This window comes from uncultured Thiohalocapsa sp. (genome assembly GCF_913063425.1).
Taxonomy (GTDB): Bacteria; Pseudomonadota; Gammaproteobacteria; order Chromatiales; family Chromatiaceae; genus Thiohalocapsa.
Genome location: NZ_CAJXYK010000022.1, coordinates 1 through 56,203, shown reverse-complemented (window position 1 = coordinate 56,203; position 56,203 = coordinate 1). Strand labels below are relative to the sequence as shown.

Below are 56,203 nucleotides of genomic sequence, written 5' to 3'. Positions count from 1 at the left end.
CGCGAGCCCTTCATGCTGCACTACAACTTCCCGCCGTTCTGTGTCGGCGAGCTGGGCCGGGTCGGCAGCCCCAAGCGCCGCGAGATCGGCCACGGCCGGCTCGCCAAGCGCGGCATCCTCGCCGCCATGCCGGCACCGGACGAGTTCCCGTACTCGGTGCGCGTGGTGTCCGAGATCACCGAGTCCAACGGCTCCAGCTCCATGGCATCCGTCTGCGGCACCAGCCTGTCGCTGATGGACGCCGGCGTGCCCGTCAAGGCGCCGGTGGCCGGCGTCGCCATGGGCCTCATCAAGGAGGGCGACGAGTTCGCCGTGCTGACGGACATCATGGGCGACGAGGACCACCTGGGCGACATGGACTTCAAGGTCGCCGGCCCCGCCGACGGCATCAATGCGCTGCAGATGGACATCAAGATCGAGGGCATCACCAAGGAGATCATGGAGACTGCGCTGGAGCAGGCGAAGGCCGGCCGGCTGCACATCCTCGGCGAGATGAACAAGGTCATCGCCGAGCACCGCGCCGAGATGTCCGACTACGCCCCGCGCATCATCGAGTTCAAGATCCACCCGGAGAAGATCCGCGACGTCATCGGCAAGGGCGGCGCCACCATCCGCGGCATCACCGAAGAGACGGGCGCCACCGTGGACATCAACGACGACGGCGTGGTCAAGATCTTCTCCGTGCAGCGCAGCGCCGGCGAAGAGGCCAAGAAGCGCATTCGGCTCATCACCGCGGACGTGGAGGTCGGCAAGATCTACGAGGGCAAGGTCGTGCGCCTGATGGACTTCGGCGCCTTCGTCACCATCCTGCCGGGCCGCGACGGCCTGGTGCACATCAGCCAGATCAGCGAGGAGCGGGTGCAGAAGGTCTCCGACAAGCTGAAGGAAGGCGACGTGGTCCGCGTCAAGGTGCTGGAGGTCGACAAGCAGGGCCGGATTCGCCTCAGCATGAAGGCCGTGGCCGAGGACGACGCGAAGGCGGCGGAGTAGGGCGCAAGGCCCGCCCGTGCAGCAAAGGCGCGCTGTCCGGGCGGGATGTCAGCCGGCGCCCCGCGGCGACCCTGCGATGGGGTGGGCCAGACGCCGCAGGGCCTGAGCCTGGGGCTGAAGCACGCCCGACACCTTGCCGCCCACGCGCACGCTGTGCCCCGGTGCGGCAAGCACCTCGGAACGTCCAGCACCGCTGGACGCTACGCCACCCGCACCCAATCCGCCTGCACCAGGTTGCGCGCCTGCCGGTCTAACACCAGCCCCAGCTCGATGAGCGCCTTGCTCGGCAGGGCGCGGTACTTGGCGCTGTAGCCGCGCGTGCGGATCTGCGCCAGGGCCGGGTTGTCGGTGTCGCCGGCGTCCGGTTCGCCGGCGCTCGCCGGCGCGGTGCTGCCGGCGCCGCGCGCGAGCTTGATCTCGATGACGTAGATGTAGCCCGCCAGCTTCACGGTGAGGTCCACCTGGCCGTGGTTGCCCGTGTCCTCGGGGATGACCTCGGCATTGAGGCTGGCAAAGAAGGCATAGAGCACGCTGGCGTAATAGCCTTCCGTCTCGGGCAGGTCGGCGTGGATGAAGTTGCGCCACGCGACACCGGCGAACAGGCGCTGGATGGCCGCCGCCAGGCCGGCCACGTCGCCCTCGCTCAGGCAGTCGTAGAGGCTGTCCTGGAGTGCATCGCGCCCGCCGGGCAGGGTGCCGAGGTAGCCGTCGATGAGCCGGTCCGCCAGCGCCATCCGCACCTCCTGGTTCGGCAGCCGGAGCCGATACAGGAGCCGCGAGCGCCGCCAGCGGGTGCTGTCGATGGTCAGATAGCCGGTCTGGAACAAGAGCGTGATCGGGTCGATGCGCTCGATATCGAAGGAATCCAGGATCTCCTCGCTGGCCTCGATCCCCTCCAGGTCCGGCAGGAAGGTCGCCCGGCGCGGCAGCAGCTCGATGAGAAAGCTCGGGTTGCCGGTCTCGAACCAGAAGTTGCGGTACTCCCGGCCCTTGTCGATGAACAACAGGATGTCGAAGGGGTTGTACACCGGCTCGCCGAGGAAGCCGTAGCCGTTGTACCACTGCTTGAGCCGCGCCCAGTCCACGCCCGCGAGATGCTCGGCGAAGGCGGTCTCCAGATCCTGCTGCGTGTAGCCGCACACCGTGGCAAAGCGCGCGTCCAGGGTCAGATCGTTGAGCTGGTTGAGCCCAGAGAACAGGCTGACCTTACTGAACTTGGTCACCCCGGTCATGAACACGAGCCGGATGTGGGCGTCCTGCCCCTTCATGGCCGAGTAGAGATTCTTCAGCCCCTCGCGCATCTGCGCGGCCCGTTGCAGGTCCCCGATGTTGTCGAGGATGGGCTTGTCGTACTCGTCCACCAGGATCACGACACGCTCGCCGGTCTCGGCCTTGGCGGCACGGATCAGGTCGCCGAAGCAGCCCGGGATGTCGTTTCGGCTCCAGTCGCAGGTCAGCCCGAGCCGCTCGGCGTTCTCGTCGAGCAGGCGGCTGATCCGCAGGTCGAGCGCCTCATGGCTGGTGAGCACGCCGCCGGAGAAGTCCAGCCGGATGACCGGATGCCGCCGCGACCAGTCCCAGTGCGGGTGCACGTGCAGCCCGCGAAACAGCGCCTCGCTGCCCTCGAACAGCTCCTTCAGCGTGTCCAGGAACAGGCTCTTGCCGAAGCGACGCGGGCGCGACAGGAAGTAGTACTTGCCGCTCTGCGCCAGCGCCCGCGCATGCCCGGTCTTGTCGATGTAGACGTAGCCCTCCTCGATGATCTCGCGGAAGGTCTGGATGCCGATGGGGAGCTTCTTCAGCATGGCGCGCGGGTCGCTGATGGACAGGCGATTGCCGGTCGAGCACAGCGGCGGATGTGATCCGTCGGCCGGCCGGCACGCCGGGTTCGATGTCGAGCGGGAGCGGCGAGCCCCATGCCTTTAGGGTAGCGCGTCGATCAGGCCCGCGCGCCGGAAAACGCCGGCGCACCTCCGCAGCCCAGCCCCGCAGTCTCGCGAGCCGCTGTAAAGGGGCGCTGATGCGCAGCTCAGCGGTTTCGATCACAAGCGATGGCGCGCAGCCGGGACGGCGTGCTCACGGACGCCTGCCCGACGGGCTCGACAACCTGGCCGGGCATAACCTGCTGACCTATAAGTCCCTGCGCGAGCCGCTCGACGACTGGGCGTTGCAGGAACTGACGGGGCACTATGTCAACTACCGCAAGCAGGCCTCGCCGCGGACCGGCCTGCACGAGGTCGCCGGTAACGCCTGGGAGTGGGTCGCCGACTGCTGGCACGACAGCTGTGACGGAGCGCCCATCGACGGCAGCGCCTGGCTCGGCGAAGACGGCGGCGACTGTGCGCGGCGCGTGGTTCGCGGCGGCGGCTGGGGCGACTTCCCGAGGGGCCTGCGCTCGGCCTTCCGCTACTGGTGCTACCCTTTTGTTGCGACCTTCGACGTCGGTTTTCGCCTCGCCAGGACCCTTTGACCCTGTGCGCTTTGCCCTTTGTCCCTTTGCTTGTGTGCCGGGCCGCCGGGCATCGCGTCGGCGCCGGAGGCGGTCATCGTCGTAGGCACTGCGAGCGGGCGTGCATGGACAGGTCTCCACCATGCGCTCGGGGGCGCAAGGACCGCACTCCCAGCGCGGCTCGCGGCTCAAGCAACACAAGACAGGGGCAACTGTGAGTACAGTCTTCGTGGTCATGGCGGCGCTCTGCTGGGGGCTGTCCGGGGGCATCGGCGGCCTGCTCATGGCCGACGGTTGGGACCCCTTCGTGGTGTCCTTCTACCGGGGCGCCATTGGGCTGCTGTTCGTGCTCGTGTGGCTCGTCGTCAGACCCCGCGGCAGCGGGCTGTCGGATCGGCGCCTGTGGTTCTGGTCGGCCATCGCCGGCCTCGGGGTCGCCGGCAATTTCGCGTTCTATTTCGTGAGCATCGCGGAGGCCAGTGTCGCGGTTGCGGCGACGCTGATGTACTGCGCACCGGTGTTCGTGTACCTGGTGTCTTTCGCGCTCAGGCTCGAGCGTCCCACCCTCGGCAAATGGGCGGCCATCGCCATGGTCATGGTGGGTGTGGTGCTGCTCACACGGGTGTATGAGACGGGCGCAGGCAGCGTAACCCTGATCGGTGCCGGTGCCGGCCTGCTCTCGGGCCTGTCCTATGCCGTATTCATCTTCGGCTTCAAGTATGCCGCGCCGCATGGCACGCCCCAGGCGATTCTCGTCGTCGCCTTCGCGGCACTCGTCAGCATTCTCATCTGGCCGGGCGATGCCGGCCAGGTGATTGGGGTGCTGAGCACGCCGAGCTGGCCGTTGTTCGCCGTGCTGGGGGTGCTCGGCGCAGGCCTCTCGTTCATCTTCTACATCGTCGGCCTGAACCATACGGCGCCGGCGGTGGCGTCGATTGTGGCCATGGTGGAGCCGGTCACCGCGTCGCTGTTCGGCGTCGTGGTGCTGCATGAGAGCCTGGTGGCGATGCAGCTCCTCGGCATGGGGCTGATCCTGGTGACGGTCACCGCGCTCAGCGTGGTCTCGAGGCCGCGCTTGGCCTGACGCGCGGCTGGGGTGAGGTCCGGCGCCGGCGGCAGCCCCAGATCAGGCGCGAGCCGTCGCCGACGGCGCTTCGCCGAAGAGTGACCGGTATTCGGTGGCGAATCGCCCCGCGTGGTGCATGCCGCAGCGTGCGGCGATGGTCGCGATGTCGCTGTCGGCGCCGCGGAGCAGCGCGTCGCGGGCGACATGCAGGCGCAGGATGGTGAGATAACGCCGGGGCGAGATGCCGAGCTGGTCGCGGAAGGTCTGCTCCAGCGTGCGCTGTGCGACGCCGATGTCAGCACAGAGCGCCGGAATGCGCAGCTCCTCGCCGATGCGCTCACGCGCCTGCTGCTCGAACGCGCGCAGCAGACCCATGCGGTGGGCATAGCTCGGGCGCGCGCCCAGCGCGGTGCCGTGCTGCGCCATCAGCATCAGCTCGGCGGCCAGCGCGGCGAGGTCCGCGTGCCAGGCCGAGATGAGCGTGCCCTGTTCTGCCCCAGCCAGCCGGGCAATGCGACGCACGATGCGGGCACAGCCCGGCATCGAGGCGCTGAACACCCTGGGCTTGTCGAACAGGCTCGCCGACAGCCCCAGCTCGCCCAGCATGGCGCGGGGCAGCTGCAGCGCTGCCCAGCGCGTCTGCGCCGGGAGGAGATAATCCAGCTCGGCGCCCGCCGGGTAGCAGATCAGGTCCCGGGCGCCGAAGCGATAGCCGTTGATGCAGCCGTCGCGCCCGGCCCCGAGGATGGCGCCCACCACCACCGCATGCTCCGGCAGGCAGCCGCAGGCGCGCAGCGAGCGGCTGTAGCAGCCGCTGTTCAGGACGACGGAGCCCGCGAGCAGTCCGGAGAGCTCGCCGCGAAAGTCACCCCCTTCCAACTGGTGGTGCTCGATGGAGGCCTCCCGGATGGCCGTCGCCAACTGCTCGGCGTCGAAGAAGGTGAGCGCCGTCCGTTCGATCAGGGGCACTCCTGCGCCCCGTGCTTGCGAGCTTGTCATCCTGTTGTCCTTATGTGCGAAAAGCGGACAAGAAGGTTATCAGGAAGCTTGGCAGCGGCAATACTGCGCCTCGCTGCGAGTCTGCGGCACTCGTCCCGGATTAAGGCGCCTTCATCGGCCATCTGTGCTGCCGCCTCCATGGCTGTTCCAGGCTTCGTGTCAGGGGATGTTGCGCATGGAGCGCCGAATGCGGACAGGTGGAGCCGGCACGCCTGAAGGCTTTATCGAGCGCCCCTGAGCGGACGGGCGCCTGGCCGGGCGGGGCGCCGCTGCCACTGCAACGCAGCGTCTGTCGACCATCACCACTGTGTTCTCGGAGGACCCGCTTTGAATCCCACAATCACCCTGCCAGGAGTTGCGGCCGCATTGGCGCTGCTGGCCCTGCCCGTGCAAGCGCAGCTGCCCAATCCCTTCGCGTCCAATCCCGCGGCCGCACCCCCCGACAATGGGCGGCCCGCCGCCGTGTCCGAAGCGGCCACCGAGGCGGTCGCCCAGAGTGCGCAGCCGGCGGGCGCAGGCGGCGAGACGCAGGCCGCAAGCGAGCGCCCGAACATCCTCGTCGTCTGGGGCGACGACATCGGCCGGTCCAACATCAGCACCTACACCCACGGGCTGGTGGGCTACGAGACGCCGAACATCGACCGCATCGCGAACGAGGGCATGACCTTCACCGATTACTACGGTGAGCAGTCCTGCACTGCCGGTCGCAGCTCCTTCATCACCGGCCAGAGCGTGTTCCGCACGGGCCTGTCCAAGGTGGGCCTGCCCGGTGCCGAGCTCGGCATGCGCGAAGAGGACCCGAGCATCGCCGTGATGCTGAAGGCGCTCGGCTATGCCACCGGCCAGTTCGGCAAGAACCATTTGGGCGACCGTGACGAGCACCTGCCCACCAACCACGGTTTCGACGAGTTCTTCGGCAACCTGTACCACCTGAACGCCGAGGAGGAGCCGGAGAACGAGGACTATCCGGGTGACATGGTGCTCCCGGACGGGCAGACCTTCCGCGAGAAGTTCGGCCCCCGCGGCGTCATTCACTCCTGGGCCATGCCGGACGGCACCCAGAAGATCGAGGACACGGGCCCGCTCACCAAAGAGCGCATGGAGACCGTGGACGACGAGTCCTCCGACGCCGCCATCCGCTTCATCGAGGAGCAGACCAAGGCCGGCAAGCCCTGGTTCGTCTGGTGGAACGGCACCCGCATGCACTTCCGCACCCATGTGAAGCCTGGGCTGCGCGGCATTTCCGGGCAGGACGAGTACGCCGACGGCATGGTCGAGCACGACATGCACATCGGCAAGTTCCTGGACAAGCTGGACGCGCTCGGCATCGCCGACAACACCATCGTCTTCTACTCCACCGACAACGGCCCGCACTACAACACCTGGCCGGATGCGGCGGCGACGCCCTTCCGTGGCGAGAAGAACACCAACTGGGAGGGCGGCTGGCGCGTGCCGGCCATGGTGCGCTGGCCGGGCAGGATCCCGGCGGGCGAGTGGACCAACGAGATCGTCCACCACATGGACTGGTTCCCCACCTTCCTCGCCGCCGCCGGGGACCCACAGGTCAAGGCGCGCCTGAAACAGGGCGTCAGCGTGCCCGCCGTGGGCCGCAACTACAAGGTGCACCTGGACGGCTACAACATCCTGCCGCTGCTGACGGGCGAGGCCGAAGAGAGCGCGCGTAAGGAGATCTTCTACTTCTCCGACGACGGTGACCTGACGGCGCTGCGCTACGGGGACTGGAAGCTCATCTTCATGGAGCAGAAGGCCGAGGGCACCTTCCGCGTCTGGATGGAGCCCTTCATCCCGCTGCGCGTGCCGCTGATCGAGAACCTGCGCCGCGACCCCTACGAGCGCGCGGAGATCACGTCCAACACCTACTTCGACTGGGTCCTGGACCGTGCCTACCTGCTGGTGCCGGCGCAGGCCTATGTGGCCAAGTTCCTCGCAACCTTCCAGGAGTTCCCGCCGCGCCAGAAGGCGGCGAGCTTCAGCCTGGACCAGGTGATGGAGAAGCTCGCGCCGCCCGGCGGCTGACGCGGAGCGCGCCGCTGGGCGCGCTCAGGTTCCAGCCGGCGCGCCGTCGGCGCGGCGCACTGCCGCGCCGACGGCGTTTGAGCGGTTGCAGCGAAGCGATCCGGCCGCCGCGAGCGCTGCGGCCAATACCGTGGCGCTGCGCGAGAACAGTTTCCGAGTGCCCCTGGGCAGAGGAGCGAACATGCGTTTTCTGGCATTACTGATACTGATCATCCCCCTGGCGGCCGCCGCGGACCCGCTGCCGTCCTGGAACGAGGGCGCCACGAAGCGGGCCATCACCGCGTTCGTCGCCGCCGTCACCGAAGCGGACTCGCCGGACTTCGTCCCTGAGCCCGAGCGGATTGCCGTTTTCGACAACGACGGCGCTCTGTGGGTGGAGCAGCCGCTCTACACCCAGCTCGCCTTCGTACTGGAACGGCTTCGCGAGCTCGCCGGCGACCATCCGGAATGGCGTGAGGAGCAGCCGTTTAAGGCCGCCCTCGAAGGCGACAAGGCGGCCCTGGGCGAGGCCGGCATGGAGGGCGTTATGCAGCTGCTGATGGCCACCCACGCCGGCATGACGAGCACTGAGCTCGATGCCATCGCCGCCGACTGGCTCAAAACCGCCCGCCATCCACGCTTCGAGCGCCCCTACACCGAGCTGGTCTACCAGCCCATGCTGGAACTGCTCGATTACCTGCGCGAGAACGGCTTCAAGACCTTCATCGTCTCCGGCGGCGGCATCGCCTTCCTGCGCCCCTGGACCGAGCGCGTCTACGGCATCCCCCCGGAGCAGGTGGTGGGCTCGCAGATTGCGCTGGAGTACAAGCTCGTGGACGGCGAGCCGACCCTGGTGCGTCAGCCCGAGATCGCCTTCGTCGACGACAAGGCGGGCAAGCCCGTCGGCATCTGGCGCCACATCGGCCGCCGGCCGATCATGGCCTTCGGCAACTCAGACGGTGACTACCAGATGCTGGAGTGGACCACGGCGGGCGAGGGCCGGCGCCTGGGGCTGTTGCTGCACCACGACGACGCCGAGCGCGAATACGCCTATGACCGCGAGAGTCACATGGGCCGGCTCGACAAGGGGCTGGATGACGCCGCGGACAAGGGCTGGATACTGGTGTCCATGCAGCGGGACTGGGCCCGCGTCTTCCCCGAATGATCGACGAGAATCCCACCCATCCAAGAAATCGGGAAAAGAAACGGGGACGTTATACTTATCCTTGGATACGGGGACAGTATACCGATTTTTCCCGACGCCTGCATTCCTCTGCCATGCTCGGCCAATGGATGGCCGACGCCGGCATCCGGGAAACGCTGACACCTTGCGTGTGATGGCCGGATTCGCGCGCAGTCGGCCGTCAGGCCTCTGGACCGGCGGCAGGGGCGGGCGCACACTGCGCTGTCGCCATCAGCCTGCGCACGCACTTGAGCCTCCCAGCCGGTTCGCTTCCCCCCGCCCAGCCGCCACCGGGCCCGCCGCCTCAGGGTCCATCCCAGGGCCCTCCGGATCTGCCTGCGGCCATCGCCGCGGCGCTTGCCGACCAAGGCTGGTGCATTACGGATGCCTTCCTGCCGCCGCTCCTGGTGAGCCAGTTGCGCCACGAGGCCGAGGAGCGCTGGCAGGATGGCCAGTTCCGTCGCGCCGGCGTCGGTCGCGGGTCCGGTCTGGAACTGCGCCCCGAGGTCCGCACCGACCGCATCCTGTGGCTGGACCCGGCCGGTCTGACCGGCGCGCAAAAGGCCTTATGGCAGCGGTTGGAGGCGGTGCGCTCGGCGGTGAACCGGCTGATGTATTTGGGCCTCCATGAGCTGGAGGTCCACTTTGCCGTCTACCCGCCCGGCGCCTGTTACCGCAGGCACCTGGACCGGTTCCATGACCAGCACGGGACCAGTGGCCGGCGGGAGCTCAGCTGTGTGCTGTACCTGAACGACGCCTGGCAGCCCCAGGATGGCGGGGCCTTGCGCATCTACACCGGTGATGAGGACGCGACGCCCTGCGCCGACGTACTGCCCATCGGCGGCCGCCTGGTGACCTTCCTCAGCGCCCGTTTCCCGCACGAGGTACTGCCGTCCCGCCGCGAGCGCTTCAGCATCACGGGCTGGTTTCGCAGTCGTTGAGCCGCTTGGCTGGACTCAATGCCGGCGCCGCGAGTGCACCTGGCAGGGCGGGATCTGATCCGGGCGACCCGCCGCCGGGATGATTGGGCGGCTCCGCGCCGCTTGGGCGCGGCCGTTGCTGAGTGCCTTGGCTTGCGTCGAAGGGGCGGCAGCGCAGAGCGGGTTTTCTCCGCCTGAGCCAGCCAAACCCTCGCCATTCCTGAGACCGCGCAAGGCCAGCGACTCAGCCGCTGATTTGCCGACACATCTCAGTGTCGCTTCTCAGCACCCTGCGCAGGGGCGGTCCGCGACCCAAAGCGGACGCTCGTGCTCACAGGCCATCCGGCCGCTGGATGCTTTACGACAAACTGAAAAGTGCCTTGCCGCTGATACCAGCCGCGATGTCTGATGGGAAAGTCCTTGTGGATGGCCGCAGCTGGATCATGGGCCTGCGCGGTCGATGCTCTCAACAGCCCACCATGCTGCTGTGAGCGAGCAATTGCGCCTCGATGACGCGGTCGAAGCAGGGCTCGGGTGTGTGCGGTGTGAGGGGTAAGAGCTGGAGCTCGGGCTGTGCGTAGCCGTAGGGCTCGTAGTCGTCGCTGGAGTCCAGCACGCAGTCGGCGTAGCCGGCGGGGTCCAGGGTCGGGTCGTAGGGGTTGCGCATGGTGGTTTCCTCCGCATGGAAAGGTCGCAACGCAGGCCTGCGGGCCTGACTTGCTTTAGCGAAGGCTGTGCCAGCACTGGGCCAGCACGGAACGTGTGCGGTGAATCGCTCACCGGATCAGCAGGTTACGCGGATGTGTCACCCTGTCCGCCCTAGCCCTTGAGTGCGGCTGTGGGTGCCGGAGGTGCAGATTCTCGACCGAGACGGTCGGTTTTGCGCGATTCTGGTGCGCGTTCCGGCATTTGCGGCAGGGATCTGCTGATGCGGCGGCGCATGTGCGGGGCAGGGGTGCGCCGGTGGGATGGCGCGTCAATGCTCGCAGCAAGGGCCACAGCCGCAACGACCAGGCGACGGGCTGCCGGTGCCGTTGCCAGCGTGGCGTTCGTCGCGTTCGTTGCGCGAGACACGCTGCGGGTGCTGTGCAGTCCCCTTCGTGCCGCTGTGGTCAGGGCGGTGCGTCGGCGCGCCCGTTGCCTGTTGCCCGTTGTGCTGTTGCGTGAGCCTGACGGGACTTGTGCGGCCGACTGGAAGTCGGCGCCCCCAGGTGCGGCCGACTGGAAGTCGGCGCCCCCAGGTGCGGCCGACTGGAAGTCGGCGCCCCCAGGCGCGGGCGACTGGAAGTCGGCGCCCCCAGGTGCGGCCGACTGGAAGTCGGCGTCCCCAGGTGCGGCCGACTGGAAGTCGGCGTCCCCAGGTGCGGCCGACTGGAAGTCGGCGTCCCCAGGTGCGGGCGACTGGAAGTCGGTGCCCGCAGGTGCGGGCGACTGGACGTCGGCGTCCCCAGGGATGGCCGACTGGGGGTCGGCGCAGCTGGGGGCGGGGGGCTGCTGAGCGGCTCAGGCGTACGCCGGCTGGAAGGCGGCTTCGGGCTCTTCCACCGGTGCGTTGGCCGCCGCGTCCCAGTAGGGCGAGAGCCTGCGCAGCTGGGCGACGATGGGTGGCACCGCCTCGATGACCCGGTCGATCTCCTCCACCGTGTTGTAGCGCGAGAGCGAAAAGCGCGTGGTGCCGTGGGCGGCCGTGAAGGGGATGTCCATGGCGCGCATGACATGGCTCGGCTCCAGCGAGCCGGACGTGCATGCACTGCCTGAGGAGGCGGCGATGCCGAGCTTGTTCAGCAGCAGCAGGATGGCCTCGCCCTCGATGTACTCGAAGGCGATGTTGCAGGTGTTCGGCAGACGGTTGCTCGGGTCGCCGGTGACGAAGCAGTTGGGCACGGTCTGCAGGATGCCCTGCTCCAGGCGGTCCCGGAGCTTGCGTACCTGGGTCTTCTCCTCGTCCATGTGCGCAAGTGCCAGCTCGCAGGCCTTGCCGAGGGCGACGATGGAGGCGCTGTTCTCAGTACCGGCGCGCCGGCCGCGCTCCTGGTGGCCGCCGCGCAGCAGCGGGCGGAAGCGGGTGCCGCGGCGCAGGTAGAGCACGCCGATGCCCTTGGGCGCATGCAGCTTGTGCCCGGAGAGCGAGAGCATGTCGATGGCGGTGCGCTTGAGGTCGATGGGCACCTTGCCCACAGCCTGCACCGCATCGGTGTGGAACATGACACCTGCGGAGCGCGCCAGCTCGGCCATCTCCTCCACCGGGAACAGGGTGCCCGTCTCGTTGTTGGCCCACATCACCGAGACGATGGCGACCTTGTTGGACAGGGCGTCCAGGTACTGCTGCATGTCGATGCGTCCCTTCTTGTCCACCTTGAGGTAGTGGACGGTGCAGCCTTCCTTCTCCAGGTGCTCGCACAGGCTCAGCACCGCCGGATGCTCGACGACGGTGGTGATGATTTCCCTGCGCTCCGGCTGGGCCTTCAGTGCGGACAGGATGGCCGTGGAGTCCGATTCGGTGCCGCAGGAGGTGAAGACGATCTCCGAGTCCAGCTCCGCACCCAACAGCGCCTGCACCTGTTGCCGCGCGGTCTTGAGGGCGCGCCCGACGCGGTCGCCGAACTGGTGCATGGACGACGGATTGCCGAACTGCTCCGTGAAGTAGGGCAGCATGGCCTCCACCACGGCGGGATCGACCATGGTGGTGGCGTTGTTGTCCAAATAGATACCTGACGTGGCCTGGGTCATTTTGGGCGCTCCGCGAGTGCTTGAGCTGCATTTGGCGAGGGGCGAGGGGCGAGGGGCGAGGAGGCGAGGGGCAAGTGAGCGATGCGCCGAGTGCTTGCCATTGCTCGATACTCGTCCCTCGCTCCTGCGCGCGACGGACAAGACGGCACGTCAATCCGCTGAGGCAGCAGCCGTCTGCATGGCCTGCGCCGGCAGAACGCGGACAAACTCGCCCAGGTCCTCGACGATGCGCTGCTGGATGCCCTCCAGCGTGGTGGAGGCCATCTGGCAGCCGGAGCAGGCGCCGGTCATGTTGACGAAGACGTTCTTGCCGTCGATGTCCACCAGCTCCACGTCGCCGTGGTCGCGCTGGAGGTTCGGGCGGATGGCCTCGATGGCGTTCTCGATGCGGCGGATGCGTGCCAGGTTGCCGAGCTTCGGCTTGCCGGCGGGCGGCGGCGGGGCGGCGGTGGGGTCGAAGGTCTTGCCCTGCTCGGCGAGCACCTTGGTGAGGATCTCCTCGATGGGCTCATGGCAGGCGGAGCAGCCGCCGCCGGCCTTGGTGTAGTTGGTCACCTCTTCGACGGTGCTGAGACCGTTGGCGCGGATGGTGTCCTCGATCATCACGGCGTCCACGGCGAAGCACTTGCACACCAGGGCGCCTTCCTCGTGGTCGTCCTTCCAGACCTCGCCGCGGTAGTTGGCGACGGCGGCCTGCAGCGCCTCGCGGCCCATGACGGAGCAGTGCATCTTCTCCGGCGGCAGGCCCTCCAGGAAGTCGGCGATGTCCTGGTTGCTGACATTGAGGGCCTCGTCCACGCTCATGCCCTTGATCATCTCCGTCAGCGCGGAGCTGGAGGCGATGGCGGAGCCGCAGCCGAAGGTCTGGAAGCCCGCCTCCAGGATGGTGTCGGTGGCCGGGTCCACTTTCAGGGTCAGGCGCAGGGCATCACCGCAGGAGAGTGAGCCCACCTCACCGATGGCATTGGCATCGGCGACGGCACCGGCGTTGCGCGGGTTGAAGAAGTGCTCTTTGACGGTTTCGGAATAGTCCCACATGGCTCGGCTCCGCTGGGTAGCTTGCAGTGTTTGGGCTCGGACGCTGGGTGGCTCGGGTCTTGTTGGACCGGGACGGCCGCAGAGATGCCGGTCGCACGCTTCAACTGTGGCGCATGTCCGTTGCGTCCAGATTGACAAACCTCATGAGTCGAAGCTTTAGCAAGCATCGAGCCAGTGTGGAAATCGAGGCGTAAGTCTCTGAATTTCAGAAGCTCGGGGAGGCAGGGGCTGCCGCCTGCCGAGTGTGCGGAACACGACATCCGCGGTGCCGCCGCGTCGGACTTCGCACGCGTGCGCGGCCCGGGTCGCCGGCGGGTGTGACTCGTGGGGCTGGCGGGCGGCGCAGCACCGCGGAGAACCCCAGGCCGGGCAGATGATCTGCGGCAGGCGCACTGAAGTGCGCTTGCCTGGCGTGACAACTGAGGTCGGCGTACCCGTAGCCGTCTGCCCGACTTCGGCGGTGATGCGCTGGGGCGCCGCGCGCACAGGCGGCAGTGCGGCACGGATCTGCGCCGGGTGACCGTCCGTGAGGACGTGGACCCGGCCCGGCTCGGCGTTGTGCTCGCCGATGTGGGGCCGCTCGCCGTCGGCGAGCACGAGCACCGTCAGGTCCTACTGGAGACTTGGCGCGCGCTCGGTGTCGCCGCGGGGCACAAGCTCAGGGCTTCGGCTTGGGGGTCGCGTCCGTCTCCACCGGCAGCACCGGATACTCGATCTTGGGCTGCTCGCCGGTCAGGGTCTCCAGGAACCCAGCGATGCTGGCGACCTCGTCATCCGTGAGCTTGGCACCGAGCTGCGCCGTGCCCATCACCGCCAAGGCCTGCTCCAAGTCCCAGACCTCGCCGGAGTGGAAGTAGGGCGCCGTGATGGCGATGTTGCGCAGCGGCGCGGCGCGGAAGACGTATTCATCCGACGCGGTTTTGGTCACGCGATAGCGGCCCTTGTCCTCCGGCGGCAGGATGTCGGCGCCCGGGCGCTTGATGAGGCCGAAGGGAAAGTAGTCCTGCCCGCCGAAGTTGACGCCGCTGTGGCAGGCGGTGCAGCCCTTGTCGATGAAGAGCGCGAGACCCTCCTTTTGCGCATCGGTGAGCGCGCCGTCGTTGCCTTCCAGGAACTGATCGAAGGGGGCATTCGGTGTCACCAGGGTGACCTCGAAGGCCTCGATGGCCTTGGCCATGTTGTCGAAGCTGACCGGCTCATCCTCGCCTGGGAAGGCGCGGCCGAAGCGCTCGACGTACTCGGGCATGCTGTTCAGGGTCGCCACCACCTGCTCGGGCTCATTGGCCATCTCCACGCCCGCCTGGATCGGGCCCTTGGCCTGCGCCTTGAGGTCTTCGGCGCGGCCGTCCCAGAACTGCGCGGCGTTGAACACGGCGTTCAGTACCGTTGGTGAGTTGCGGGGGCCCTGCTGCCAGCCGTGGCCCAAAGAGGTGGGCATGTTGTCGTCGCCGCCGGTGCCCAGGTTGTGGCAGGTGTTGCAGGAGATGACGCCGGACTTGGACAGGCGCGGGTCGAAGAAGAGCATCTTGCCGAGCTCGATCTTCTCCCGGGTCACCGGGTTGTCTGCGACCTCGGCGAGGCCATAGGGCACCGGCTCCAGCCCCGCGGATTTGGCCTTCTCGCGCAGGGCGGCGTCGTCGGCCAGGGTCTGGGTGCTGGCGAGGATCAGCGTGGGGAGGATTGCGGTGCCTGCGATGCGGCGCAGCCGGCCAGTGGATTTCGCATTCATGTTCGTCTTCCTGGCGTCTTGCTTGGTTATGCGGGATTGCCGGGCAGAAGCCTACAATCCCCGCCGCCGGCAGGAATTGCGCTGGCGCAGGAATGCGGCTGCGTCGGCGCGACGTCCGTCAATGCACGCCCGTCACAGGCATCATGTCCACATCGCAGGCGCCGCCGACGCTCACCGAGCGGCTGCGCCCGCCGCCGCGGCAGGACTCGCCTTGGTCCTGGATGCGGCAGTTCAGCGCCACGGGGCGACCGGCGCTGAGCCAGCTCGGCGTGCGGCGCCAGCGCCCGACTTTGCTGAAGCTGCACCCCGGCGAGACGCCGTAGGCGGTGCAGCCGCCCCCGCCGCCGAGGCGCACCTTGCGGCCGTCCACGATGAAGCCCGGGTAGTTGTCCTCGATGCGGATGTCATCGCCCCAGTCTTCCATCTCGAAGCGCATTTCCTTGAAGCGCCAGCCGCTGCCCACGCGCTCGCCCACCTTGATGCGGGTGTTGGCGATGAGGGCGTGATCGGGCCCGTTCTCGGCGACGGCGCCGGACATGTACTCGATGCGGTCCTGCTGCGGGAAGCACTTGCCCATGGCCGGCGGGTGGTAGTAGTGGCGCATCTCGGTGAGGTCGCGCAGGCTGTTGCCGGGGAACAGCTCCCGCAGGGCGCCGTCACCACCATAGAGAATGCGCTCGGCATCCCCGACGCTCTGGGTGTACATGGCCTGTACGCGGTCATAGAAGTCCTGGCGCTCAAGGTCTGTGCGCAGATAGCAGGCGGTGAGCCCCGAGATCATGGTCAGGTAGGCGTCCCAGATGTTGTATTGCGACACATCCGAGGACACGCCCTGGAAGTCGCCCGGGAAGCGGCAGCCCTGCCGGCGCAGACATTGGCCCACCGCCCGGTTGCGCACGGACAGCACCACGGTGTTGCGCTCGCAGGCGCCGTAGGCGGAGCAGCCGCGGTCCAGATGCCCCTCGAAAATGGCGGTGCGCATGGTGTAGTCCAGGTGCTTGGCGCGGGCGAGGGTGGTGTCGTCCCACTTGCCCTTGTTGCGGGCGATGAAGCTGTCCCAGGCGGAGGCCAGCTTGGCGCGGCGCCCGGTCATGCGCTTGTTCACCGACGCGCACTGGGGCGAGTTGTGGAAGCTGCGCACGATCTTGTCGAGCGTGGACTGGCCTTTGCGCTCGGCGGCCTTCTGGTCGCCGCGGCCGGGCGGATCGAAGAAGGGCGATTTCTCCAGCTGGTAGAAGTCGCGCACGCTGACGACGCGGTTCACGCCCGGGCCGCAGTGATGGTTTCTGACCTGCTTGCCTTTCTGGGCCGCCACCGCGCGCTCGAAGGCGCGGGTGGCCGACTGCCCCGAGGCGCTGGAGGCATCCACGACGACCTCGAACCCCACATAGGGCGTGCCCTTGCTGTCGGTGAGGGCGCGGCCGTTCTGCACCACCAGGCATGGGATCACCGCGGTGCCCTGGGTGAGGCTGCCGGCCTGGGCACCCGGGCCATTGGCGCCGATGCGATAGGTGGGCACCGTCAGCGGGCCGTTGAACTTGTAGAGGGTCATCACCGGCGCCGCAGGGATGGCGGCGGCGGGTTGCGAGAACAAGAGTGCCGGTGCCAGCAGGGTGAGAGCGGCGAGGGCGGATCGCAGCGAGGCTTGCATGGGGTTGGGCTCGGTCCCTGGGTTGTGAGCGAAGCTCGATGGTGATCGATGTCTCGCAGCCGGGGTGGTCCGCGGCTGCATGCGTATGCGGGCTCAGGGGGCGGCGGCCGTTGTCGGGCTGGTGTCTTTCGGCGTACCACCCGGCGTGTGCTGCACTGCCGGTGTGGCACGTGCAGCATCGGCACCGCCGGTGGCGGCCGCCACCAGCCTTGCCCGCGCCTCCGGGTCGGGCTCGCCCCGCAGGGGCATGCCGTCGATGGCGGGAAAGAGATCGGAGACCACCAGCTCATCACCGGCCGCAACGCCGCCCGCGATGATGGCATATTCAGGATGGCGGACGGCGACGGTAACATGACGGATGGCGAGCCGCCCGTCTTCGACCAGGTAGAGTCGGTCGCCATGGAGCGCCGAGCGCGGCACCACCAGCTGCTCCGGACGCGGGGCGCCGAACAGCTCCACCTCCACGAACAGGCCCTTCACCAGTGGCGGGCGCGCACCCGGCACCACGTCGGCATACGGGGCCTCGACGACGACGATGACACCGACGGTGCGGGTGTCCGGGTCCAGCGTGTCGCTGAGCCGCGCGAGCTCGGCGTCCCAGGACACATCGCCGCCGGCGTCACGCAGCGTAACCCGGGCGCGGATGCCGAGCCGCTCGGCCAGCGCGCCACCGGGGCCGATGCTGAAATCGATGGGGTCGGCCCCCTGAAGCAGCGCGCGCATGCGGGCGATGGGGATCTGGGCCTCCACCTCGGCGCGGTCGATGGCGTCGGCCTTGATGAGGACCTGGCCCTCGCGCACGTATTGCGCCTGCTCGATGTTCACCTCGCTCAGGCGCGCCCGGAAGGGCAGCTGCACTTCGGTGCGCGAGAGGTCGAGGCGGGCGTCGGCGAGCTGGGCCTCGTAGCGGGCGAGCTGCGCCTCCAGCAGCTCGCGCTCCGCCGGCAGCAGATTCAGCTGGTTCTGTTGCGCCTGTACCGCCTGGCGTTGGGCCAGCAGGTTGCGCTTCTCCTGCTCCAGCTCGGAGGCGCTCAGGGTGCCCTTGTCGCGCAGGCGCTGCTTGCGCTCCACCTCCGTGGTACGCAGCGCCAGGGATTCCTCTTCGATGGCGAGGGAGGCGCGGATGTTGGCCTCCTTGGCGGCCATCTCGGCGAGCTGCGCCCGGGTGGAGAGGATGTCCGCCTCGACCTGGGACAGGCGCAGCTCGTATTCGGTGGGATCGATGCGCAGCAGCACGGCGTCCGCCGGCAGCAGGGCACCCCTGCGCAGGCGCGGATGCGTCTCGATGACGCGGCCGTTGACCTCTGCCACCGCCTCCCAGACCCGCTCCGGGCGCACGCGGCCGTAACCGTTGGCCCGTGGGACGACATCCACGGCGGGGATCTCGATGATCCTGACCACCCGCGCCGGTGGCTCGGCATCGCGCTGTGCCGGTGGCCCTGCACCGCGGTTCAGCAGCACGGCGATGCCGAGCGCCATTGCGAGGGGCAGCAGGAACAGCCATTTGCGTGGTGAATTCGGCACGGCACCCGGGGCGGCGGCAGGGAGTTGTCAGCCCGGTATTGCGCCAGCATCCGGGGCTCGGCGCAAGCTCGCATGGGCAGGCACGCGGTTGCCGCCGAGCATGCCAATCCTGGGCCGGGTCATCGCAGGCGCAGTCGGCGGGCACGAAAAAGCCCGCCGGGGGCGGGCTTCAGGCGAGGGCAGCGTCGCCGGCGCGCGCCGGCGGCGACTGTGGGTTACAGCTCCAGCTGCACCCGGAGCTTGTTCATCGCGTTCTTCTCGATCTGGCGGATGCGCTCGGCGGAGACGCCGAACTGCTGCGCCAGCTCGTGCAGGGTCTGCTTCTTCTCCGTCAGCCAGCGCTCGCGCAGGATGGTCTTGCTGCGCTCGTCCAGGCCCTCCAGGGCGGCGAACAGGCGCTCGCGCTGATGGGCGTCGTTGTCTTCCTTCTCCAGCGCCGCGGCGGGCTCCATGCGCAGGTCGGGCAGATAGGTGGAGGGTGCCGACGGGCCATCGTCGTCGTCGTCGTCGTGGCCGTCGAAGGCCATGTCGTGGCTCGCCAGGCGCGACTCCATCTCCAGCACCGTCTCGGGCTTGACCCCAAGGTCCGCGGCCACCTCGTCCACCTCCTGCTTGGAGAACCAGCCGAGGCGCTTCTTGGCACTGCGGAGGTTGAAGAAGAGCTTACGCTGCGCCTTGGTGGTGGCAACCTTCACGATGCGCCAGTTGCGCAGGATGTACTCGTGGATCTCGGCGCGGATCCAGTGCACCGCGAAGGAGACCAGCCGCACGCCCACGTCCGGCTCGAACCGGCGCACCGCCTTCATCAGGCCCACGGTGCCCTCCTGGATCAGGTCCGGCAGGGGCAGGCCGTATCCCAGGTAGCCGCGTGCGATGCGGATCACGAAGCGCAGGTGCGAGAGCACCAGCCGCCGGGCCGCCATCATGTCGCCATGGTCGCGCAGGCGCAGGGCCAGGCTGCGCTCTTCCTCCTGCGTGAGTACAGGAATCTGGTAAGCGCTCGCGATGTAGGCGTCGATCGTGCCCGTCGACAGGGAGCCGAGGTTGGCGATGTCTTTGATCGATGCTTCTTCAGCCATGGTGCTTATACCTGAGTAATTTGCTCGGAAATCATGCTAGCAGCATAAGGCTGCTTTGACAACACTGTGTACCGGGTTTTCGAGCAGCTTTTGAACGGAAAGTTCCTGTGGCAAAAGCTGGACATTCCCGACTTGGGTCCATGGTAGTCAAAGACAGGCGCGGCGCAATGCCTTTTGCTCAGCGAGCGCCGCGCGGTCCGATGAAAGGTGGTTGCCGCGGCGCTCCCGGGGCCGATCATGGCGCACCTTCTCTATGTAAGCCGTGGCCAAATCCAGGAAAATAGGAAGACGCCATGGGGTCTCCAGGGAGCGGGTGCGCGGCCGTGCTGGGCTGGTGCCCAGTTGTCACAGCCGCACCTGAGACTCGCCCGAAGGGCCCTGAGGGTCGCCGTCCGGAGCTGTCGGTGGCTTGTCCAGATTTTCAGCGACAGCCCCAATGCCGTCGCCTCCACGCTTCCCGATGTCTCGGACGGAAAATCCGAGGCTTACGCAGGTTGTGCCGCTGTGGGCAGTCCCGGCCGCGGGCCTGGTCGCCGGGGCAGAGGCGCCCTGTTGCTGTACGCATTCGGATGACAAGTGACGCTCGAGTTGCCGGTCGCGACCCGCGCGGGCCTTTCGGTGCCGCGGCGCCGGCGAGTGACGCTGTGCGGCGGTGCTAAGATTCGGGGGCGTTTGACATCGATGCCGGGGCAGGGCCTGAGTGCCGCCGCGCCGATCGGCGATGACCGCAGGCAGCGGCGTGCCGGCGGCTTCGTGGTCCCGGGCAGCTTCACCCACGGCAGCGCCGGGCAGCGGGTGCGCTGGCTCAGCCGTGGGCTTGAGGGCGGCTCGGTGCAGAGCTGCAACACCTTCGAGGCGGCGCGCCTCTGATGCCGGGTCGGTCGGCGGCGGAGCCTGCCGCGATGGGCGTCGGCCGTCCCACCAGCCTGTTTGACGGATGCGTGCGACCATGCCAGCGCTGATCTATAAGCCGGACACCGAGAGCGAGCGGGTTTTTCCGCTGCAGGTCGGCCTGAACAGGGTCGGCCGCAACCGTGACAACCAGGTCTATCTGAACCGGGCCGATGTCTCGCGCTACCATGCCGAGATCGCTGTCACGCCCGAGCGCATCCTTCTTAAGGACCTGGGCAGCAGCAACCACAGCTTCGTCAACGGCCGCAAGGTCAAGGTCACAGAGCTTGCCGACGGCGACGAGGTGCGATTCAGCAGCATCCGGCTCAGCTTCCGCGAGCATATGGAGGACGGCTCCAGCACGGTGGATGAGACCGCCGCGGAGGATGAGGACGGCACCCTGGCGGCCGAGATCGCCGAGAAGGGCCGGGTGGAGGACGGCGTCACACCGGCCCGCCGGGCCGAGCTCGCGCAGATGGTCGCCGGCACGCCGGCATCCCGGCCGGATGCCGGCAGCGCGGCGTCCCTGTTGCAGGTGCCGGAGGGATGGAACACTGACCCGAAGCACGTCCGGCTCCAGATCCTGCTGGACCTGGCCAATCGCCTGTCCGCGCCCACAGGGGCCGCCGCGCGCATGGGCCAGGCCCTGGACCTGACCCTGGGCTATCTGGCGGTGGATCGGGCTGCGGTGCTGGAGCAGCCTGAGCAGCCCGACGTGGATGCCGAGCCGCTGCCGGGTGCGGTGGCGTCGGCGCCTGCCTCCAGCCCAGGCGAACGGTCCTCCCAGCCTTCCCCGGGCGCGCCGCGGCCCCACACCCTGGCCGTGCGTCAGCGCACAGAGCGTGATGCCGCCGATGGTGCGTTCTGGGACATGGCGCTGGTGGCCACGGCCATCGCCAAGCGTGGCCCTGCGCTCAGCGTCGACGACGCCGCCGATGGCGGTGTGCACGTGGCGCTCGCTGTGCCGCTCGGTCAATCCGCTTCGGATGCGGCGCTCTATCTTGCCAATCTGTCCGCGGCGGGCCCCTATGGCGATGCGGACTTGGAGCTCATCGGCGAGCTCGCCGAGCAGATCGGCATCGCGCTCGCCAATGCCCGCGCCCTGGACGCCCTGCGGGCCGATGAAGAGGCCGGCGCGGACTCCGAAGTGGTATCGGGGCAGGTGCTGTCCTGGGCGGCTTCCGGTCTGGATCTGGACTCGGCACCGAATGGCTGAGGCGGGGCCACGTCAGCGCGCCGGAGCGACGGCGCCGATCACGCCCCAAGGCGCTTTCCCCATCCCCTACTCCACAACGCAGGGATAGCGCTCGATGCCCGCCTCGGCCATGGCCACGGCACGGAACACGGCGCGGCCCTTGTTCATGGTCTCTTTCCATTCCAGCTCCGGCAGGGAGTCCGCCACCACGCCGGCGCCGGCCTGGATATGCAGCATGCCGTTCTGGATGACGGCGGTGCGGATGGCGATGGCCGTATCCATGTTGCCGTTGAAGGCCAGGTAGCCCACGGCACCTGAGTAGATGCCGCGCTTGACGGGCTCCAGCTCGTCGATGATCTCCATGGCGCGGATCTTGGGCGCCCCGGAGACCGTGCCCGCCGGGAAGGTCGCCCGCAGCACATCGATGGCGCTCATGCCGGGCGCAAGGTCGCCGGTGACATTGCTCACGATGTGCATGACGTGGGAGTAGCGCTCGACGATCATCTGGTCGGTGACCCGCACTGTCCCGGTCTTGGCGACCCGCCCGCAGTCATTGCGCCCGAGGTCGATCAGCATCAGGTGCTCGGCGAGCTCCTTCGGGTCCGCCAGCAGCTCGGCTTCCAGGGCCTGGTCTTCGTCTTCCGTGTAGCCGCGGCGGCGGGTGCCGGCGATGGGGCGGACCGTGACCACGCCGTCTTCCAGGCGCGTCAGGATCTCCGGCGACGAGCCGACGATCTGGAAGTCGCCCAAGTCCAGAAAGTACATGTAGGGCGAGGGGTTCAGCCCGCGCAGTGCCCGGTAGAGGTCCAGCGGCTCGGCCTGGTAGGGGATGGAGAGCCGCTGCGAGAGCACCACCTGCATGCAGTCGCCGGCCAGAATGTACTCCTTGATGCGCTCCACCGCGGCCTTGTAGCCGTCCTCGCTGAAGCCGGAGATGAAGTCGGTTTCCGCCACCTGACGACCGCCGGCCTCCGGATTACGCGGAGCACCGCACTGCATCTTTGCCACCAGCGCGTCGATGCGCGCCTGGCCCGTCGCCGGGCTGTCGCCGGCGGCCGGGTCCAGATGCACGATGATGTAGATGCGCCCGCGCAGGTTGTCGAAGACGACCACCTCCTCGGAGAGCATCAGCAGGATGTCCGGCGTGCCCATCTGGTCCGGATTCGGGCAATGGGCGAGCTTGGGCTCGATGTAGCGGACGGTGTCGTAGCCGAAATAGCCCACCAGGCCGCCGGCGAAGCGCGGCATGTCCGGATGCTCGGCGGCGCTGTAGCGCGCCTGGAACTGCTCGATCCAGGCGAGCGGGTCCTCGGCCTCTGTCGCCTCGACGACGCTGCCGTCGCGCTCCACCACGATGCGGTGCCCGTAGACCTTGAGCACCGTGCGCGCCGGCAGGCCGATGATGGAATAGCGGCCCCATTTCTCGCCGCCCTGCACGGACTCGAACAGATAGGAGTACGGCCCCGCCGCGAGCTTCAGATAGCAGCTGAGCGGCGTGTCCAGGTCCGCGAGTACCTCGCAGACGAAGGGGATGCGGTTGTGGCCCTGGCGCACCAGGGCAGCGAAGTTCTCAGGCGTCATGGTGGAGCACTCCGTTGGATGCGACGGCGGCGGCAGGGCGGCTCGGGCGGCGTCAGCCGCGCCATCGTTGTGACCTGCGTAGCGGACGTGCGGAGTGCGTCTCGGGCGGCATGGCGTCGTGTCGATCCGGCGGGGCGCTTGTTGCTTCGTTGCGGGTCATCAGCTTGGCTTCGTCCCGTTGCGTCGTCGCGCGAAACGCTGTCCGCGACGGGGTTGTGGGCGCTCCCACGCCCGACTGGCGCGCGGCGCAAGCCGCGAGGCCGGCCCCCGGGTACGCCGACTTCAGTCGGCAACTTGGGGCACGCGGACTTCAGTCCGCCGACAGCAGGTGCTGCCTGGCTTCAGGCTTTCCGCGGCGCTGCACTGGGTACTGCACTGGGCACTGCACTGGGCGCTGGTGAGCACTGCCTAGGGTGGATAAGCGAAGCGCATCCACCGATTGCGCTCAAATACCGTCTGTGGTGAGCAGGCCGGCGAGCTCCGCCAGCGAATCGATCACCGCATCCGGCCCGGCATCGCGGATGTCCAGCCCATGATTGTACCCGTAGCTCACACAGACCACCGGAAAGCCCGCGCCCCGCGCCGCCTTCACGTCGCTGATGGAATCGCCCACCATCAGTGAGGCCGCCGGCGCCACGCCGAAGTGCTCCGCCGCGTGCAGCAGGGGCAGGGGGCTCGGCTTCTTCTCCGGCAGGGTGTCGCCGCTGATGATGATGCCGAAGTGCGCGGCCACGCCGAGCGCGGCAAGCAGCGGCTCGGTGAACTGCGCCGCTTTGTTGGTGACGCAGCCGACCTGCATGCCGCGGGCCGCCAACAGCTCAAGCCCCTCCGCGACCCCGGGGTAGAGCCGGGAATGCTCGCCGTTGTGGGCCGTGTAGCGCTCCAGAAAGATCGGATAGGCCCGGTCGAAGTCGGCGGGGTCCGGCTCGCCGTCCAGCGTCCCCGTCAGCGCACGCTTTACAAGGCGCTCGACGCCGTTGCCCACCCAGTTGCGGACCGCCGCCTCGCCATGGGGGGGACGGCCAAGCTCGGTCATCATTGCGTCCACGCTGTGGGTGAGATCCGGCACGCTGTCCACCAGGGTGCCGTCGAGGTCGATCAGGACCATTTTGGGGCCGAAGCGCTGCGTCATGCGGATGCTGCTCCTCAGTTGGGCAGAAAGATCCTATCCAACACTTGCTCCGACGTGTAGGGACAGGATGCGGGGAAGGTGTCCTGACCGAGACGGCGCTCCTCCGCCGCCAGCTCGACGGCATCGGCGCAGGTCTCCTGGATCAGATGCTCGACATCCAGCTGTTCGAAGCGCCGGCCGCGGTTTGGCGTCGGTCCTGCGGGTTTCCTGGGCGTTCTCTTTCATGTGAGCCAAAAGGAAAGACCTGACCGCATGCTCCCTGATGCCCTCTGACCCCGTGCTCCCGTTACGCGCTCTTGTGCTTTGCGAGAAGCTCCCTCACGGCCGGCACCAGCTCGGTGGGAATTCCAATCAATTATCACGGGCGCCCTGGGACCTGGATTAAGTGCTCAGGTCGCGATCTTTCGGGCGAGAGCCCAAGACTCCGGGGCAGAAGATATGTCATCCATGCGCTTGGGCCTCAAAAATAGGATGGCTCAAGCTTTTTGAGGGCGATCACGCCTGACAAGCCTCGGCGGCGCCTGTGATCAGGACGCTGACGCCCTGATCATGGGGCCTGCGGCAACACTCAGCCGCGAACCGACCTCAAGGCCTCCCGCATCTTGCCGATGATGCTGTCGTAACGGTTCGGGTCGCTGTCCTGCCCCTTGCCGAAGATGCCGGAGCCGGAGACGAAGGTGTCGGCGCCGGCGGCCTTGATCTCGGCGATGTTGTCCACCTTGACGCCGCCGTCAATCTCAAGACGAATCTCGCGGCCGGAGGCGTCGATCATTTGGCGCACCTGCCGGAGCTTGTCGAGGGCGGCGGGGATGAAGCTCTGGCCGCCGAAGCCCGGGTTGACGGACATGAGCAGCACCATGTCCACCTTGTCCATGACGTACTCCAGGTAGGACAGGGGGGTGGCCGGGTTGAACACCAGGCCCGCCTTGCAGCCCTCGCCGTGGATGAGCTGAAGGGTGCGGTCGATGTGCTCGCTGGCCTCAGGGTGGAAGGTGATGTAGCTGGCACCGGCGGCGGCGAAGTCCGGCACGATGCGGTCCACGGGCTTCACCATCAGGTGCACGTCGATGGGGGCGGTGACGCCATGCTTGCGCAGGGCCTCGCACACCAGCGGGCCGATGGTGAGGTTCGGGACATAGTGGTTGTCCATGACGTCGAAGTGGACGATGTCGGCGCCGGCGGCGAGGACGTTGTCCACCTCTTCGCCGAGCTTCGCGAAGTCCGCGGACAAAATGGACGGTGCGATGAGGTCTTCTGCGGCCATCGTGGGTCTCCGTAGGGCGTGCCGCGGCGCAGCGGCAGCCGCTCGGCACGGGCATGAATCGAGACCCGGCACTTTAACCGATGCCGGTGGGCTTTTCACGATGGAGGGGCTCCGGGGCAGGGCTGAGCGCTGAGGGCTGAGGGGCTTGGGCGGGCGCTCGTGACACCGCTCTGCGGTGTCACGCCGCTTGCTGGCGCTCTGCGCCTGGAGGGACCTTCAGTGGCTGGCGCCGTCCTGGCGCAAAGTGTGCAGACCTGCGAGCGATCTGTCGGCCGCTGCTTGCGGGGCCGGCCTGCGCACGCCTGCGCGGGACGGCTGCTGTTGGTGCTGCGCTGCGGAAAGCCTGGGGCGAGGCCGTCTGCGTTGCTGCGCGGACTCAAGTCCGCCGTCCCCAGGATGCCGACAGAAGTCGGTGTACCCGGGCGCGGGCCGTGGCTCGCTCAGTCGTGCACTAATCGGTGCCGGCGGGCGCCTCGGCGGCGGTGGCGGCATCGGCGTCGGCCTCCGGCGCTTCGATGGCGAAGATGTTGAGCTCGATGGCGAAGAAGCAGAGGATCCAGAGCAGCGCGTCGTAGAAGTCGAGCCAGCTGCCGTCCAGGCCCCAGAGCAGGGCATAGACGAAGAGGGCGCCGTAGAGCAGCGTCTTGAGCGCGTTGCGCACCCGCCACTCCCAGTGCCCGTAGCGCCCAGGCACATAGACGTCGTACTCCAGGATCAGCACGATCAGGATCCAGGTCCAGGCGTTCCACATGTCCACCGCGCCGTACTCGGCGATGTAGGCGGCGCTGGAGTAGCCGAAGGCGCTCCAGAGCACCAGCGCGTAGGCGGCGATGCGCCCGCCGTGGATGCCGTACCGTTCCCAGCTCGACAGATAGGGCTTGTCCATCTGGCTGGTCTCCCACTCGAACAGCAGGAGCAGTACCACCCAGGCGAGGCTGTCCAGCCCCTCGGTGACGGTTTCGTGGAGCAGGAACAGGACGATGTTGACGGCGAGCAGACCGTAGACTGTCCACTTGAACCAGGGGAACCAGCGGCTCGCGGGGCTTGCGGCGGTGTGGTTCATAGGGGAGCGTCTTCGTCGATGATGCAGTGCGTCACGACCGCCGTGTCGCCGTCCACGCGCCAGCGGATGTCGCAGTCGTAGAGCCTGAGCCCGAAGTCGGTGCGCTCCGGGTAGCGGTCCATGTAGCCGGGGCGGGGGTCCTGGGCGATGACCTGCGCGATGAGCCGGTGCAATGCGAGGCGGCCGTCCGGATCGCGGGCGGCGACGGCTTGTTCCGCGGCGGCGGTGAAGTGCACGCTGAACCGGCTGTGGGGCTCCGCGTGGGCGAAGCCGCCGGCGGCGTCGGCGATGGCATCGGCATAGGGCACATAGGGCTTGATGTCCAGCACCGGTGTGCCGTCCAGCAGGTCCACGCCGGAGACCCGCAGCGCCAGGCCCCCGGGCTCGTCCACCAGCCCCTGGTGCGCCACCGCGGACAGGCCGATGGGGTTGGGTCGATAGGGCGCGCGGCTCGCGAAGACGCCCACCGAGCGCCGCCCGCCGAGCCGCGGCGGGCGTACGGTGGGCTTCCAGCCGGCCGTCAGGCAGTCGTGGTGGAAGACCCAGAGCAGCCAGACGTGGCTGAAGCCGTCCAGGCCGGCGAAGGCCTCGCGCCGGTCATAGGGCGGGTGCAGCAGGATCTGGCCCGGGGCATCCACCAACCGCGCCTGGCGCGGGATGCCGAACTTGTCGGTGAACGGCGTCCGTGCCGTGCCGATGGGCTCGAAGCCGAAGGTCATCAGCGCCGGCGCCCGGGGCCCAGCAGCTGTTTCGGCTTGCGCGCGCTCACCAGCACATAGTCGAGCCCGCGGTAGACGCTGGTGGCCTCGAAGCGCAGCGCGAGCCTGGCCGGCAGGCGGGCCATGGGATGCAGGCGCTGGAGTGTCTCCGGGTGCTCGGCGAGATACCGATGCAGCGGGGCGTAGACGTGCTCGCGGATGGACTCGATACGGATCTGCTCGAAGCCGCCCACGGCGAGCTTGGAGTGATAGGTGGGCCTGGTGTAGGCGTTCTCCGGCGGGATCGCGAACTTGCCGGCCACCAGCCGCCAGGACAGGCGCTGCTCCAGCCGCGCCGGGAAGCCGCGCACGCTCGGCATCGGAATGATGTCCGCCAGCACCAGCCGGCCGCCCGGGCGCAGCACCCGCCAGGCCTCGCGCAGGAAGTGCTCCCGGGAGCGAAAATGGAAGGCGCATTCCACGGCGACCACCTTATCCACGCTGGCGGACTCAAGCGGCATCTCCGTCGCCGAGCCGTGGCGCAGATCGATGCGGTCGTCAAGCCCGAGCTTGCTCACCCGCCGCCGCGCGACTTCCACCTGGGAGGCGGTGATGTTGAGGCCGATGATGTGTCCGGGCTTGAGCGTCTGCGCCCAGAGGATGTCCTGGTCGCCGAAGCCGAAGCCGCAGTCGAGGACGTTGTCCTCGGGGCCGAGCTCCGCGGTCTCGCCCACCAGCATGGCGAGGGCGTCGCTGGCGGCATCCAGGTCTGCGGCCTCGCGCCAGTAGCCCAGATTCAGGTACAGCCCGCGCTCGGTGGGCGAGCTGGTGGCCAGCAGATCGTAGATCGCATTGGCATCGAGACCGTGGAAGGGGTTGTAGAGCCAGTTCAGATAGCCCAGGCTCTCGCGCAGGCGGCTGGTGGGCAGCGTCGTGTCGGACATGGCAGGTCTCCGTGTGCGTTTGCCTGGAGGTGGGGGCGGCCGGCGCGCGGCGCGAGATGCGATGTGCGAGGGACCACGCTCGTCGTGCGCCCTGTTGCCCCAGTGGGCGTGCGGCCTGCTGTGCAATGCGAAGTTGCCTTAGGGTACCGGCCACGTTGCGAATGACTGCATAACCGCAACTTTCCGTGGGCGGGTGCCGCCCGGTGCGGCGGCGCCATCGTCCCAACCCTGTGAACGCTGGGAGGCTCCCATGGCTTCGGCTCACCGCTACACCTTCTCGCAGCGCCTGCTGCACTGGCTCATCGCGCTCCTGGTCCTCGGCCTCTTGGCCATCGGCTTCACCTTCTGGGGGCTCGGCTACCAGGGCGTTGTCGATACCTTTGGCCAGGACACCACCAACGACCTGTACAAGTACCACAAGACCTTCGGCATCCTGCTGTTGCTGCTGATGGTGCTGCGCGTCGCGCTGCGGCGCATGTCGCCACCGCCCGCCTACGAGCAGCCGCTGCCGGGCCCCCAGAAGGCCATCGCCCGTGGCACCCATCTGCTGCTCTATGTGCTGCTGCTCGGCATGCCCATCGGCGGCTGGCTCGCCACCGCCGCCGGCGGCTTCCCGGTGCAGTTCTTCGACTGGAACCTGCCGGGCTTCATCGGCAAGGACGAAGCGCTGAGCGAGCAGCTCTTCATGTTCCACGGCTACGCGGGGCTCGCCGTCGCCGCGCTGCTGGTGCTGCACATCGGTGCCGGGCTCAGGCACTGGAAGCGCAAAGACGGTGTCATGAAGCGCATCAGCCTGCCATGAGACGCGTCGGCGCTTCCGGCACCCGGTGGGGCATCGGCACCGCCGCGCTGCCGGCCGCATGGCTGGCCGCATGGCTGGCAGCACCCGCGGCGGCCGCCGCGGGTGCTGTCGAGCTGACCCTGGCCACCTGGAACATCGAGCACCTTGCCGCCGCCGACGGTGCCGGCTGCCGGCCGCGCACCGAGGCCGACTACCAGCGCCTGCGGGAGGTGGCCCGGCGCCTGGATGCGGACATCGTCGCCGTCCAGGAGGTCCAGAACGCCGATGCGCTGCGCCGTGTGTTCGACCCGGCTGTCTATGACGTCGTGGTGTCCGCCCGCCGCGAGGAGGGCCGCGACGCGTGCCGGGGCATGGCCGGCCAGCGCCGGCTCGCCCAGCGCACCGGCTTCGCCATCAACCGCGAGCGGCTCCGTGCCGCCGGGCTCGATTACCGCCTGCTGAAGGGCTTCCGCGAGCTCGGCGTGGACGGGCGACGGTGGGGCGCCCGCATCCGGCTGGAAGGCGACAGCGCACCGGCGCTGGAGCTCATGTCCCTGCACCTCAAGTCCGGCTGCGCCTGGGGTGGGCTCGAAGGGCGGGTGCGGCGTGAGCAGTGCCGGATACTGCGCCGCCAGCGCGGCATCCTGGAGGAATGGATCGATGCCCGCGCGGAGGCGGACGTCCCATTCGTCCTGCTCGGTGACTTCAACCGCCAGCTCGATCAGCGCAACGACCACTTCTGGAACGACATCGACGACGGCGAAGTCTGCGCCTGGCGCAAAGACCCACAGCTCGGCCGCGCCTGCAAGCGCAACAGCAGCCGGCCGGACCCGGACGCCGACCTGGTGCTTACCGGCGCCGGCCGGCCGTTCCCATACGCCTACAACCCCAAGTATCCCTACGCCATCGACCACATCGTCCTCGGCGGGCCCGCCACCGACTGGGCGGTGCGCGGCAGCTGGCGGGTGCTGGACTATGGCGGCGGCCCCAAGCCCTCCGACCACCATCCCATTGCAGTCACCCTCCGCCTTCCGCCCGGATAACGGGAGCGGTGCGGCCTGGCAGGGGCCGCGTGCTGAACCGGGCTCCGTGTCCGGGGACGCTCCGCCTAGGGAAAGCTGCACTCAAGATACGGGGACGGTATACTGAACAGCCACGAGGCCTGTCTGCTGGCGCCCGTTGTCGTACCAAGCACTCGCTCCGAGCTCCGGCATTGGTCGTGGTGCCGGAACCTTGTTGGACCACATCCGCGCCGGCCAGGGGAAGCTCGTGAACCTGTGCGGTAATGCCGGCAACGGCAAGCCGGCCGTCGTGCAGCATCTCGTGAGGCGGCGCGGCGTCGAGGACATCCAGTCGTCCCGCCGGGTCTGGCAGGCCGACGTGGACGACGGCCGCCGGCTCATGGCGAATCTTGGCAGCGCGGTCGCCTGGCGCCGGCTGTTCGATGTCGAGACCGGACCTTGATGCCGGTACCCCTGACCGACGGCTGAGCCGCTGGTGCGGTGCCTGTGTGCGGTGCGCACCGTCGGCTCAGTGCAGGCCGCGTGGCGGGGAGGCCGAGCCCGCCCCTGGGTCATGCGTGACCCTTGCCGCGCGGCATACGCCGACGATCTGAGCCGAGCCGCTTCCGCGTCAGGCCGACGCCACCTCGCCGGTCTTGTCGTGGACGTTGACGGGCAGGGTTTCCATTTTGCAGATGGTCTCGTGCACCGTGCAGTGGCCGGAGACGCGCTTGATGGCCTCGGCACGCTTGCCGACGTCCGCGTTGGGCAGGTGCACGTCCACCATCAGCTCCTTGAGATGCGCCGGGTCGGTGGCCTTCTCGTAGTGGACTTCGACATACATGCCGCTGGAGTCGATGTCGTGCTGGTTGCAGTACTGCTGCACGAAGGCCGCGATGCACGATGACAGCGAGGCGACGAAGTAATCGGGCGGCGTCGGATGCCGGCCCTTGCCGCCCCATTCCGGGGTGGGCGGCACGTCGTTCATGATCTTGAAGTCGCCTGCCTCGGTCTCGAACACCATATCGCCGGCGTGGTGGGATCGCATTGAGGGCATGTGCAAATCTCCCTGTTGGTGGTTGCTCCGGACGCAGGGCGTCGGAGGTGTGATTCAGCCCGCTGTGCGCGACGGCGTCAAGCGCGTCGAGGCGCCACCGGCATGCCGCCGGTCCGCTGTCCGGAGCAGCTTGTGCGGCGGACGGCCACCACCGGGCGTGCTGCGGATGCGTACCCTGAGGATGCGGTATTCTCTCGGCCTTTTTGGGCAGCCGCGGACGCGTACATGAGCAGACAGCAACACCCGGGCACGCGTTGGGCCCCCACTGCGCCGCGGTTCTGGGGGTGCTGGGCGCTGTGCCTGCTGCTGCTAGCCGGGCCCGCCGCGGCGCAGCAGTCCTGCCTCAAGCTCGTGTTCAACCGCTACTGTCTGGGGGGCGATGTCAACGCCGTGGCGCAGCAGCAGCCCCCGACGCTGCGGCAGGATCAGGGCGAGCGCGTGGCGCTGGTCTACTACGAGGGCCGGGACCGCGTCTACGTGCTCGCCTGGCGCGGGGTCGTCTACAAGGTGCTGCGCGACCATCGCATCGCCTCGCAGCTGCACTACGAGGACCTGTACCAGATCCTGCGCCGCAAGTACGGCGAGGGCGAGGATCGCAGCAGCTTCCCGGAGCATGCGTACACGCCGGGGCGCAAGCAGATCGCCATCCGCCGCGGCGAGGGCAGGGCGGTGCACCTCTGGCAGACCGATGCCGGCTGGCATGTGGAGCTCAGCTGGACCCGCGAGACCGGCCTGGCACTCGCCTACATCGCCGATGCGCTCGACCAGCAGCAGGCGGCGGCGATGGAGAGCGGCTATTGAGCGCTGCGGCAGCCCGCTGACCCGTCCCCCGGACGCCGCCGGCAGGCGCTGGGTGTCGCCTCAGGACAAGGCCGGGGCGTTTGCGAAGCCGGTGTCGGTGGGCTCCTGCCGGTCGGCACGGGCGGCTGCGGTGTCGCAGCGGGCCTCCAGCGCTGTGGCGTCGTCACTTAGGCGCAGGAGCCGCGCCGCCACAATCTGCCCGACGGCCTCCGACGGTGCGCCCCGCAGCCGCACCGGCAGATAGCTCGGCGTGAAGCCGGCGGCATAGGTGCCGGCGGCGTCCCGGTTCTCGCCTTCGATCAGCACCGGTAGGGTGCGGCCCACCTGGGCGCGCAGGCGGGTGGCCTTGAGCTCGGCGCCGAGCGCGTGCAATGCGCGCGCCCGCCCGCGCCTGACGGGCTCCGGCACCTGATCGGTCATGTCGGCGGCCAGGGTGCCCGCCCGCGCCGAGTACGGAAAGATGTGCAGATGGCTGAAGCCCATGGCGGCCACGAAGTCCAGCGTCTGCTGCCATTCGGCGTCGGTCTCGCCGGGGAAGCCTGCGATGACGTCGGTGCTCACCTCGAAGTCCGGCACGGTGGCGCGGGCGGCCGTCACCAGCTCGGCGAATGCGCCCGTGCGGCAGCGTCTTGCCATGCGCTTCAGCACACTGTCGGCGCCGCTCTGCAAGGGCAGGTGCAGATGCGGCATCAGGCGCGGGTCCTCGAACAGGCGCCAGAAGGCCGCCGGCAGGTCCCAGGGCTCCACGGAGCCGAGGCGCACCCGCGGGATCTCCGTATGGTGGAGGACGGCCGCGATGAGCCCGGCGAGATCGGGTGCGTCCGCCGCCGGCAGACCCCGCCCGTAGCCGCCGAGCTGCACGCCGGTGAGGACGATCTCCTTGACCCCGGCCGCGGCCACCGCGTCGATCTCGGCAATGATTTCGGCGAGCGGGCGGCTGCGCTCGGCGCCGCGGGCGATGGTGGTGATGCAGAAGGTGCATTGGTAGCGGCAGCCGTCCTGCACCTTGACGAAGGCGCGCTGACGCCCGCGGGCGAACAGGGCCTCGGCGGCATCGGTGTCCGGGCTCGGTGTGCGCGGTGCCGGCAGCGCGAGGGCATCTGCTGCGATGTCCACCAGCCGGTCCTTGTCGGCGTTGTCGACGACAAGGTCGATGCCGGCGTCGCCCAGGTCCGCGTCGGTCAGGGACGCGGCGCAGCCGCTCACCACCAGACGCGCATCCGGATGGGCGCGCTTCAGGCGCCGCAGCAGCTTGCGGGACTTGCGCACCGCCTCCGCCGTGACGGCGCAGGTATTGACCACCAGCAGGTCCGCCGGCTCGTCGCTGCCCGCAATGCGGCAGCCGCGGCGGCGAAACTGCCGCGCCCAGGCCTCCAGCTCCGCCTCGTTCAGGCGGCAGCCGAGGGTCTCCAGGTAGACGCGCGGGGCGGCATCGGCGGGCATTATGGGGAGCGGTGGCGCCGGGTGGGCTGGGGGTCGGGGCTCAGCGCCGCGGCGGCGGGCCGCTCGGGGGCGGCGGGCTGTTCTGGTGCAGGATCATGGTCCAGCCGGCCTCGCCACGGCGGCGGAAGACGTTGGTGGCGAAGATGCCGGGCGCGCCCGGCGGTGCATCGCCGGCGTTGTTGTGCTCGGTGACGTAGTGGATGGCCACATCGCCGAGCTCCACCCAGCGCAGATGGGTCACCCGGATGTCGATGGGCACGTCGCTGCGCAGCAGCTCGCGCATCATGTTGCGCACCTGCACGCCGTGCACGATGGGCTGCATGGGCAGCACGCAGGCGATGTCCGGCGAATCGTCCCAGACGCGGGCCATGAGGTCCGCATCGCGGCCCTCCAGCGCGTCGTAGTAGGCATCCTCGGCGGCCTGGGGGGTGTCGAAGCCGGTGGTCATTGCCGCGCGCCCTGTGGCTGTCCGGGTGTCACCTTGGTTGCCGGCGGTGCGGGCATGGCCGCCGGCGGCATGCCGAAGCCGGGTGCGGCACCGGGCTGACCGTAGCCGCCGCCGGTGGGGAGGTCGCTGCGGCGCGGGATGCTGATGCGGATGACTTCCGCGCTGTCCTCACGCTGCATGGCCCGCACATCCGCATCCGGCGGTGCCGGCAGGCGCTGCACACGCTGCCCGGCGGAGAAGCCCCAGCTGCGGGCATAGCCGCGGCCGTCGTCGAAGGTCTCTGCGCGGCTGGTCTCCGCCGTGCGCCGCACCACCAGCAGCAGGCCGCCGCCGGCCGGGCGGACCTGCACCTGCTCCGGCGGCAGCCCGCGCAGGTCGATGTCCAGCATATAGGCGTCGTCGGTGCGGCTTTGGGTCAGCCCGAGGCCGGCGAAGTCGAAGGCGAGGCGACCCGTGTCCGAGTCGTACTCGGGCCGCGCGCCGGCGCGCGCCGCGCCGGGCGCCGGGAGCCTGCCCGCGCTCGTATCCGCTGGTATCCCGGGTGCCTGTGCAGGCGGCTGCACGGGCAGACCGGGCACGGCGGCGCGCGCGGCTGGTGGAGGGGCGGGCGCAGGTGCCTCGCCAGCCTGTGACAGGGTCGGCAGCAGCAGACAGCCTGCCGTGAGCAGAATCCAGCGTGCCTTCATCGAACGGTCTCCTCCTAAGGCAAAAGGGCGGCGCCCGAGCGGCCTTGGCCCGGGCGCCGCGGGCCACGCTGCGCGGCCCGTGAACGCTGCCCGCCAGTATAAAGCCAGCCGTTCAGCGGCGGCAGCGCCAGGTGGGTTGGCCGTCAGGGGTCAGAATACCCCAGTCGAGGAGCAACAGCCGCGCATCCTCGGCATCGTGCAGGTACCAGTCGCAGGCGGAGCCCAGACGAAAGCTGTAGCCCCATGCGTCCATGTCCCGGCACAGGCGCTCGGCGCCGACGCCCGACAGCTGGTCGGCGATGCGGATCTGCAGGTAGCACACCGCGCTCTCCTCGGCATCGTCGCCCCCGGCGTCGGTGTGCAGCGTACGGCGCCGGTCCTCTGTCATGCAGATGTAGTGGCAGGCCTCATGCAGGGCAGAGTGTAGGGGAGTATCCTCGCGTACGTACAGGCCGTCCCCGATCATGCCGGCCTCGGGGGCGCCCCACCAGCTGCCGGGGATGCCGTCTCCGGAGGGGACATGGTTGATGTGCATGCCGAAGCGTGCAAGGCGCTCGGCAAGGTCGGGGATCGCATCTGCACGCAGCATGACAGGGGTCGCCTCACAGGGGTCGCTTCTCCCAACGTGATGCTCTTGACGCCGAAGGTCGTCGGCTACCAGCTCCGTCTTGTCGGGAAATTTTACAGACTGGGGTGATCCACTGACCACATCCTGCTTTATTCACCCACGGTAATTTCAGAAACAGGCTGGTAGGCTCTACGGCACAAGAATTGCAGGGACCGCCCGAAGACCAGTCGTCAGCCACTAAATGTAAAGCTAGGCTATGATCTCAGATCCGCTCCGCCCTACGTCGCCCCTGCACCGGGTCCATCGGAAGTCCAGCGAGAGGGCCAAGCGCTTCACCGTGAGCGCCGCCGACGGTGGCAGCACCACAGTGGCGAGAATGGCCGCCGGCGTTGGCTCGGCCAGTGCCCGGGTCGCAGTCGGCGTTGGCTTGCAGCGGTTACCGACAGGGCTGCGACTCGCCTGCGGCAAACCGACGGTTGCGCTCCTGATCGCAACACTGGTGTTGATGACGGCGGTGCTGCTGCCCCGGCAGGTTTTCGCCAACGCGCTTGCCACAGCGTCGATGAACATCACCGATTTCGGCTGGTACGTGGACGACGGCGATGGCAACCCGAACGATGACCGTCGGGTCACGATTTCCCGCAACCCGGGAGATTCCCCGGACATCCTGTTGTTCAACAGCGACGAGGAGGCGAGCGTTTACGCGTCCCTCACGAGGAACGGCGCAGCAGTGCCCGGTTCTCCCGAACAAAGAACCGGTACCCGCGTCGTCTCGGATACGATGCCCAACGCGCTTGACTTGGCTCCGGCATGCGTCGGTGCCGGCTGTGGGGCCGCACCGTCCGGCTTCGGTCCGGTACCGAATGCGTTGCCCGGCAGCGCCGGCCCGGAATACGTGCACGCCGATCAACGCTACACGGGCTTCTTCGCTGATGTGCTCGGCGGCGGGCCGACCGGCTCCGCCACCCTTGGCCTGCGCTCCGACGCATCCTTGGTTACCCGCCCGTCGGCTGCCAACGGGGGCCTCGGCGGTGGAGGGCCGGCTGACGCAGCGGCGTCCCAGAGCGTCGAGTTCGCTCTGGCCCAGCGCACCTTCGACTCCTACTTCAAGATCGAGTTCTTGGCGCAGACAATCGCCCGACTCGGTAACAGTCCGGGGAGCGCGAGCGCACAGACGTCGTTTGTGGTCGATGTGGACCGCTTTGGTGACGCTGGCGACTTCCAATGGACTCCGAGCAATCTCTCATTGCTGAGCTCGGTCGCCGCGGCGGATACGGATGACCCAAAGGGCAATTCCGCCGGGGACACGCCCACGGTGCTTTACTCGTTCGATACCCTTGGAGCTTATAAAGTTATCGCCAACGAGTTTTACACGATCGGCTTCGAAGCGGCGACGTCCGCACAGGCTCAGCTCGCTCCCGCTGTGCCTGTGCCATCCGCCGTGTGGCTGTTCGGCGTCGGCTTGTCGGGTCTGATCGCAGTCCACGCGCGACGCCGGCGTTGCGTGTGTCAATGCTGCGTCTAGCGGTTGCGGCGACGCTGCGCGTGCGCCTTCGCGTCGCCCACCAACTGTCCGGGGCGACCGCACATCCGGGCACTGAGCGCGGCACCGCCACCTGGAAGGCTCCCTGGGCGATCACGCGCGCGCTTCCGCAGGCATTCTTGTCGCTGGCGCTGAGTGCGGTGGTCGGCTGCTCCGGTGACGCGGCCCCGGATCTGTCCGCGCTGTTCGATGAGGCTGAGCAACTCCAGGCGGCCGGGCAAACAGGGCCTGCCGAAGCTGCCTTGACCCGGGCGGTTCAGCTGGAGCCGGAGAGCGCGATGGCCCGCTGGCGACTCGGCAACCTGCTCTATGACATGGGGCAGTTCGAGTTTGCGGCAACGCATCTGAATTCGGCGATGGAGCATGGGATGCAGGCTTCATCGGTTTTGCCGCTCCTGGCTCGGGTGCTGTTGCGCTCCGGTGCCTACGACAAACTGCTTGAGCTTGATCTGCCAGCCGATATCTCGCGCGAGGCGCAGGGTGAGGTTATGGCTCACCAGGCCGTGGCCGAGCTGCTGCTCGACCGGATCGACGCGGGCAGAGCGCGTCTGACGGAGGCGGCTCAAATTGCACCGGGCAGTGAGGCGGTGGGCGTCGCGAATGCGCGGTTGCTCGCCGCTGCGGGGCGGCGTGAAGCGGCGGAGGAGCAGCTGCGGGACCTCATTCTGCGCTATCCGAGCAGTGCCGATGCGCTCGGCCTGCTTGCCGATCTCACCCGAGATCTCGGGCGACTGCGCGAAGCCGAGGTCCTGTACGGGCGTGCCTTGGTCGTGGATCGGTTCGCGGTGCATCTGCATTTCCTGCGAGGTGAAGTCCGGCTTGATCTCGGCTGGGCGGATGCAGCGGCGAAAGACGCGGACGCCGTGCACGCAGTGGCGCCGGATACGTTTGCCGATCACTACCTGCGGGGGCGCCTGCTGCTGTTGCGTGGAGAGCCCGAGGCGGCGTTGACGCGGCTCGAGGCCGCCGGGAAGCTCAAGCCGTCCCATATCGGGACACTGCTGTACGGTGGTGTGTCCGCCTACGCGCTTGGCCGCATTAACCTGGCTGAAGACTGGCTGTCACGCGTGCTGAAGGCTGCCCCGGAAAGCGTCGCTGCTCGGTCCGTGCTCGGAGCGCTCAGGTTCAGCCAGGGTCGCCACCTGGAAGTCGAGCGCCTGCTTCGCCCCGTCGTCCGAGCGCATTCAGATACAGCGGTGGGCAGTGAGTACGCAATGCGGATTCTCGCCGCGAGTCTCATCGCGCAGGACAAGGCGGCGGACGCGGTGCCATTGCTGAGCAGATTGGTACAGGCCGACCCGGAGGATCCGCGCACGCAGCTGGACCTGTCCATTGCTCAGATTCTGAGCGGAGCCGGCACGCGCGGCGAGCAGATACTGGATGGACTGTTGGCCCGGCATCCTGGTTTTGTGCCCGCGTACGAGTATTTGACCGCGTACCACGTGCGTCGGCAGAACTGGGCCGAGGCGCTTCGCTGGACGCAGCTGCTACAGCGCCGGTATCCGGAGGAAGACGGCCCTGTGCTGCTGGAAGCCGAGGTCCTGCTTGCTGCTGGAAGACTGGAATCGGCGCAGCAGGTGCTGGATGCAGCCCTGAGCATTGCGCCGGACTCTCCAAGGGCCCACCTGCGCCATGGCGAGCTGGCACTCCGACGTGGCGATACGACAGCCGCCGACAAGCACTTCAAGCGCATTCTCGAGGACAGGCCGGAACATCTCGATGCCCTGGTTGCGCGCGCAGGGATTGCGTCCAAGCAGGGGCGGGCGGACGACGCTGTGAGGCTGCTGCAAGCTGCGGTGGACTCACACCCGGGAATCTTGGGCCCACGTCTGAAGCTGGCGCCGCTGGTACTTGCGCAGGGTGACGCGGCAGGAGCGGTCGCTGTGCTGCAGCAGAATGCGGTACCAGCATTCCGCCGCGAGCCCAGCTATCTGAGGCTGCTCGCAGAGACAATGCTCGTCGCCGGGACACCGCAGCAGGCGGCCGAGGTCGCGCGAGAGCTGGTGGCGTTGGAGCCCGACTCCCTGAGCGCATACTCGCTTTATGCGAGGATTTTGACCGTGCTCGATGACAAGGTCGCCCTCGAGGATACGCTGCGGCAGATGCTCACAATCGAGCCGGGGCATGTGCCGACGCTGCTCGAGCTGGTACGACTGCAGATCGCGACGGGGCGATTCGAGGTGGGAGAGCGACTCTTGGGTCCCGTGCTGGCCGAGATCGAGCGGCCAGCGTTGGCGGACTTCTTGTACGGACTGATACTGATGGCAACGGAGCGGCCTGTGCAGGCGATCGGACCGCTGCGGCACGCTTACAGCAGAGCGCCATCCCAGCGCGTTCTGCTGGCCCTTGCGAATGCTGAAGCCCAGGGTGGGCGACTGGAGGATGCCATCTCCCGGGAAAGCAAATGGCTTGAGGAACGACCTGACGATGTGTCGGTTCGCGTTAACCTGGCGGCCCATCTTGTGCAGGCGGGGCGCATTTCCGACGCGATTGCGCAGTATGAGCAGGTGCTTGCGACGAGGCCCGACCACGTGGTGGCCCTGAACAACCTCGCCTGGTACGCCATGGAGCAGGATGTCGAGCGGGCGATCAGCTATGCGCAGCGCGCCCTCGAGGCCCGGCCGGATTCACTGGACATCGCCCATACACTCGTCACCGCGCAGGTTGAGGCCGGGCAATGGCGGGATGCGGAGCTGACCCTGGATCGCGCGTTGGCGCGCTATCCCACCGATCCGGGCTTGCTCTGGCTGTCGGCCCGAGTGCTGCATCAAAAGGGCCGGGATGAGCGTGCCGTGCAGCGACTTGAGCGGCTGCTGAACAATGACCTCTCCTCGGACCAACGTGAGCGAGCGAGAGGTCTGTTGGCCCAGATCCAGGATGAGCTGCGCGCCGAGGAGGCCGAGCAACTCTGGTGAGCACGGCGAGGCCCGAGGCGCGGCGAGCTGTGTGGCGCTGTAACCGGCAGGCTGGGCGCTGGCCCTCACGGCAGCTTGTCCGCTACGCTTCGGTCTGCGCAGACGTGGCGAGCTTCCGCGGAGGTGGACATGGCTAGACAGCGCTTCGATGAGCAGGCGACACCGGTGGTGCCGGATGCCACTGACCGATCCCATATGCGGCTGCAGTCGCAGGCCAGAACCGGCGTTTGGGGCGCGTCCATGGTGCTGAGTGCGATCATGGTCGGCGGCGGTCTTGGGCTTGCGGCAGCCGCGACGCTACAGCCCGCGGCAGGCGTCGAGCCTGACCTCGCCAATCTCCTTCACGCCATGGTCGGCATCAAGGCGCTCATCTTCGCCGGCGCAGCGGCCCTGGTACTGCTGCGGCTGCGCGGGCCAGTGCGCGCGGCGTCCATCGCGGGCTACGCGGCGGGGCTCGGCATGTCCGCGGCCGCGCTTTTTTGGCTGTGGGGGCTCTCCGGGCTGTTCTTGGGGTCGGCGCTGTTCTACGGCGGCCTGATCCTGACCTACCTGACGGCGAGCCGCGACCCGTTGCTGGTGGCCGGCCTCAAGCGCTCACTGCCGCAGGACGCGTCGCTCTCCGGCCGTCCTTGAGGCGGCTCCGGTGCCGCAGGCGGTCTTGGCGCCCGCGACACTGAACGCGCAACTCCCCTGGACCCGGCACGACAGGGCCGGGCATCCGCGCGCTTGCAAATGGCCCATGCAGCGGCTAGGTTAGCCGCCGCCTGCGGGGGCTGACCTGGCTGCCGCGGCGCGTCCCGATGCGCCCCTCGGTGCACTCAGCAGCAGCCCTGTCCGTCCTCGCCATGCACGCCCTCGTCGTCGAACAGCTTCGCAAGGTCTACCGGTCGGGCTTCGAGGCCCTGAAAGGCGTGGATCTGACGGTGGAGGAGGGCGACTTTTTCGCGCTGCTGGGGCCGAACGGCGCGGGCAAGTCCACGCTCATCGGTATCGTCACCTCGCTGGTCAACAAGACCTCCGGGCGCGTCGCGGTATTCGGGCACGACCTCGACACCGAGCCTGAGGCGGTCAAGGCGTCGCTAGGCGTCGTGCCGCAGGAGTTCAACTTCAATCTGTTCCTGCCGGTGGCCGAGGTGGTGATCAACCAGGCCGGGTACTTCGGCATTCCGCGGCAGGAAGCGCGGGAGCGGGCGGAGTTTTACCTCCGGAAGCTCGATCTCTGGGGGCGGCGGCGCTCCGAGATGCGGCTCCTCTCCGGCGGCATGAAGCGGCGGCTGATGATCGCCCGCGCCCTGGTGCACCGCCCGCGGCTGCTGATCCTCGACGAGCCCACCGCGGGCGTGGACATCGAGATCCGCCGGGCCATGTGGGACTACCTGCGGGAGCTGAACGCCGAGGGCACCACCATCATCCTCACCACGCATTATCTGGAAGAGGCCGAGAGTCTCTGCCGCAACATCGCCATGATCGACCAGGGCCGGATCGCTGCGGTGGCGGAGACCCAGACGCTGCTGGCGGGGCTGGATACGGAGACCTTCGTGCTCAATCTCACCGCGCCGCTGAGCGCCCCGCCGGCGCTGCCGGGCTTCGCGCTGACGCTGCTGGACGCGACCACGCTGGAGGCGCAGCTCGAGCGTGGACAGTCGCTGAACAGGCTGTTCGCCGCCCTGGGTGACGCCGGGATCGCCGTGCAGAGCATGCGCAACAAGCAGAACCGTCTGGAGCAGCTGTTCCTGGAAATGGTGGAGCGCGGGCGCGGCGGCACAGCGGCGCGGGCGGCATGAGCGCGCGGCCCGTCCCGGACCTGGAGCGCTGGTACCGCTACTGGATCACCTTCTCCACGCTGCTCCAGAAGGAGGTGCTGCGCTTCTCGCGCATCTGGGTGCAGACCATCCTGCCGTCGGCCATCACGACGCTGCTCTATTTCGTCATCTTCGGCCGGCTCATCGGTGAGCGCATCGGCCCCATGGACGGCTTTGCGTACATGGACTTCATCGTGCCCGGGCTGGCGCTGATGGCCGTCATCACCAACGCCTACAGCAACGTCGTCTCGTCGTTCTACTCCAGCAAGTTCTCGCGCTACGTGGAGGAGCTGCTGGTGTCGCCCGCGCCGCCCTGGGTGATCCTGGCGGGTTATGTCGCAGGTGGTGCGGCGCGCGGCGTGACGGTCGGCATCGTCGTCATGCTGGTGGCGATGCTGTTCACCGATGTGTCGCCGCACAGCTGGGTTGTGACCTTCTCCGTGTTCGTGCTGACGGCGGTGCTGTTCGCGCTCGGCGGCTTCATCAACGCCGTCTTTGCCAACAGCTTCGATGACATTTCCATCGTGCCCACTTTCGTGCTGGCGCCGCTGACCTACCTGGGCGGCGTGTTCTACTCCATCGAGCTGCTGCCGGAGCTCTGGCAATGGGTGTCGCTGCTGAATCCGGTGCTGTACATGGTCAACGCCTTCCGCTACGGCGTGCTCGGCACCACGGACATCCCGCTGGTGATGGCCTTCGTCATCATCGTCGCCTTCATCGGGGCCCTCGGCGCGGTGAGCCTGAGACTGCTGGAGCGCGGCGTCGGCATTAAGCAGTGAGTGGGCCGCTCGGGCACGGCGACCCTTGGCAGTAACGTGTTAAAATAAAGCCGTAGCTGGCTGTTTAATCGGGGGAAGCGCACGTCGCGGCGGCGCCCGTCGGCAACGCAGTCACGGCCATCCGCTGCCCGACGGTGCGCTGTGCCCAACCAGGTCCAGCCACCAGCCCGGCCACCAGTCCCGACGACACGAAGCCATGCCCAAGCAGATCAAGCGTCATCCAAGACCCGCGCGCCGGCGCCGGCCGCCGAAGGAAGGGATCGGCTTCGTCGGCTTCGCGGTGCGTGCCCTGGTGCTCGTCGTTCTCGGCGCCGGCCTGGCGGCAGGACTCTACGGGATTCACCTCGACAAGGTTGTGCGGGCCAAGTTCGAGGGCAAGCGCTGGGCGCTGCCGGCCCGCGTCTATGCCCGCCCGCTGGAGATCTATACCGGGCGCTCGCTGTCCGTGGCGGAGCTCGAAGGGGAGCTCGGGCGCCTGGGCTACCGGGACGACCCTCAGCTGGCGCGGCCGGGCACTTATCACATCCAGGGCGAGCGCGCCGCCATTCGCACCCGCGCCTTTCGCTACTGGGACGGCTACGAGCCCGAGCGCTACCTCAGTGTCGACCTCAGCGGCGGCATGGTCAGGGACGTCGCCGATGGTGGCGACGCGACGCCGCTCGCCCTGGTCCGGCTCGATCCGGCACTGATCGCCAGCATCTACCCCACCCACAACGAGGATCGCGTGCTGCTGCGTCGTGAGCAGCTGCCGCCGCGGCTGGTGAAGACGCTCCTCGCCGTGGAGGACCGCAAGTTCTACCAGCACCACGGCGTCGACCCCAAAGGCATTCTGCGCGCGGCCTACGAGAACCTGCGTGCCGGGCGCACGGTGCAGGGTGCGAGCACGCTCACGCAGCAGCTGGTGAAGAACTTCTACCTGACCCAGGAGCGCACGCTGGAGCGCAAGCTGAACGAGGCCTACATGGCCGTGCTGCTCGACCGGCGCTACGACAAGGACGAGATCCTCACCGCCTATGCCAACGAGGTGTACCTCGGGCAGGACGGCAACCGCGCCATCCACGGCTTCGGCCTTGCCAGCCGTTTCTACTTCAAGCGCGACATCGACGAGCTCGACATCCCGCAGACGGCGATGCTCGTCGGCATCCTGAAGGGGCCGTCGGAGCTCAATCCATTCCGCAAGCCGGAGCGCGTCACCGAGCGGCGTAACCTGGTCATCGATCTGATGGCCCATCACCGGATCATCTCCAAGGCGGAGGCGGAGCAGGCCAAGCAGGCACCGCTGGGTGTGGTGGAGGGCGGTGCGCGGCCGAGCGGCGAGTATCCGGCCTTCATCCAGCTGGTGCGCCGGCAACTGCGGCGGGACTATCGCGAGGAAGACCTGCGCTCCGAGGGGCTGCGCATCTTCACCACGCTGGACCCACTGACCCAGGCGCATGTGGAGGCGGCCGTCAGGGCGCGCCTCCCGAAGCTCGACCGCACCCGCCGGCTGCCCGCGGGCACGCTGGAGACCGCCGCGGTCGTGACCTCCGTCGCCCAGGGCGAGGTGCTCGCGGTGGTGGGCGGTCGCGACCCGGAGTATGCAGGCTTCAACCGGGCACTGGACGCCGTGCGCCCCATCGGCTCGCTCATCAAGCCGGTGATCTACCTGAAGGCCCTGTCGCAGCCGCAGCGCTATTCGCTGGTGACGCCGATCCAGGACAAGCCCGTCAATCTGCGCGTGGCGGGTGTGATGTGGCGGCCCAAGAACTACGACCACAGCGTGCACGGCACCGTGCCGCTGTACCGTGCGCTGGTGAAGTCCTACAACCTCGCCACCGTGAACCTCGGGCTCGATTTGGGCGTGAGCGAAGTCGCTGCCTTCCTCAGAGACCTCGGTGCCGTCCGCGACATCGACGCCGTGCCGGCGATGCTGCTGGGCTCCGTGTCGCTGCCGCCGGTGGAGGTGGCCCAGGCGTACCAGACCATCGCCGCCGGCGGCTTCCGCGCACCCCTGCGCGCCATCCGTGAGGTGCTGGACGCCTCCGGACGCCCACTGAACCGCTATCCGCTCGCGGTGGAGTCCGTGGTGCCGGCAGAGGCGGCGTATCTGACCCAGTGGGCCATGCGCCGGGTGGTCACGCAGGGTACCGCCACCTGGCTCAACAAGCGTCTGCCCTCCGGCCTCACCGTGGCCGGCAAGACGGGCACCACCAACGACATGCGTGACAGTTGGTTCGCGGGCTTCAGCGGCGACAAGGTCGTGGTGTCCTGGGTGGGCCGCGACGACAACAAGCCCATGGGCCTCAGCGGCTCCACCGGCGCGCTGCGCGTGTGGGGCGACATCATGGCGAGCCTGGACACCCAGCCATTGGATGCCGGCGCGCCCGATGGCGTCGTCGCCTCCGGTGCTTGTGGGCAGCGCGTGCCTTACATTGACGGCTACGCGGGCAGTGCCTGTGGGGGCGGGGGCGGACGTTCGTCGGCACCGGCGGTAGCCGCACAAGCGGGGGCCGGTGCTGCGGCGCCGGCCGATCCGGTGGTGGCGCAGGACGCCGGACGCGCGGCTGCTCCTCCGCCGCGCTCGCGCCAGGAGCGCAAAGATCGCACGCAGCAGCGCGAAGTGAGCCCATTCCTCAGCGATTTCTACGGTAACTGAGCCATGTTCAGACTCCTTCGGGATACGCCGTTTCCAGGTCTTCACCGCCTTGTGCGGCGCCGGGCGAGGGGAAGCGGCTCCCTGAGTGTCGAAGCTCTCGCGTCATACGGCGACGCCGGGGCGGGTGCGGTTCGCTGCGCAGGCGACGGGCCGCGCAATCCTTGGGGACTTCGGCCGATGCTCCCCGGTCTGGTTTTTGGGCTGCTGCTGACCGGCTGTGCCATGCAGGAGCGCACCGAGCCGCCGGCGCCGGTGTACGAGTCGACGCAAAGGCCGGCACCGGCCCCAGCGGAAGTCGCCGAGCCGGCGCCGGAGCCCAAGCCGGCCAAGCCCTCGGCGCCTGCGCCGACCCGGGTCTATGCCTACACGCCGCCGGAGCAGGTGCCGGATCCCAAGCCCCAGCCCGCGGAGCAACCCGCGCCGCCGGCAGACGCGGGCGGCGCGCAAGCCGCACAGCAGCCTCGCGCCGCGGCAGCGCCCACTCCGCCGGCCGAGCCTGCTCCGCCGGTGCCGCGGGTCTCCACCGTGGACCCGCCGGAGTCCACGGCGCGCAGGCCCGCCCGTCAGCAGCCCCAGCCCGCGCCCCAACCCACGGACACACAGACTGCGGCGCCTGCCCGACCGCCGGCAGCGCCTGAGCAGCCGCCGGCAGCGCCTGCCCAGCCGCCGGCAGCACCCGCCCAGCCGCCGGCGGCACCCGCCCGGACGCCGGCAGCGCCTGCCACGCCCACGGTGGCTGCAAACCAGCCGCCGGCAGCATCAAACCAGCCGCCGGCAGCATCAAGCCAGCCGCCGGCAGCATCAAGCCAGCCGCCGGCAGCATCGACTCAGCCAAGTGCGGCGCCTCCGCAGCAGCCTGCCGCGCCGGCGCCGCCGGCACCTGAGACCGTCGCCAGCGCGCCGCAGCGCTCCGCGCTTGCCCCCAGCGGCATGGCACCCGCGGTGGAGGCCCTCGCCGCCCGTGCCGACCAGCAGCGCCAGACCGGCGACTATGCCGGCGCCGCGGCGACGCTGGAGCGTGCGCTGCGCATCGAGCCGCGGCAGGCGTATCTCTGGAACCGGCTCGCCCGCGTGCGTTTGGAACAGGGCCAGGGCACGCAGGCGAGTAACCTCGCGGCGCGCTCCAACGCCCTTGCCGGGGCGCAGCCGGAGCTGAAGCAGAACAACTGGGACATCATTGCCACCATCCGGCGGCAAAGCGGCGATATCGAGGGCGCGGTGGAAGCGGAGCGCCGGGCCGCCGGCGGCTGAGTCGCAGCGGCCGGCTGGGGCGCATGACCGGGGCGAGCGCGGAGCAGATCGCTGCGGTGCTGGGGCCTGAGGGTCGCCTGGCCCAGATCGTCCCCGGCTTCTCCTGGCGCGAGCAGCAGCAGGCCATGGCCGAGCGGGTAGCCGCCGCGCTCGCCGCCGGCGAGCACCTGATCTGCGAGGCGGGCACCGGCACCGGCAAGACCTACGCCTACCTGGTGCCGGCACTGCTCTGCGCCCGCAAGGTCATCATCAGCACCGGCACCCGCAACCTTCAGGATCAGCTCTATCATCGGGACATTCCCGCGCTGCGGCGCGCCCTGGGGCTGCCGGTGCAGGTGGCGCTGCTCAAGGGGCGGAGCAATTATCTGTGCCGGCACCGGCTCCAGCGCGCGGTGGAGGATCCCGCGGCGTTGCGTCCGGATGTCCGCCGCGACCTCGGCGCCGTGCGGGACTGGGCCGCGGAGACCCGCACCGGGGACATCGCCGAACTGCCCATTGCCGAAGACGCGGCCGTTTGGCCCACCGTCACCTCCACCACCGATAACTGCCTGGGGCAGGATTGCCCGCAGTGGCAGACGTGCCACCTGGTGGAGGCGCGGCGCCGGGCGCAGGCGGCCGACCTGGTGGTGATCAACCATCACCTGCTCTGTGCGGACATGGTGCTGCGCGAGGAGGGCTTCGGCGAGGTGTTGCCGGGCGCGGATGCCGTCATCGTCGACGAGGCCCACCAGCTGCCGGATGTCGCGGCACAGTTCTTCGGCAGTTCCATCAGCAGCCGGCAGTTGTTGGATCTGGCCCGGGACCTTGCCGCCGCCCAGCAGACCGACGCCGCTGATGCGCCCCAGGTGCGGCAGCTCGCGACGGCGCTGGGGGAGCTGGTGCCGCGGCTGCGCCAGGGCCTCGGTGGAGGCGATCGCCGCGCTGCCTGGCACGAGGTGGACGGCATGGCGGGCGTCGCAGAGGCGCTGGGTGACCTGACGACGCTGCTCGCAGACCTGGACGCGACACTCGCGGCGCTGGATCGCGGGTCCCGGGAGCTTGACCAATGCCGCATGCGGGCCGCTGGCCTGCAGCAGCGCCTGGATGCGTTGCTGGATGCCGACGATGGCCGCCGGGTGCGCTGGCTGGAGCTGCGTGGACAGGGCTTTCGGCTCCATCAGACGCCCCTGGACGTGGCGGGCATGTTTCGCAGCTGCCAGGCCCGGCAGCCTGCGGCCTGGGTCTTCACGTCGGCCACCCTGGCCGTGGGTGCCTCCTTTGCGCATTTTGCCGCGCAGGTGGGCGCCGAGGAGGCGGCGACGGCGCGCTGGGACAGTCCCTTCGACTACGCGCGGCAGGCGCTGCTCTTCACGCCGCCGGACCTGCCGGAGCCGTGGGCTGCGGACTACGACACAGGGGTGGCCGAGGTCGCCCTGCGCGTCATCGGTGCAAGCCGCGGACGTGCATTTTGTCTTTTCACCAGTCATCGCGCCCTGCGCCTGGCGGCGGCAGCGTTTCAGGGGCGGCTCGCGTATCCGCTCCTCGTGCAGGGGTCGGCGCCGAGGGCGGAGCTCATCGAGCGGTTTCGCCGCCTCGGCGACGCGGTGCTGCTCGGGACGCAAAGCTTTTGGGAGGGCGTGGACGTGCGCGGTGAGGCGCTGTCCTGTGTGATCATCGACCGGCTGCCCTTCGCCTCGCCGGGCGACCCGCTGCTGCAGGGGCGTATCGATGCGCTGAAGCGCCAGGGCGGCAACCCCTTTCGGGAGCTCCAGCTGCCCCAGGCGGTGATCGCGCTGAAGCAGGGCGCGGGCCGGTTGATCCGCGATGCGCGTGATCGCGGTGTGCTGGTTCTGTGCGATCCGCGACTGCGTGCCCGCGGTTACGGGCGCGTCTTCTTGGAGAGCCTGCCCGCAATGCCCCGCACATCGGACTTCAATGTGTTGACGGCGTTTTTCGGCGGGGCGGAGGATTGACTGGGCCCTTGGCTGGCGCTGGTGTCCGTGAAATCCTGCCGGAGGAATGACCAGGGCCGGGTTGAGGCCCCGCCGCCCTGTGCGCCAGTCAGCAGCCTGGAATTGTCATTTCGTCTATAGTTGGCCTGCAAAAGAGGGATGAATCTTAAGGACGGGAGCCGTGAGCCCGGCGCAGGTGGCGGTCCGGAGGCCAGCGCTGCGACCTTGCTGCGGCCTTGTCGGATGGGTCCGGATGGGTCCGGATGGGCCGCGTCATGCGTGTCCGGTCGAGGCTGGCCTGGATGCCGGCCAATGCGGCGTGTCACGCTGCACCAATCGGACCCTCATCAGGGAAGGGGCGTCTGATGCGCAGCTGAGGTGGTGCCGGATCGGTGATCGAGTCGCCGCCGGCAGGGCGTTGCGGTCGGGTTGGCTTGGCTTTGCTTGGCTGTCTGCGCCCTCCGTGATGCGCGCGCGTCCTCACGGCATGCTTCGACCTTGCAGGGACCGGCGCGGTCCTGCCGGCCGAATCGCCGATGCGCTGGGCCTGTCAGAGAATGGCAATGCAGAAAGAATCGACAGCGGACAAGCGCCACCGGCGGCGCAGCAGTGAGGCCGCGGTCGCACCTTTGGTGTCAGCGGCGGCGGTCGCCGAGCGTCTGGATGTCTTGGCGGCGATGCCGCTCAAGGAGGCCCTGCCCGGACTCTTGCTGGAGCTGGACCGGCTGCGCGCTGCCAAGATGGACGCCGAGGAGCGGGTCGAGGCCATGCAGGACCTGAAGCGGCCCGTGCTGAAAGCCGCCGCGAGCCTGCCGAAGCCCACGCCCGGCTCACGCACCGCGCTGCGGGCCGCCGATGGCGGCATGACCCTGGAGCAGCGGCTGCTGCATTTGATGATCGCCAATCTTCGTCGGGCGCTGCACGACTACGACCGCGCGCAGGGCAGCCGGTTGGTGGAGGACGACGGACAGCGCACCTGGCTGCTCCAGCAGGTGTTCCGCTTCTTCGGGCGGCAGCTGCGGTATGCCGTGGACTGGGATCGCCCCTGGCCGACCCATGCCTGGCAAGACCTGCACGACCTCTTCGTCTATCTGGTGGTGCGCGGATCGGTTCCGCTCGACTCGGCCTTCACGGTGGCGGTGTTCGACGACGAGCTCGACCCCGCCATCGAATACAAGCGCCTGCTGCTCTTGGGGCTGGTGGACGGCCTCACCCACCGCAGCAGCACCTCGAGCGGCTATTTCCACCTGCTCAAGCGCTGGGCTGCCGAAAGCAGCCTGGTCGAGCCCGAAAAGGCCCTGGGCCGCCAGGATGTGATCCGCGTCGTGGTCACGCAGGATCTCCCGCCGGATTTGCTGCGCGGTAAGCTCACGGCATCCTTCCGCGGCTGGGTGCTGCGGCCGGCCGACGCCTGTGTCGCCTATATCGCGCAGCAGCGCCGCGGGGCTAAGGCGGGGCGGGAGTCGGCGTCTGCGCGCGCCGCAGCGGCGTCGGGCGCAGATACCTCAGCCCGCCGCTCCGGCTGATACCTGGGGTGCTCCGGCGCCGACTGCGGCGCCGGCGCTTACTGCGCGGCACTTGCTGTGCGATGCCGCGCACTGCTTCAGCCGGTTTGTGAGATCTGGTGTGAGCTCGTCGTCATGCGCCGGATGCCGTCGTGGTGGCGGCAATGGCGGCGCATGCAGGTCAGCACGTAGTGCCAGAGGGTTGCGGCGACGGCGAGGGTGCTGACGGCGGCGACGCCGAAACGCGGCCAGGGGTCCCATTCCGACAAGCCCAGCGTCAGCCATGTGATGAATCCGATGACGCCCGCGATGACGATGATCATCACGAAGGGCAGGGGCGAGGCGGCACACTTCGGGCAAAGCTTCATCGGACTGTCCTCCGGCCGCCGGCGACGGCGCAATTTCAGTGCTCTATCGATTACCAATGAAGATTAGCGCAATGCGACGCTTGGCGCGATGGGGGCTGCGCCCAGACAGTGCGCAGCGCGCGGCAATGCGCTCGGGGTGTGCCTGGTGTATGCGTCAGAGGCAACCGGCTCGGGGTCTTCTGCCATGAGCGGTTGCGAGCTGCTCGCCGCCGCGGCCGGGTGTCTGCGCGAAGGCGATCCCGACACCAAGGCAGCTTTGACCCGGGCGACAGCCGCCCGCATCCGGCGCGGCGAGCTGCGCCGGGCGCCGGATAACGACTGGTCACCCGCGGCAGACCCGGGGCGGCCCCCCCGTCCGGTGCTGGTGCCGCCCCGGGATCTGCATCAGCGCGGGCTGGACCGCCCGGATGGGCGTGCTGCACTGGTGCACGCGGTGGCCCACATCGAATTCAACGCCATCAACCTCGCCTGGGACGCGGTGCAGCGCTTCGCGGACATGCCGGAGGACTTTGCCGCGGACTGGGCGCGCGTGGCGGACGACGAGGCACGCCATTTCACGCTGCTGCGCGAGCGATTGCATGCGCTCGGCCATGACTACGGGGATTTTCCAGCCCATGACGGGCTCTGGCAGATGGCGGCCGCCACGGCCGATGACGTGCTGGCGCGCATGGCGCTGGTGCCGCGGGTGCTGGAGGCGCGCGGGCTCGATGTCACGCCGGCCATGATCCGGCGACTGCAAGCCGCCGGCGACGCGGAGACGGCCGCATGTCTGGAGGTCATCCTGCGCGAAGAAGTTGCCCATGTCGCCATCGGCAGCCGTTGGTTTCGATGGTTGTGCACACAACGGGCGCTGCCGCCGCGGGAGACCTACTTCCGACTGCTGGCGGAGCGCATGGGCAGCCGCATCCGCTGCCCACTGAACCGCCCGGCCCGGCTGGCGGCGGGGTTCGACGAGGCGGAGCTCGAGCGCCTGGAGGCGCTTTGCGGCTGACGGCGTGCGCACACCGTCAGCCCGCCAGCTCAGCCCCCCGGCTTGGGCGTGACAGCGCCAGGGCGCACCGCCTCGCGCGCAATCCCGCCGCCCGCGGCCACCAGCGCTTCGCCGCCCTGGGGCGACCAGTCCGCCAACACGTGCCGCAGCACCGGCGCACCGTCGAGATCGAGCCGATGGTCGGCCGGCCTGTGCGTGTGGCCGTGGATGAGCCGCCGCACGCCATGCCGCTGCATGCGCCGGCGCACGGCCTCGGCGTTGACATCCATGATGGCGTCGGACTTTGCCGCCATGGCGGCTGCGCTGCGGCGTCGGTAGCCCGCGGCAATGCCGCGGCGCTTGTGGAGCGGCTGGCGCAGGAACAGCCATTGCACCAGCGGGTTTCGCACGCGCCGGCGGAAGCGCTGATAGGCGACGTCATCGGTGCACAGCAGGTCGCCGTGCATGAGCAGCACGGGCTCGCCGTCGAGACTGATGCGCGCCGGGTCGCGCAGCAGCGTACACCCGGTGCGGCGCGCGAAGCGGCGCCCGAGCAGGAAGTCGCGATTGCCGTGCATCACGAAACAGGGGGTGCCCGCGGCGGTGAGGGCGGCGAGGCCGGTCTCGATGTCGGCGTAGGTATCGTCGTCGTCACCGATCCAGGCATCGAAGAGGTCCCCCAGGATGTAGACGGCGGCGGCGCCTGCCGCGCGCGTCCGCAGCCAATCCAGAAAGAGCGCAGTGAGCTGCGGCTGCTCGGGGGATAGGTGCAGATCGGAGATGAACAGCCGCTCCGAGGCCCGCGGTGACGCATCGTCGGCCGCCGGCGGGCAGGGCTCGGGGGCATGTGCCCTGGGTGGCACCTCCGGGCCTCGCCGGTCCATGCCGCAGGGGACCGAACGCGTTCCTGTCAGTGCCCGGTTGCCGCATCAGCCCTCGACGACTTCGGCCTTCTCGATGACCACGTCCTCCATGGGCACATCCTGATGGCCCTTGCGCGAGCCGGTCTTGATGGACTTGATGCTGTTGACGACATCCATCCCATCGACCACCTTGCCGAAGACGCAGTAGCCCCAGCCGTCCTGGCCCGGATAGTCGAGAAAGGCATTGTCGGAGACGTTGATGAAGAACTGCGCCGAGGCGGAGTGCGGGTCGTTGGTGCGGGCCATGGCGATGCTGCCGGTGACGTTCTTGAGGCCGTTCTTCGCCTCGTTCTCGATGGGCGCCCGCGTCGGCTTCTGCACGAAGTCTGCGTTCATGCCGCCACCCTGGATCATGAAGCCGTCGATGACCCGGTGGAAGAGCGTGTTGTCGTAGTGGCCGTCGCGCACGTACTGCTCGAAGTTGGCCGCGGTGACCGGGGCGTTGGCGTGGTCCAGCTCGATGTGGATGTCGCCGTGGTTGGTGGTGAGCTTGATCATGGAGGGGTCCTCTGCCGATGGGTCTGTGTGGGTAAGCTGTCGGTCGCGGGCGGAGCTTGCCCGCGTGGGGGTGCGCAGCCGGCGGCGCCGTCGGCCGCGCTCCGCGGCTGCGTCCCATGCTAAGGGTTTCGCCGCGCCGGCAAAACCCCGACACGGCATTGACGTTTCTCGACTGGTATGCCCTTTGCTACCATCCTGACCCGTCACCGTGGGCCGTGTCGCCGTCCCCGGGGGCCATCGCAACCAGCCACGCAGAGGAGGGCGTCGCTGCCCCATGCTCCAGATCCACAACAGCCTCACCCGCCGCAAAGAGCCGTTCCAGCCCCTTACGCCCGGCCGGGTGCGCATGTACGTCTGCGGCATGACGGTCTACGACCTCTGCCATCTCGGGCATGCGCGGGTCCTGGTGGTGTTCGATGTGGTCTATCGGCACCTGAAGCGCCTCGGCTACGCCGTCACCTATGTCCGCAACATCACGGACGTCGACGACAAGATCATCCGTCGTGCGGACGAGAACGGCGAGCCCATGTCGGCGCTCACTGAGCGCTTCATCGCCGCCATGCACGAGGATGCCGACCGCCTCGGCGTGCTGCGCCCGGACCTGGAGCCGCGGGCCACCGGGCACATGGCCGAGATGCAGGCCATGATCCAGCACCTGCTCGACAAGGGCCACGCCTATGCGGCGGCCAACGGCGATGTCTACTATGCGGTGTCGAGCTTTCCTGGCTACGGCAGGCTCTCGGGCAAGGACCCGCAGGATCTGCGCGCCGGCGCCCGTGTGGAGGTGGGCGAGGCCAAGCGCGACCCGCTGGACTTCGCGCTGTGGAAGGGCGCCAAGCCGGGCGAGCCCGCCTGGGACTCGCCCTGGGGGCCGGGCCGACCGGGCTGGCACATCGAATGCTCGGCCATGTCCACGGGTTGCCTCGGCAACCACTTCGACATCCACGGCGGTGGTGCGGACCTGATGTTTCCGCACCACGAGAACGAGATCGCCCAGAGCGAGGGTGCCACCGGCGAGCCCTTCGTCAATGTCTGGATGCACAACGGTTTCGTGCGCATCAACGACGAGAAGATGTCCAAATCCCTGGGCAACTTCTTCACCGTGCGCGAGATCCTGGAGCGCTACCAGCCGGAAGAAGTCCGTTGCTTCATCCTCGGCAGCCACTATCGCAGCCCCCTCAACTATGACGACAGCCAGCTCGACGGCGCCCGCGCCGCACTGACCCGGCTCTACACGGCCCTGCGCGGGCTGCCGGCGGATGCGGCAGCGGCCGGCGGCGCGGACTATCGCGAGCGCTTCGACGCCGCCATGAACGACGACTTCAACACCCCCGAGGCGCTGGCGGTGCTCTTCGATCTGGCCCGCGAGATCAACCGCGTACGCGCCGAAGACACCGCCGCCGCGGCGGGTCTGGCGGCGGAGCTGCGCCTGCTCGGCGAGGACTTGGGACTGCTGGGGCAGGACCCGGACGCCTACCTCAAGGCCGGCGCCGGCGCCGACGGCTTGTCCGACGCCGCCATCGACGACCTCATCGCCCGGCGTACCGCCGCACGCAATGCCAAGGACTTCGCCGAGGCGGACCGCATCCGCGACGAGCTCCAGGCCGCCGGCATCGTGCTGGAGGACGGTGCCGGCGGGACCACCTGGCGGCGGGGCTGAAGACCCGGCATCCGCACGGGATCTATACAAACCAAGGCCGCCGGCCAAGGTAGGGTGGATCAGCGAGGCGTATCCACCACAGGCCAAAACCGCCGATGGGCTTCGCCCAAGGTTCGAGCCGGCTTCGCCCCACAGTGCTCCCGTCCTTTCTGAACCCTTGCTCAGGCATCAACATGGCCCGCATCGACCTGCCACCCATCCACACCGAGGAATTCCTCGGCATGCTGCGCGAGGCGCTCTTCGCGCCCGACGACCTGATGCGATTCGCGCGCCTGGTGCATCGTCGGGAGTTCATGGACCCGCTGGTGGAGCCCCTCGCGGAAGACGCGAGCTTCATGGACCGGCACGGCGATGCGCTGCTCGATCTGCTGAACTCCTATTCCCGCCGCTACCGGGAGCGGTGCTATCGCGAGCGCATGAGGGCGGGCTACGACGGCATCCGCATCGTCTCCGAGGGCGACTCCTGGTTCCAGTACCCCTTCCAGCTCAGGGACGTCATCGACCACTTGTCCGAGTCCTATGCGGTGCTGAGCCGGGGGCGTGCGGGCGACACGCTGGCCAACATCATCGCGGAGAAGGAGCAGGACATTTTTGAGCCGCTGGCGCAGGAGCAGCCGCATTTCTTCCTGATCAGCGGCGGCGGCAACGACATGGTGGGCAATCGCGGTCTGGCCCGGCTCGTGGCGCCCTTCGCCGCGGACCGTGCACCCCAGGCCTATGCCGATACGCCGGCATTCGAGGCGTTCATCGATGACCTGGTTGGACAGTACCGGGCGCTCTTCGTCGAGATCGATGCCCGACATCCCGGGGTGCAGATCCTACTGCACGGCTACGATGCCCCAATCCCGGGTCACGACGAGGACCTGTGGCTCGGCGAGCCGCTGCGCTCCCGGGGCATTCACGACCCGCAGCTCCAGGTGCAGATCATGGTGGCCATCATGGACCGCTATAACGACGCACTGGCTGATCTCGCCGACGGCTTCGACCACGTCCACCATGTCAACTGCCGGGACTGCCTTGCGCCCGATCACTGGCACGATCCCATGCATCCCACCAGCGAGGGTTATGCCGCTGTCGCCGCGCGCTTCGATGCCCGCATCCGTGAGCTGACCGCAGCCCTCCACCCGCAGATTGTGTTGCGCTGACGGCGGCGCTGCATCAGCCGCCGGCGTTGTCGGTGCGCAGCGCGTTGGCCTGAAGCGTATTCTGAAGCAGGCTCGCAATGGTCATGGGGCCGACGCCCCCGGGCACCGGCGTGATCCAGCCGGCGCGCTCCACGGCCGTCGCGAAGTCCACGTCACCGCACAGCTTGCCCTGCTCATCGCGGTTCATGCCGACGTCGATGACCAGCGCGCCCGGCTTGATCCAGTCCCCAGGCACATGGCGCGCGCGGCCCATGGCCACCACCAGCACATCCGCGGCCCGGGCCTTGTCGGCGAGGTCCTTGGTGCGGCTGTGGCAGACGGTGATGGTGCAGCGCGCCGCCAGCAGCTCCAGGGCCATGGGCCGCCCGACGATGTTCGACTGGCCGATCACCACGGCATCCAGGCCTTCCAGCTGCTGGCCGGTGCGCTCCAGCAGCGTCATGACGCCCTTGGGGGTGCAGGGGCGCAGCTGCGGCATGCGCAGCGCGAGGCGGCCCACGTTGTAGGGATGGAAGCCGTCCACGTCTTTGGTGGGTAGGATGCGCTCGATGACCGCCTCGGCGTCGATCTGTTCCGGCAGCGGCAGCTGCACCAGGATGCCGTCGATGGTGTCGTCGGCGTTGAGCTGGTCCACCAGTGCCAGCAGCTGCGCCTGCGAGGTGCTGTCCGGCAGCGCATGCAGCGCCGAGTGGAAGCCGACCTCCGCGCAGGCCTTGCGCTTGTTGCGCACGTACACCTGCGAGGCCGGATGCTCCCCCACCAGCACCACCGCGAGGCCGGGGGGGCGCAGGCCGTGAGCGCTCCGCGACGCTACGTCTGCCTTGACCTGCGCACGGATGTCGGCGGCGATGCGCTTGCCGTCCAGGATGTTTGCGCCCATGAGCTCTATCCTCACCTAAGTCGTTGAGTGCGTCGTGATGCGCGCATGATCCGGCCCTTGCGCGCGTCCCGCAACCGGCGCGCCCTCCGGAGTCGGGACTTCCAGCCCCGATTGTGCCAGGCCAGGCTGGCCTGCCTGATGCACCACTGCCCAAGTCGCGCCATCGCCCCTCGGTACGCCGACTTCAGTCGGCCCCAGGGGCACGCGGACCGCAGTCCGCGGATGGCACATGATCGCCGGGCCGCGGGTTCTCCGCAGCGCTGCACTGGGCAGTCAGCGGCCAAAAGTGCTCAGGGCTTGATCAAGGCCGCAGGCTTGATCGGGGCATTGACGCGGCAAGATTTGGGCCGTATCCTGCGCGGTTTATGGTTGCAGCGACACAACGCCTCGCCGACACCGGGGTATAGCGCAGTCTGGTAGCGCGCCTGCTTTGGGAGCAGGATGTCGGGGGTTCGAATCCCTCTACCCCGA

49 protein-coding genes and 1 tRNA gene (1 of these 50 cut by a window edge) are annotated in these 56,203 nt (G+C 68.6%); 25 read left to right on the top strand and 25 right to left on the bottom strand.

Translation table 11 applies throughout. The annotated features are described in order from the left end of the window. On the top strand, window positions 1-990 hold the final stretch of the coding sequence (gene pnp / locus QZ607_RS13475; protein ID WP_295883489.1) for a polyribonucleotide nucleotidyltransferase. 1,116 nt of this gene lie to the left of the window's left edge; 990 of the gene's 2,106 nt are visible here — the last part of the coding sequence; the start codon falls outside the window, past its left edge; it ends in the stop codon at window positions 988-990. A 200-nt stretch (window positions 991-1,190) separates the two neighbouring features. On the opposite strand, the gene QZ607_RS13470 is transcribed toward pnp, so the two are convergent. Next, the gene (locus QZ607_RS13470) at window positions 1,191-2,795 is read right to left on the bottom strand and encodes an ATP-binding protein (RefSeq protein WP_295883486.1); all 1,605 of its coding nucleotides are present in this window, start codon (window positions 2,793-2,795) and stop codon (window positions 1,191-1,193) included. Between the two features lie 215 nt (window positions 2,796-3,010). Here QZ607_RS13470 and QZ607_RS25870 point away from each other — a divergent pair, with 215 nt between their 5' ends. Together QZ607_RS25870 and QZ607_RS13455 are read left to right on the top strand one after the other, a co-directional pair. Next, window positions 3,011-3,460 carry a formylglycine-generating enzyme family protein gene (locus tag QZ607_RS25870; protein ID WP_367268189.1) on the top strand — a complete coding sequence of 150 codons (450 nt, stop codon included), beginning with the start codon at window positions 3,011-3,013 and terminating at the stop codon, window positions 3,458-3,460. A gap of 214 nt (window positions 3,461-3,674) precedes the next feature. Then, a complete protein-coding gene (locus QZ607_RS13455) occupies window positions 3,675-4,523 on the top strand; it encodes a DMT family transporter (RefSeq protein ID WP_295883557.1) in 849 nt (282 codons plus the stop codon). Between the two features lie 42 nt (window positions 4,524-4,565). On the opposite strand, the gene QZ607_RS13450 is transcribed toward QZ607_RS13455, so the two are convergent. Further along, window positions 4,566-5,504, bottom strand: a complete 939-nt coding sequence (locus tag QZ607_RS13450) for a helix-turn-helix domain-containing protein (protein ID WP_295883483.1) — start codon at window positions 5,502-5,504, stop codon at window positions 4,566-4,568. 327 nt (window positions 5,505-5,831) lie between these two features. Between QZ607_RS13450 and QZ607_RS13445 the strand changes: the two genes are divergently transcribed. From QZ607_RS13445 to QZ607_RS13435, 3 genes are all read left to right on the top strand, one after another. Continuing rightward, window positions 5,832-7,541, top strand: coding sequence for an arylsulfatase (locus tag QZ607_RS13445; RefSeq protein WP_295883479.1), 1,710 nt, complete (start codon window positions 5,832-5,834; stop codon window positions 7,539-7,541). A gap of 181 nt (window positions 7,542-7,722) precedes the next feature. Then, a complete protein-coding gene (locus QZ607_RS13440) occupies window positions 7,723-8,685 on the top strand; it encodes an HAD family hydrolase (RefSeq protein WP_295883476.1) in 963 nt (320 codons plus the stop codon). Window positions 8,686-9,110: 425 nt separating this feature from the next. Then, window positions 9,111-9,644, top strand: coding sequence for a 2OG-Fe(II) oxygenase (locus QZ607_RS13435; protein ID WP_295883473.1), 534 nt, complete (start codon window positions 9,111-9,113; stop codon window positions 9,642-9,644). A gap of 445 nt (window positions 9,645-10,089) precedes the next feature. Here the strand turns inward: QZ607_RS13435 and QZ607_RS13430 are convergent, their stop codons facing one another. The 7 genes from QZ607_RS13430 to rpoH form a co-directional block, all read right to left on the bottom strand. Beyond that, window positions 10,090-10,290, bottom strand: a complete 201-nt coding sequence (locus tag QZ607_RS13430) for a hypothetical protein (RefSeq protein ID WP_295883470.1) — start codon at window positions 10,288-10,290, stop codon at window positions 10,090-10,092. Between the two features lie 836 nt (window positions 10,291-11,126). Next, window positions 11,127-12,353 (bottom strand): cysteine desulfurase NifS, encoded by a 1,227-nt coding sequence (nifS, locus tag QZ607_RS13425; protein WP_295883468.1) that lies wholly within the window; start codon window positions 12,351-12,353, stop codon window positions 11,127-11,129. Window positions 12,354-12,503: 150 nt separating this feature from the next. Beyond that, on the bottom strand, window positions 12,504-13,391 hold the full coding sequence (gene nifU, locus QZ607_RS13420) for a Fe-S cluster assembly protein NifU (RefSeq protein WP_295883465.1): 888 nt from the start codon (window positions 13,389-13,391) through the stop codon (window positions 12,504-12,506). A 658-nt stretch (window positions 13,392-14,049) separates the two neighbouring features. Further along, window positions 14,050-15,120, bottom strand: a complete 1,071-nt coding sequence (locus tag QZ607_RS13415) for a cytochrome-c peroxidase (protein ID WP_295883461.1) — start codon at window positions 15,118-15,120, stop codon at window positions 14,050-14,052. Window positions 15,121-15,238: 118 nt separating this feature from the next. After that, window positions 15,239-16,771 (bottom strand): hypothetical protein, encoded by a 1,533-nt coding sequence (locus QZ607_RS13410; protein ID WP_295883459.1) that lies wholly within the window; start codon window positions 16,769-16,771, stop codon window positions 15,239-15,241. Between the two features lie 93 nt (window positions 16,772-16,864). Further along, window positions 16,865-18,295 carry an efflux RND transporter periplasmic adaptor subunit gene (locus QZ607_RS13405; RefSeq protein WP_295883457.1) on the bottom strand — a complete coding sequence of 477 codons (1,431 nt, stop codon included), beginning with the start codon at window positions 18,293-18,295 and terminating at the stop codon, window positions 16,865-16,867. Window positions 18,296-18,510: 215 nt separating this feature from the next. Further along, complete coding sequence (rpoH, locus tag QZ607_RS13400) at window positions 18,511-19,374, bottom strand: RNA polymerase sigma factor RpoH (protein WP_295883456.1); 864 nt, start codon at window positions 19,372-19,374, stop codon at window positions 18,511-18,513. A 576-nt stretch (window positions 19,375-19,950) separates the two neighbouring features. Here rpoH and QZ607_RS13395 point away from each other — a divergent pair. Then, window positions 19,951-20,244 (top strand): neutral zinc metallopeptidase, encoded by a 294-nt coding sequence (locus QZ607_RS13395; protein ID WP_295883454.1) that lies wholly within the window; start codon window positions 19,951-19,953, stop codon window positions 20,242-20,244. A 79-nt stretch (window positions 20,245-20,323) separates the two neighbouring features. Then, the gene (locus QZ607_RS13390; protein WP_295883451.1) at window positions 20,324-21,481 is read left to right on the top strand and encodes an FHA domain-containing protein; all 1,158 of its coding nucleotides are present in this window, start codon (window positions 20,324-20,326) and stop codon (window positions 21,479-21,481) included. A gap of 66 nt (window positions 21,482-21,547) precedes the next feature. On the opposite strand, the gene trpE is transcribed toward QZ607_RS13390, so the two are convergent. The 7 genes from trpE to QZ607_RS13360 form a co-directional block, all read right to left on the bottom strand. Then, window positions 21,548-23,041, bottom strand: a complete 1,494-nt coding sequence (gene trpE / locus QZ607_RS13385; RefSeq protein ID WP_295883449.1) for an anthranilate synthase component I — start codon at window positions 23,039-23,041, stop codon at window positions 21,548-21,550. A gap of 445 nt (window positions 23,042-23,486) precedes the next feature. Beyond that, on the bottom strand, window positions 23,487-24,173 hold the full coding sequence (locus QZ607_RS13380) for a phosphoglycolate phosphatase (RefSeq protein ID WP_295883446.1): 687 nt from the start codon (window positions 24,171-24,173) through the stop codon (window positions 23,487-23,489). A gap of 14 nt (window positions 24,174-24,187) precedes the next feature. Next, the gene (locus QZ607_RS25865) at window positions 24,188-24,316 is read right to left on the bottom strand and encodes a DUF29 family protein (RefSeq protein WP_367268193.1); all 129 of its coding nucleotides are present in this window, start codon (window positions 24,314-24,316) and stop codon (window positions 24,188-24,190) included. 425 nt (window positions 24,317-24,741) lie between these two features. Continuing rightward, entirely contained in the window at window positions 24,742-25,437 is a 696-nt protein-coding gene (gene rpe / locus QZ607_RS13375; protein WP_295883444.1) for a ribulose-phosphate 3-epimerase, read from the bottom strand. Between the two features lie 451 nt (window positions 25,438-25,888). Next, the gene (locus tag QZ607_RS13370; protein ID WP_295883441.1) at window positions 25,889-26,500 is read right to left on the bottom strand and encodes a hypothetical protein; all 612 of its coding nucleotides are present in this window, start codon (window positions 26,498-26,500) and stop codon (window positions 25,889-25,891) included. Continuing rightward, window positions 26,497-27,219 (bottom strand): tRNA (N6-threonylcarbamoyladenosine(37)-N6)-methyltransferase TrmO, encoded by a 723-nt coding sequence (gene tsaA, locus QZ607_RS13365; protein WP_295883437.1) that lies wholly within the window; start codon window positions 27,217-27,219, stop codon window positions 26,497-26,499. The genes QZ607_RS13370 and tsaA overlap by 4 nt, the downstream gene beginning before the upstream one ends. After that, on the bottom strand, window positions 27,219-28,142 hold the full coding sequence (locus tag QZ607_RS13360) for a class I SAM-dependent methyltransferase (RefSeq protein ID WP_295883434.1): 924 nt from the start codon (window positions 28,140-28,142) through the stop codon (window positions 27,219-27,221). The genes tsaA and QZ607_RS13360 overlap by 1 nt, the downstream gene beginning before the upstream one ends. Before the next feature lie 250 nt (window positions 28,143-28,392). Between QZ607_RS13360 and QZ607_RS13355 the strand changes: the two genes are divergently transcribed. From QZ607_RS13355 to QZ607_RS13345, 3 genes are all read left to right on the top strand, one after another. After that, window positions 28,393-28,944 (top strand): cytochrome b/b6 domain-containing protein, encoded by a 552-nt coding sequence (locus QZ607_RS13355; RefSeq protein WP_295883432.1) that lies wholly within the window; start codon window positions 28,393-28,395, stop codon window positions 28,942-28,944. Continuing rightward, on the top strand, window positions 28,941-29,966 hold the full coding sequence (locus QZ607_RS13350) for an endonuclease/exonuclease/phosphatase family protein (RefSeq protein ID WP_295883428.1): 1,026 nt from the start codon (window positions 28,941-28,943) through the stop codon (window positions 29,964-29,966). The genes QZ607_RS13355 and QZ607_RS13350 overlap by 4 nt, the downstream gene beginning before the upstream one ends. A gap of 193 nt (window positions 29,967-30,159) precedes the next feature. Beyond that, window positions 30,160-30,387: a hypothetical protein gene (locus tag QZ607_RS13345; RefSeq protein WP_295883425.1), complete on the top strand. Its 228-nt coding sequence runs from the start codon at window positions 30,160-30,162 to the stop codon at window positions 30,385-30,387. A 168-nt stretch (window positions 30,388-30,555) separates the two neighbouring features. On the opposite strand, the gene QZ607_RS13340 is transcribed toward QZ607_RS13345, so the two are convergent. Further along, complete coding sequence (locus QZ607_RS13340; protein WP_295883423.1) at window positions 30,556-30,981, bottom strand: OsmC family protein; 426 nt, start codon at window positions 30,979-30,981, stop codon at window positions 30,556-30,558. Window positions 30,982-31,206: 225 nt separating this feature from the next. Here QZ607_RS13340 and QZ607_RS13335 point away from each other — a divergent pair, with 225 nt between their 5' ends. Continuing rightward, a complete protein-coding gene (locus QZ607_RS13335) occupies window positions 31,207-31,782 on the top strand; it encodes a hypothetical protein (RefSeq protein WP_295883421.1) in 576 nt (191 codons plus the stop codon). Between the two features lie 60 nt (window positions 31,783-31,842). Here the strand turns inward: QZ607_RS13335 and mtaB are convergent, their stop codons facing one another. The 4 genes from mtaB to QZ607_RS13315 form a co-directional block, all read right to left on the bottom strand. After that, on the bottom strand, window positions 31,843-33,225 hold the full coding sequence (mtaB, locus tag QZ607_RS13330) for a tRNA (N(6)-L-threonylcarbamoyladenosine(37)-C(2))-methylthiotransferase MtaB (protein WP_295883419.1): 1,383 nt from the start codon (window positions 33,223-33,225) through the stop codon (window positions 31,843-31,845). Window positions 33,226-33,265: 40 nt separating this feature from the next. Further along, a complete protein-coding gene (locus tag QZ607_RS13325) occupies window positions 33,266-33,673 on the bottom strand; it encodes a nuclear transport factor 2 family protein (protein ID WP_295883417.1) in 408 nt (135 codons plus the stop codon). After that, on the bottom strand, window positions 33,670-34,359 hold the full coding sequence (locus QZ607_RS13320) for an Hsp20/alpha crystallin family protein (protein ID WP_295883414.1): 690 nt from the start codon (window positions 34,357-34,359) through the stop codon (window positions 33,670-33,672). The genes QZ607_RS13325 and QZ607_RS13320 overlap by 4 nt, the downstream gene beginning before the upstream one ends. 112 nt (window positions 34,360-34,471) lie before the next feature. Next, complete coding sequence (locus tag QZ607_RS13315) at window positions 34,472-34,948, bottom strand: hypothetical protein (protein ID WP_295883412.1); 477 nt, start codon at window positions 34,946-34,948, stop codon at window positions 34,472-34,474. A gap of 316 nt (window positions 34,949-35,264) precedes the next feature. On the opposite strand from QZ607_RS13315, the gene QZ607_RS13310 reads away from it, so the two are divergent. From QZ607_RS13310 to QZ607_RS13270, 9 genes are all read left to right on the top strand, one after another. Next, window positions 35,265-36,452, top strand: coding sequence for a hypothetical protein (locus tag QZ607_RS13310; RefSeq protein WP_295883410.1), 1,188 nt, complete (start codon window positions 35,265-35,267; stop codon window positions 36,450-36,452). Continuing rightward, the gene (gene prsT, locus QZ607_RS13305; protein WP_295883408.1) at window positions 36,440-39,385 is read left to right on the top strand and encodes an XrtA/PEP-CTERM system TPR-repeat protein PrsT; all 2,946 of its coding nucleotides are present in this window, start codon (window positions 36,440-36,442) and stop codon (window positions 39,383-39,385) included. Before QZ607_RS13310 ends, prsT begins: the two co-directional genes overlap by 13 nt. 129 nt (window positions 39,386-39,514) lie before the next feature. After that, on the top strand, window positions 39,515-40,018 hold the full coding sequence (locus QZ607_RS13300; RefSeq protein WP_295883406.1) for a hypothetical protein: 504 nt from the start codon (window positions 39,515-39,517) through the stop codon (window positions 40,016-40,018). Window positions 40,019-40,230: 212 nt separating this feature from the next. Next, window positions 40,231-41,169: an ABC transporter ATP-binding protein gene (locus QZ607_RS13295; protein ID WP_295883404.1), complete on the top strand. Its 939-nt coding sequence runs from the start codon at window positions 40,231-40,233 to the stop codon at window positions 41,167-41,169. Further along, window positions 41,166-41,966, top strand: a complete 801-nt coding sequence (locus QZ607_RS13290; RefSeq protein WP_295883402.1) for an ABC transporter permease — start codon at window positions 41,166-41,168, stop codon at window positions 41,964-41,966. Before QZ607_RS13295 ends, QZ607_RS13290 begins: the two co-directional genes overlap by 4 nt. A 196-nt stretch (window positions 41,967-42,162) precedes the next feature. Next, window positions 42,163-44,601: a penicillin-binding protein 1B gene (gene mrcB, locus QZ607_RS13285; RefSeq protein WP_295883400.1), complete on the top strand. Its 2,439-nt coding sequence runs from the start codon at window positions 42,163-42,165 to the stop codon at window positions 44,599-44,601. Window positions 44,602-44,778: 177 nt separating this feature from the next. Then, window positions 44,779-45,852 carry a tetratricopeptide repeat protein gene (locus tag QZ607_RS13280; protein WP_295883398.1) on the top strand — a complete coding sequence of 358 codons (1,074 nt, stop codon included), beginning with the start codon at window positions 44,779-44,781 and terminating at the stop codon, window positions 45,850-45,852. 23 nt (window positions 45,853-45,875) lie between these two features. Next, window positions 45,876-47,804, top strand: a complete 1,929-nt coding sequence (locus QZ607_RS13275; protein WP_295883396.1) for an ATP-dependent DNA helicase — start codon at window positions 45,876-45,878, stop codon at window positions 47,802-47,804. 542 nt (window positions 47,805-48,346) lie between these two features. Continuing rightward, window positions 48,347-49,309: a hypothetical protein gene (locus QZ607_RS13270; protein ID WP_295883395.1), complete on the top strand. Its 963-nt coding sequence runs from the start codon at window positions 48,347-48,349 to the stop codon at window positions 49,307-49,309. A 77-nt stretch (window positions 49,310-49,386) separates the two neighbouring features. On the opposite strand, the gene QZ607_RS13265 is transcribed toward QZ607_RS13270, so the two are convergent. After that, window positions 49,387-49,656 carry a hypothetical protein gene (locus QZ607_RS13265; protein WP_295883393.1) on the bottom strand — a complete coding sequence of 90 codons (270 nt, stop codon included), beginning with the start codon at window positions 49,654-49,656 and terminating at the stop codon, window positions 49,387-49,389. Window positions 49,657-49,840: 184 nt separating this feature from the next. On the opposite strand from QZ607_RS13265, the gene QZ607_RS13260 reads away from it, so the two are divergent. Next, window positions 49,841-50,647: a ferritin-like domain-containing protein gene (locus QZ607_RS13260; RefSeq protein WP_295883391.1), complete on the top strand. Its 807-nt coding sequence runs from the start codon at window positions 49,841-49,843 to the stop codon at window positions 50,645-50,647. 29 nt (window positions 50,648-50,676) lie between these two features. On the opposite strand, the gene QZ607_RS13255 is transcribed toward QZ607_RS13260, so the two are convergent. Both QZ607_RS13255 and QZ607_RS13250 read right to left on the bottom strand, forming a co-directional pair. Beyond that, on the bottom strand, window positions 50,677-51,510 hold the full coding sequence (locus tag QZ607_RS13255) for a UDP-2,3-diacylglucosamine diphosphatase (protein WP_295883390.1): 834 nt from the start codon (window positions 51,508-51,510) through the stop codon (window positions 50,677-50,679). A gap of 45 nt (window positions 51,511-51,555) precedes the next feature. Beyond that, entirely contained in the window at window positions 51,556-52,047 is a 492-nt protein-coding gene (locus QZ607_RS13250) for a peptidylprolyl isomerase (RefSeq protein WP_295883388.1), read from the bottom strand. A 274-nt stretch (window positions 52,048-52,321) separates the two neighbouring features. On the opposite strand from QZ607_RS13250, the gene cysS reads away from it, so the two are divergent. Together cysS and QZ607_RS13240 are read left to right on the top strand one after the other, a co-directional pair. Continuing rightward, a complete protein-coding gene (cysS, locus tag QZ607_RS13245) occupies window positions 52,322-53,707 on the top strand; it encodes a cysteine--tRNA ligase (protein ID WP_295883386.1) in 1,386 nt (461 codons plus the stop codon). A gap of 173 nt (window positions 53,708-53,880) precedes the next feature. Continuing rightward, window positions 53,881-54,852, top strand: coding sequence for a GDSL-type esterase/lipase family protein (locus tag QZ607_RS13240; RefSeq protein ID WP_295883385.1), 972 nt, complete (start codon window positions 53,881-53,883; stop codon window positions 54,850-54,852). Window positions 54,853-54,865: 13 nt separating this feature from the next. Here QZ607_RS13240 and folD read toward each other — a convergent pair whose 3' ends face one another. Next, window positions 54,866-55,732 (bottom strand): bifunctional methylenetetrahydrofolate dehydrogenase/methenyltetrahydrofolate cyclohydrolase FolD, encoded by an 867-nt coding sequence (gene folD / locus QZ607_RS13235; protein ID WP_295883382.1) that lies wholly within the window; start codon window positions 55,730-55,732, stop codon window positions 54,866-54,868. Between the two features lie 397 nt (window positions 55,733-56,129). Here folD and QZ607_RS13230 point away from each other — a divergent pair. Beyond that, a tRNA-Pro gene (locus QZ607_RS13230) sits at window positions 56,130-56,203 on the top strand.

What these genes read in the sequence shown, in the direction of transcription:
- QZ607_RS13470 (WP_295883486.1), bottom strand. Translation starts at nt 2,795, where the DNA reads ATGCTGAAGAAGCTCCCCATCGGCATCCAGACCTTCCGCGAGATCATC.
- QZ607_RS25870 (WP_367268189.1), top strand. Translation starts at nt 3,011, where the DNA reads ATGCGCAGCTCAGCGGTTTCGATCACAAGCGATGGCGCGCAGCCGGGA.
- QZ607_RS13455 (WP_295883557.1), top strand. Translation starts at nt 3,675, where the DNA reads ATGGCGGCGCTCTGCTGGGGGCTGTCCGGGGGCATCGGCGGCCTGCTC.
- QZ607_RS13450 (WP_295883483.1), bottom strand. Translation starts at nt 5,504, where the DNA reads ATGACAAGCTCGCAAGCACGGGGCGCAGGAGTGCCCCTGATCGAACGG.
- QZ607_RS13440 (WP_295883476.1), top strand. Translation starts at nt 7,723, where the DNA reads ATGCGTTTTCTGGCATTACTGATACTGATCATCCCCCTGGCGGCCGCC.
- QZ607_RS13430 (WP_295883470.1), bottom strand. Translation starts at nt 10,290, where the DNA reads ATGCGCAACCCCTACGACCCGACCCTGGACCCCGCCGGCTACGCCGAC.
- nifS (WP_295883468.1), bottom strand. Translation starts at nt 12,353, where the DNA reads ATGACCCAGGCCACGTCAGGTATCTATTTGGACAACAACGCCACCACC.
- nifU (WP_295883465.1), bottom strand. Translation starts at nt 13,391, where the DNA reads ATGTGGGACTATTCCGAAACCGTCAAAGAGCACTTCTTCAACCCGCGC.
- QZ607_RS13415 (WP_295883461.1), bottom strand. Translation starts at nt 15,120, where the DNA reads ATGAATGCGAAATCCACTGGCCGGCTGCGCCGCATCGCAGGCACCGCA.
- QZ607_RS13410 (WP_295883459.1), bottom strand. Translation starts at nt 16,771, where the DNA reads ATGCAAGCCTCGCTGCGATCCGCCCTCGCCGCTCTCACCCTGCTGGCA.
- rpoH (WP_295883456.1), bottom strand. Translation starts at nt 19,374, where the DNA reads ATGGCTGAAGAAGCATCGATCAAAGACATCGCCAACCTCGGCTCCCTG.
- QZ607_RS13390 (WP_295883451.1), top strand. Translation starts at nt 20,324, where the DNA reads ATGCCAGCGCTGATCTATAAGCCGGACACCGAGAGCGAGCGGGTTTTT.
- trpE (WP_295883449.1), bottom strand. Translation starts at nt 23,041, where the DNA reads ATGACGCCTGAGAACTTCGCTGCCCTGGTGCGCCAGGGCCACAACCGC.
- QZ607_RS13380 (WP_295883446.1), bottom strand. Translation starts at nt 24,173, where the DNA reads ATGACGCAGCGCTTCGGCCCCAAAATGGTCCTGATCGACCTCGACGGC.
- rpe (WP_295883444.1), bottom strand. Translation starts at nt 25,437, where the DNA reads ATGGCCGCAGAAGACCTCATCGCACCGTCCATTTTGTCCGCGGACTTC.
- QZ607_RS13370 (WP_295883441.1), bottom strand. Translation starts at nt 26,500, where the DNA reads ATGAACCACACCGCCGCAAGCCCCGCGAGCCGCTGGTTCCCCTGGTTC.
- tsaA (WP_295883437.1), bottom strand. Translation starts at nt 27,219, where the DNA reads ATGACCTTCGGCTTCGAGCCCATCGGCACGGCACGGACGCCGTTCACC.
- QZ607_RS13360 (WP_295883434.1), bottom strand. Translation starts at nt 28,142, where the DNA reads ATGTCCGACACGACGCTGCCCACCAGCCGCCTGCGCGAGAGCCTGGGC.
- QZ607_RS13355 (WP_295883432.1), top strand. Translation starts at nt 28,393, where the DNA reads ATGGCTTCGGCTCACCGCTACACCTTCTCGCAGCGCCTGCTGCACTGG.
- QZ607_RS13350 (WP_295883428.1), top strand. Translation starts at nt 28,941, where the DNA reads ATGAGACGCGTCGGCGCTTCCGGCACCCGGTGGGGCATCGGCACCGCC.
- QZ607_RS13340 (WP_295883423.1), bottom strand. Translation starts at nt 30,981, where the DNA reads ATGCCCTCAATGCGATCCCACCACGCCGGCGATATGGTGTTCGAGACC.
- QZ607_RS13335 (WP_295883421.1), top strand. Translation starts at nt 31,207, where the DNA reads ATGAGCAGACAGCAACACCCGGGCACGCGTTGGGCCCCCACTGCGCCG.
- mtaB (WP_295883419.1), bottom strand. Translation starts at nt 33,225, where the DNA reads ATGCCCGCCGATGCCGCCCCGCGCGTCTACCTGGAGACCCTCGGCTGC.
- QZ607_RS13325 (WP_295883417.1), bottom strand. Translation starts at nt 33,673, where the DNA reads ATGACCACCGGCTTCGACACCCCCCAGGCCGCCGAGGATGCCTACTAC.
- QZ607_RS13320 (WP_295883414.1), bottom strand. Translation starts at nt 34,359, where the DNA reads ATGAAGGCACGCTGGATTCTGCTCACGGCAGGCTGTCTGCTGCTGCCG.
- QZ607_RS13315 (WP_295883412.1), bottom strand. Translation starts at nt 34,948, where the DNA reads ATGCTGCGTGCAGATGCGATCCCCGACCTTGCCGAGCGCCTTGCACGC.
- prsT (WP_295883408.1), top strand. Translation starts at nt 36,440, where the DNA reads ATGCTGCGTCTAGCGGTTGCGGCGACGCTGCGCGTGCGCCTTCGCGTC.
- QZ607_RS13300 (WP_295883406.1), top strand. Translation starts at nt 39,515, where the DNA reads ATGGCTAGACAGCGCTTCGATGAGCAGGCGACACCGGTGGTGCCGGAT.
- QZ607_RS13295 (WP_295883404.1), top strand. Translation starts at nt 40,231, where the DNA reads ATGCACGCCCTCGTCGTCGAACAGCTTCGCAAGGTCTACCGGTCGGGC.
- QZ607_RS13290 (WP_295883402.1), top strand. Translation starts at nt 41,166, where the DNA reads ATGAGCGCGCGGCCCGTCCCGGACCTGGAGCGCTGGTACCGCTACTGG.
- mrcB (WP_295883400.1), top strand. Translation starts at nt 42,163, where the DNA reads ATGCCCAAGCAGATCAAGCGTCATCCAAGACCCGCGCGCCGGCGCCGG.
- QZ607_RS13280 (WP_295883398.1), top strand. Translation starts at nt 44,779, where the DNA reads ATGCTCCCCGGTCTGGTTTTTGGGCTGCTGCTGACCGGCTGTGCCATG.
- QZ607_RS13275 (WP_295883396.1), top strand. Translation starts at nt 45,876, where the DNA reads ATGACCGGGGCGAGCGCGGAGCAGATCGCTGCGGTGCTGGGGCCTGAG.
- QZ607_RS13270 (WP_295883395.1), top strand. Translation starts at nt 48,347, where the DNA reads ATGCAGAAAGAATCGACAGCGGACAAGCGCCACCGGCGGCGCAGCAGT.
- QZ607_RS13265 (WP_295883393.1), bottom strand. Translation starts at nt 49,656, where the DNA reads ATGAAGCTTTGCCCGAAGTGTGCCGCCTCGCCCCTGCCCTTCGTGATG.
- QZ607_RS13260 (WP_295883391.1), top strand. Translation starts at nt 49,841, where the DNA reads ATGAGCGGTTGCGAGCTGCTCGCCGCCGCGGCCGGGTGTCTGCGCGAA.
- QZ607_RS13255 (WP_295883390.1), bottom strand. Translation starts at nt 51,510, where the DNA reads ATGGACCGGCGAGGCCCGGAGGTGCCACCCAGGGCACATGCCCCCGAG.
- QZ607_RS13250 (WP_295883388.1), bottom strand. Translation starts at nt 52,047, where the DNA reads ATGATCAAGCTCACCACCAACCACGGCGACATCCACATCGAGCTGGAC.
- cysS (WP_295883386.1), top strand. Translation starts at nt 52,322, where the DNA reads ATGCTCCAGATCCACAACAGCCTCACCCGCCGCAAAGAGCCGTTCCAG.
- QZ607_RS13240 (WP_295883385.1), top strand. Translation starts at nt 53,881, where the DNA reads ATGGCCCGCATCGACCTGCCACCCATCCACACCGAGGAATTCCTCGGC.
- folD (WP_295883382.1), bottom strand. Translation starts at nt 55,732, where the DNA reads ATGGGCGCAAACATCCTGGACGGCAAGCGCATCGCCGCCGACATCCGT.